Genomic DNA, 54,892 nt, shown 5'->3' with positions numbered 1-54,892 from the left:
TTTTACTGGGTGAAGTGCGTGGGGAAGGCCCCCTCCTCACCCGGCGCTGCGCGCCGACCTCTCCCCCAAAGAGAGAGGTGAAGGGTCAATCGCGCTACTCGTGAACCTCAGTGCCCTTCAAAAGCGATCAGCGAGTGGATCGCGACGTTTTCGGCCCGCAGCTTGGCGGCGCCGCCGAGATCGGGCAGGTCGATGACGAAGGCGGCGTGATTAACCGAAGCGCCGGTGCGCCGCAACAGCCCCACTGCCGCAATAGCGGTGCCGCCGGTGGCAATCAAGTCGTCGACCAGCAGCACGACATCGCCCTTGTCGAGCACGTCGGCATGGATCTCGATAGTGTCGACGCCATATTCCAGCGCGTAGTTCTGCCCGATGGTCTCGCCGGGCAGCTTGCCCTTCTTGCGGATCGGCACAAAGCCAACGCCGAGCGCGATCGCCACGCCCGCGCCAAAGATGAAGCCGCGCGCCTCGATGCCGGCGACATGGGTCACGCCCAGCCCGCGATGGGCGGCGGCGATGCGCTCGATGCTTTCCTTGAACCCCTGCGGATGCTCGATCAGCGTGGTGATATCGCGGAACAATATCCCCTTCTTGGGATAGTCCGGTATCGTGCGCACAAGCGATTTCAGGTCGAGCTTGGAAGGGTCGAGCGACATGGCATGCCTGTGGTGAGAGAAATTAACGGGTGCGGCGGCCGATGAGGTGGCGGGCGATGACGCCGGCACCATAGGCCGCGTTACGGGTAGCGGTTATGGCCGTCTCGCGCGCCTGCGGATTGTTGACCACGGCATTCACCCCGGCCCGAACCACGGGGTGGCGGCTGGCGGTGATCGCGGCGCTGACGACGGTAACGGCGATGCGAATGGCGGACATGGCGGCTCCCCTCGACGCGCGGTGATTTGCTCAAGCAACATATTGCGGTCTTGGGCCACGATGGCAAGAGGGCAAAACCGCGTGATCGCACGGCGCAAGACAAAGGGCCCGCCAGGGGCCCTTTGAAATTCTTGGCAATGGAGCGGGCAATTGCGCCCTTAGTGCTCGATACCCTGCCAGATCTTGCGCTTGGTGGCGTACATCAGGCCGGCGAACAGCACGAGGAACAGCAGCACTTTGAAACCGGTTTCCTTGCGCGATACCAGACCCGGCTCGGCCATCCACATCATGAATGCGGACACGTCCTCGGAATACTGGTTCGTCGTCTCGGGAACCGTGACGCCGTCTTCGCCGGGCACATAGGTGACCTGACCGTCCGAAAGCGGCGGCGGCATGCTGATGGCGTGGCCGGGGAAGTAGTCGTTGTAATACTTGCCTTCCGGCAATGCGAACGGCGTGCCGTCGGCATTGTGCGGTGCGTTTTCCGGAACTTCCTCGTGATAGCCGTTCATCAGGGCGTGGATATAATCCGGGCCGCCTTCGGAATAGCCGGTGAAGTAGTTGGTGATCCACCAGGGGAAAGCGTCGGTGACGCCACGGGCCTTGGCCAGCACCGAGAAGTCCGGCGGCAGCGCGCCGCCATTGGCATCGCGGGCATCCTGGTCGGTGGCGAATGGCGACGGCCAACGGTCGGCCGCGACGCCCTTGCGAGTGCCGCCTTCGGCGGTCGCATCGGCGACATTGTACTCTGCCGCCAGCGCCTTGACCTGGCCTTCGGAGAAGTGGGGACCACCCTCCTCGGCCAGGGTGCGGAAGGCGATCAAACGTGCGCCATGGCAGTTGGAACAGACTTCGCGGAACACCTGGAAGCCGCGCTGCAGCTGGTTCTGGTCATAGGTTCCGAACAGGCCGCCGAAGCTCCAGCTCTGCTTTTCGATCTGGGGCCCGCCATGCTCCTGCGCAAAGGCGGGAGTGGCGAAGGCGGCGACAAGCGCGACGGCAGCGAGGATAGTCTTGGTCTTGAACATCGATACGATCCCGCCCATCACGCGTGTGCCTTTCCGAGCACGCTCTCCGAAATGCTGGCCGGCAGCGGCCGGGGCTTTTCGATGCGCGAGAGAACGGGCAGGACGATGATGAAGTGCGCGAAGTAGTAGGCCGTGCAGATCTTGGCCAGGATGACGTAAACGCCTTCCGCGGGTGCCGCGCCCAGATAGGCCAGCGCCAGGAAGTTGATCACGAACAGCCAATAGAACCACTTGAACATCGGCCGGAACGTGCCCGAACGAACCTTGGAGGTATCGAGCCAGGGCAGGAAGAACAGGATGACGATCGATCCGCCGAAGAAGATCACGCCGCCGAGCTGCGAGTTGATGAACAGGATGTTGAAGTCGATGGCGCGCAGGATCGCGTAGAACGGCAGGAAGTACCATTCGGGCACGATATGGGCGGGCGTCACCTGGCTATTGGCCATGACGTAGTTATCGGGATGGCCCAGGATATCGGGCGCGAAGAACACGAACCAGGCAAACGGGATCGCGAACAGTACCACGCCGTAGAGATCCTTCATCGTGTAATACGGATGGAAGGGCACGGTATCGCGGCTCGACTTCACGTCGACGCCGATCGGATTGTTGTTGCCGGGCACATGCAGCGCCCAAATGTGCAGCACGACGACCGCGGCGATCACGAACGGCAGCAGGTAATGCAGCGAGAAGAAGCGGTTGAGCGTCGGATTGCCCACCGAAAAACCGCCGCGCAGCAGTTCCAGGATCGGATTGCCCAGCACCGGGATGGCGCCGAAGATGTTGGTGATCACGGTGGCGGCCCAGAAGCTCATCTGGCCCCATGGCAGCACGTAACCCATGAAGGCGGTTGCCATCATCAGCACGAAGATCAGCACGCCCAGGATCCACAGGATTTCGCGGGGCGCCTTGTAGGAGCCGAAATACATGCCGCGGAAAATGTGGACATAGACGGCGGCGAAGAACATCGAGGCGCCAACCGAGTGGACGGCCTGGATGATGCGGCCGCCATTGACGTCGCGCTTGATGTGCTCGACCGAGTCGAACGCCATGGCGACATTAGGGGTGTAGTGCATGGCGAGGATGACGCCGGTAACGATCTGCACCACCAGCATGATCGCCAGGATCGCGCCGAAGGTCCACCAGTAGTTGAGGTTCTTGGGCGTCGGGAAGTCCATCAGGTGCTCTTTGGAGAACCTGATGATCGGCAGACGTTCATCGAGCCATTTCTCGATGCCGGTCCCGGGCGTGTACGTCGAATGTTCTGACATCGGAGCCCCCATTAACCGATCTGGACCAGCGTATCGCTGATGAAGTCATAAGGCGGCAGCACCAGATTCTTGGGCGCCGGCCCTTTGCGGATACGGCCCGCAGTATCGTAGACCGAGCCGTGGCACGGGCAGAACCAGCCGTCATATTCACCCGACTCGCCCACCGGCACGCAGCCAAGGTGAGTACAGTTGGCGATCATGATCAGCCACTGTTCGTGGCCGGGCTTGGTGCGCTCTTCGTCCGTGGCAGGGTCCTTAAGGTCGCTCATCGGAACGGCCTTGGCCTCGTCGATTTCCTTCTGCGTGCGATGCCGCACGAAGACGGGAAGCCCGCGCCACAGGATGGTAACCGACTGACCCTCCTCAATCGCGGACAGATCAAATTCGATGCTGGCCAGCGCCAGCGTCGAAGCATCCGGATTCATTTGGTTGATCAATGGCCAGACCGTGGCAACGACGCCAACGCCCCCAACCGCGGCGGTAGCAACGAGGAGAAAGTCTCGCCGTGTCCCGTGATGTTCTGCTTGCGTAGCCAAGGTTACGATCCCCGTCCGATACACCTAAGACGCGCCGGCAGTCGGCAGGCCCACACGCGCATACGCGGAATCGGTCGCCATCCGCCCTCAAGCGGCCACGTCAGTTGCGGTTCTTTTTGCACTGTCACAAGCACTTGTCCAGAGCGCCGGGCAGTGACATGAGACAACTGCGACACTATACCCAATTTCCCTAGCGGCAAGCGCCTCAACGCCCTTCCCCGCACCAGCAGGAAGGCACGCCGATGCCGGTCGATCTGGCCCTCTATCAACCCGATATCGCTCAAAATACCGGCACGCTGATCCGGCTCGGCGCCTGCATCGGCGTGAGCGTGCATGTCATTCATCCCACCGGGTTTATTTTTTCCGCCAAGACACTGCGTCGCGCTGGCCTCGATTATCTCGACCAGGCCGTGGTGGTGGAACATACCGGCTTTGCCGCGTTCGACGAGTGGCGCCGCGCTGCAGGCCGCCGCCTGGTGCTGCTGACCACCAAGGCCAGCCAGTCCGCCTATGCGGCCGATTATCGCGGGGATGACATCATCATGGTGGGCCGCGAAAGCGCCGGTGTGCCTGACGCCGTGGCCGAAATCTGCGACCTTCGCGTGCGTATTCCGATGCGCGAAAACTTGCGCTCGATCAATGTGGCGCTTGCGGCAACCCTTATTGTGGGCGAAGCCAAGCGCCAGACGGATGGATTTGCAGACCTCAAATGACCACACCAGACCAAGACATGGACACCAAGAAGCTCACCGCGCAGGCCTGGTTCCGCGCCCTGCGCGACCGCATCTGCGCCAGCTTTGAGGCCATCGAGGCCGATGTGCAGGGCCCGAACGCCGATCGCGCACCGGGCACGTTCGAGCGGACTCCTTGGGACCGCGCGGCGGGCGGCGGCGGCGAAATGAGTATGCTGCATGGCCGCGTCTTCGAGAAAGCGGGCGTCCATATTTCTACCGTGCACGGCGAATTCTCGGCCGATTTCGCCAAGCAGATGCCGGGCACCGAGGAAGGCGCCCAGTTTTGGAGCTCGGGCATTTCGCTGATCGTGCACCCCTGGAACCCGCATGTACCGGCGGTTCATATGAACACGCGCATGATCGTTACCGGCAAGCAGTGGTTCGGCGGCGGCGCCGACCTGACGCCGGTGCTCGACCGGCGCCGGAGCCAGGACGATCCTGATACGGCCGACTTCCATGCCGCAATGCGCGCAGCCTGCGAGAACCGCCCGGGCGTCGACTACCAGCGCTACAAAGAGTGGTGCGATGAATATTTCTTCCTGCCCCACCGCAACGAGCATCGCGGCACTGGAGGCATCTTCTACGACCACCACAATTCTGGCGACTGGAACGCCGATTTCGACTTCACCAAGGCGGTGGGGGAGGCCTTTTTGGGCATTTACCCCGAACTGGTCCGCCGCAATTTCGAAACCCCGTGGACCGAAGCCGACCGCCACGAGCAATTGGTGCGCCGGGGACGTTACGTCGAGTTCAACCTGCTCTATGATCGCGGCACCATGTTTGGGCTCAAGACCGGGGGCAATGTGAACTCGATCCTCTCCTCCATGCCGCCGGAAGTCCGTTGGCCGTGACATGACCCTCTCCGCCGTCGACATCATCGGCTATCGCTCGATCCGCAAGATCCGGTTCCCGGTGCGGCAGCTGACCGTACTCGTCGGCGGCAATGGCGTCGGCAAGACCAACCTCTACCGCTCACTGGAACTGCTGCAGGCGGCGGCGCGTGGCACGCTGGCCGGTGAGATTGCCCGCGAGGGTGGGCTGGCTTCTATCTTCTGGGCCGGCGGCAAGAATCTGAGCGCCGACGGCGAGTTCGATCCAATGTATCGCACCGACGGCTATCGCAAAGGCGAGGGCAACAGCCTACGGCTGTCCGCGAGCTTCGCCGACCTGGGAGACGGCGGGTTCGATCCGACCTACCAGCTTGAAGTCGCCTTCGCGCCCAAGGCAGGCGTCGCCGCCTTTCCGAATGAGGCGCAGATCAAGGCTGAAAGCCTCGACTGGCAACAGCGCGGCAAGGCCGTCAACCTGATGGAGCGCAAGGGCGGCGTGGCTTGGGCGCGCGATGCCGCCGGGCGCCGAGAACTGGCCAATGACGACATGCTGGCCAGCGAGACGGCACTGGCCGCGCTTTCGGGGCGGTCCGAAATTGCCCTGGTGCGGGACTCGCTCATTGCCTGGCGGTTCTTCCACGGCTTCCGCACCGACGCGGAGTCGGCCTTGCGCCGCCCGTCGCGCGCCGTCACCGCGCCATCGCTGGCCTCCGATGGCAGCAATCTGGGCGCCGTCTTCGCGACGCTGCAGTATATTCGCGGTGACCGCATCGACTTGGACCGGGCGATCGAGGACGCGTTTCCGGGCGCCGAGCTGGTCATCCCGCCGGTTGGCGAATTCGCTAGCTTCGGCATGCGTTATGCCGAAATGCCCAAGCGGGTGTTTGAGCCGCACGAACTTTCTGATGGAACACTGCAGTTTCTCGCTTTGGCAGGGGCGTTGCTCTCCTATCGGCTGCCGCCCTTCATCGCCCTGAACGAGCCCGAGAACAGCCTGCACCCCAATCTGCTGCCGATGCTGGCGCGGCTCATCGTCAAGGCGGCGGAGCGCAGCCAGATTTGGGTGGTGACGCATGCTCGCGATCTTGCCGACGCTATCGCCGCCGAAAGCGGCGTCATCGCACGCGAAGTGGTGCGCGACGATGGTGGCACCTGGCTGGAAGGCCTGAGCCAGATCGGCCAGTTTACCGACGAATAGGGGAACCCTCCCGGTCACGAGACGTTTTGGTTCGCAGTCCAAATCTAGGAGGATGCAATGAAGCGTTTTGATTCAGGCACTCTGATCCCAGGCTCGACCTGGCACACCGAAGCGGACAACGAAGCCGAAGTCGTGCGGCGCGCGGTGGAAAACCTGCGCAACCTGCATGGCGAAACCGAAATCCGTCCAGACATGGTCGAGCGGATCAAGGAACGTATCGTCGATACCGACAAGCCAGCTAAGCACTGATCAGGCTTTAGCCAGTTCCAGCAAAGCAGGACGGTCGAGGGTGAAGCCACTCTCGACCCATTGGCGTTCTAGCCGGTCGAGGACATTGCCTAGGTCGGGACCGGGCCGCATGCCCAAGGCGAGCAGATCCCGGCCGCCCACGGGGAATTTCGGGGGATCGATGGCGTCGACCTGCTCCGTGATCGCCACCTTGCCGGCCTCGCCCCAGCCTGCGAGAACTGCGGCAACATCTATCGCTCTGCCCAAATAGTCGGCGTAGCGATAAACGGCCTCATTGACCTTGAAGGCGCGCAGCAATGCGCTGGTAGCCTTGATGGCCAGCGCCGCGTCGATATCGGCATTGGACAGGCGCCAGCGCTGCTGTAGCGCGTCGGCCGGCTGATGCTCCAGGATCAGCGCCAGCCTGGCGTGAAATTGCGGCCTACCGGCCTGGCGCTCATAGGTCTTGAGCAGTGCCAGAGTGTCCTCATTGATGGGCTCCAGCCCGATGCGGGTCATGGCGCGCAGGGTGGCGGCGATCTGCGGCAGGGACAGCATGCGCGTCATCTCGGCGCCGACGCGCTCGGCCGAAAGATGGCCGAGATGCCCCGCCGCAGCGGCGCAAGCAGCTAGCCCGGCTGGATCATAGGTCTCGCCACCATGACTGGCAGAAAAGCGGAAGAACCGGAACACCCGCAACCCGTCCTCAGCAATACGCTGGGCGGCTTCACCAATGAACCGCACGCGGCCAGAGAGGCAATCGTCCAGCCCGTCCAGCGGATCGAACAGGGCGCCCGAGGGCTCGGCATAGAGCGCATTGAGAGTGAAATCGCGGCGCTGGGCGTCCTCGGTCCAGTCGGTGCCGAACGCGACCTGGGCGTGCCGGCCGTCGGTTTCGACATCGCGCCGCAATGTCGTCACCTCGGCCACGACATCGCCCAGCCGCAGCGTGATCGTGCCGTGGTCAATGCCGGTGGGATAAGAGGCAATGCCGGCGGCGGCGGCGCGGTCGATCACCTCGGTGGGCAGCAGTTCGGTGGCGAAATCGATGTCCGGGTTGTCACGGTGGCGGTCCAGCAGCGTATCGCGGACCACGCCGCCGACGACGCGGGTGCGCCCGATCGCGCCATCGAGGACTGCGAAGATGGTCTGCGTCTCGGCGCGCTTGAGCCAGGCCGCCTCGCGTAGCCGCGCCTCGGCGGTGGCCAGCGCGCTCATGCCGCCGCCTCGTCATAAGCCAAGTCGCGGAACAGGCGCGTCAGGTTGGCGGTGATGCCCCAGATGCGATGGCCATCGTGGTCGATCTGCCAGGTTTGGCCGCTCCGGCCACCACGTTCAAAGCGGAATTGGGCATAACTTGCAGCATTCAGAATGCGCGCCAGCGGCACTTCGAACACCGAATGCACTTCGCCCGGATTGGGTACGAAGGGTCGGCTTGGGATCACTGTCGCCACCACGGGCGTGATCAGGTAATTGGTGCCGGTGAAATAGGTCGGCATAAAGCCCAGCACCGTCGCATCGGCCCGCTCCATGCCCACTTCCTCATGGGCTTCGCGCAAGGCGGCATCGGCGGCATCGAGATCGTCGGGATCGATCTTGCCGCCGGGAAACGCCACCTGCCCCGAATGCGAACGCAGGTCTGGCGAACGCTCTGTGTACAGCACCGTATGGCCTTCGGGCCGCGCCACGATGGCGATCAATACCGCGGCTGCTACCGGGGGCCGGTCGAACGGCTGCGGCGGTGTCCAGTCGGGCACCAGATTGCGCGCCTCCGCCAAGGCTGGCGGCGCGGAGAGGAGACGCGCGGCAATGCGATCGATAATAGCGTCGTCAGCAGACACGGCGCACCCAACTGGATTCTTCGAGACGACTTTAGGCGACAAATATGAACCCTGCATCCTCTGGAGAGAATGCAGGGTTGTCAAACCTCAAAAATCTAATCTCAAGCGGGCTTGAACGCCGCGATCGAGCCGCTGAGCGAGGTGGCGAGGCTCTTGTCCTCGGCGAGCAGCAGCACCCGGGTGACGTCGACCGGGCCGGGGAACTGGATGGCTCCGGGCGTGGTGATTTCCCAGCCCAGCGGGCAATAATAGTCCTGATCGCCCACCAGCAGCACGAACGAACCCTCGCCGCGCGCCAGTGCCCGCTTGCTGACTTCGAGCGCCAACAGCTTGCCAGCGCCGCGTTTGCGGAAATTAGGATGGGTCGCCAGCGGGCCGAGCAGATAGCCATTGAGACCGCCGACGCTGATCGGGGTCATCCAGACCGAACCGCAGGCGATGCCATCGACTTCGGCGACCAGTGACAGGCTGGTATCGATCGGAAACCGCTCGCGCACCCGGAAGGCCGTGCGGGCAAAACGGCCGGGACCGAAGGCAATCGCCTGCAAATCGTCGATGAACGCGTCATCGGCAGGCGTTGCGGGGCGAACGGTCAGGACACCAGGGAAAGACGTAGCAGCGGCCACAGCCGAAGGCAGGGGAAGAACGGTCATGAGACTGATCCAGAAATGGAATGCAAAGGACAATTCGGCAGCTCCAAAAGAGCGCCGTTCAAGGACCCATCAGGGTCGTCGTGTCACCAGCAAAACCTTTACCATCCTGGGCGCCTCCACGCCTGATTTCCGAATTAGCACCATGATGACCCCACGTAAACAAAAACGTCCGCATCGCTAAAAGTTTTTCCGCCGTCGTCGCCGCTGGGTCGCAAACTGACAACAATGCGTTGCTGCCGCATGACATTATCGGCGCGCCGCCAATGCACTATCTGTGACACAAGTGAGCCAACCCATCCGTGCCAGCAGACGCTGCAATTCGGACGATAAGACGACGAAAGGTGCCCGATCATGGGACAATTGATTGACGGAAACTGGTCGACAGAGTGGTACGACACCAAAAAGACCGGCGGAAAATTCGTGCGCGGCCAATCCGGCTACCGCAACTGGATCACGGCCGACGGCAGTGCCGGCCCATCGGGCGAAGGCGGTTTCCCCGCGGAAGCCGGGCGATACCATCTCTATGTGTCGCTGGCCTGCCCGTGGGCGCATCGCACGCTGATCTTCCGCAAGCTCAAGAATCTCGAAAGCCTGATCTCGGTTTCGGTGGTCTCCCCCAAGATGCCGGACGAAACCGGCTGGAGTTTCGATACCGCCGAAGGCTCGACCGGCGACGCGCTGTTCGGCAAGGACACGCTGTGGCAGGTCTACACCCAGGCTGACCCGCACTATACCGGCCGCGTCACCGTGCCGGTGCTGTGGGACAAGCAGCGCGGCACGATCGTGTCCAACGAGAGCTCCGAAATCATCCGCATGTTCAATTCGGCCTTCAACGAATTGACCGGCAATACCGACGATTTCTACCCCGAAGAGCTACGCGGCAAGATCGATCCGATCAATGCCCGCATCTATGACGACATCAACAATGGCGTCTACAAAGCCGGTTTCGCCACGAGCCAAGCCGCCTATGACGAAGCCGTCGCCAAGGTGTTCGATGCACTCGACTGGGTCGAAGGCCTGCTCGGGGAGACTGCCTATCTCACCGGCGACACCATTACCGAGGCCGATTGGCGCCTGTTCACCACGCTGGTGCGGTTCGACGCGGTCTATGTCGGCCACTTCAAGTGCAATCGCCAGCGCATCGCCGATTACAAGAACATCTCGCACTACCTCAAGGCGCTCTACGAGGTGCCCGGCGTCAAGGAAACGGTCGATCTCGACCATATCCGCACGCACTATTACTGGAGCCACACCGGCATCAATCCAACCCGCATCATTCCGATCGGACCGGAACTGCCGTTCCTCTCGTAAGTTACCCTAGTAGCCCCACACATCCCGGCGCGGCGCCTTGTCAAAGACCTCGTCGATGCGCTGGGAGGTGGCGGGGGTAATTTTTTCAGGAAGCGCGGCCTTGTCGAACCAGGCCGCCTCCGCGATTTCACGATTGGGCCGGAACTCGAATTGTTGCTCGAATTGACGCCCGACATAGAGAGCCACGTGATCGCGATTGGTCGCGATTTTGTTGTGATAGATGCCGAACAGCTCGAGCGAGCCCGTGGCCTTGTAGCCGGTTTCTTCGAGCAATTCGCGCCGCGCCGCCGACTCGATGGTCTCGCCGGGATCGACGCCACCACCGGGAAACTGCCAGCCGGGAACATAGGTGTGACGGATCAACAAGACTTTATCGCCGTCGATCAGCATGACGCGGGACCCCAGCGTCAAGCGGTGAACTGCGCCCTTGAGGTTCAGGAACAGCGCGGCCCGCATGGTCTGCCAGCGATTCATCTGCATGGTCTGCTCCCAAGTTCATCCATGACTAGCAGAGGATTGGCTTCCACAAAATTGACGCTCGCGCGAAATGACCATTTTCTTGGCGCCAGCCTTCTGGCATTACGCCCGCAATGATTACTCTCGCCCATATTTCAGACATCCATTTGTCGCCCATGCCCGAAGTTGGCTTTCGCGACCTGCTGGGAAAGCGGCTGACCGGTTACCTCAACTGGAAAATGCGTCGCAATGAAGAGCTGAACAGCGAGACGCTGGCGAGCCTTGTTACTCACATGCAGGCGCAGAGTGTCGATTTCACTGCCGTGACCGGCGATCTGGTCAATCTGGCGCTGAAGTTCGAAATCGAACGCGCCGGCCGCTGGCTCGATGCGCTGGGTCCCAGCGACAAGGTCGCGGTCTGCCCCGGCAATCACGACGCCTATGTGCCCGGCGCGCTGGAGTCGGCCCAGGAAATCTGGGGCGACTACATGAGGGGCGAAACGCTGGACGCTTCGGCGTTTCCGTTCGTGCGCCGGATTGGCGACATGGCGATCGTCTCCTGCTCCAGCGCGGTGCCGACGCGGCCATTTCTTGCCATCGGACGGTTTGACGAGAAGCAGGCCGAGCGATTGGCGCGTATCCTGACGGAGCTGGGTGAGGCCGGCAGGTTCCGCGTCGTCATGATCCACCATCCGCCCAATGCGGAACTGCAGCACCCCTCTTTCGGGCTCAAGGGCCACAAGCTGTTCCGCAAGGTCATCGCCGAGCACGGCGCCGAGCTGATCCTGCACGGCCATACCCACCGCTCGTCTATCCACTCCATTGCCGGCACGGGCCATGAAGTGCCGGTGGTCGGCGTCGCGGCTGCCAGTGCCGCCCAGGGCGGCACACTGGACGATCCCGCCCGCTACAATCTGTTCCGCATCGAAAAAGCCGGCAATGCCTGGACCTGCACCATGCGCGAATTCGGCTTCCAGCGGCTGGGCCACGATATCGTCATGCGCATGCAGATGCGGATTTCTTGAGCCGCGTCGCACTCCCGCTGCGTTTGCAATTCCTATATAGAGGATGACACCGTGGTTTCACGGCCCTCCATTCAAGGCAGTATCCCGGCTTGAACGCACAATTCCTCATCGAGAGCCCGCAATTCGACCCCGCCACCGGGATTGCCCAGTTCAACTATGGCCTGCACGACAAGCGTTTCGTCGAGGTGCTTGAGCTGCCGCACGGCGCTGACGCAACTGCGGCCGAAAGCCCCGCCTTCCGCAAATTGCTCGACCTGACCGCGATCGTGCTCGGCGTCAGCTATTTCAAGCTGACGGCGCCGCTGGAAATCTGCGCCCCCAATATCCCGCTGACCGAGGCCGAGCGTGCTTTCGTCATCGATGTCTACGAAAATGGCCTGGGCGAATTCTACGCGCGCAACAACCTGATGCGCTTCGGTCGCCTGAGCGTTTCGGCGCCGAACGATACCGAAATGCTGCCGGCGTTTCCCCTGCCCGATCGCGCCTTGTTGCCCATTGGCGGCGGCAAGGACTCGCTCGTCAGCGTTGACCTGCTGAGCCATGTCGGCGCCGACTTCACGCCCTTCGCCGTCAATCCCAAGGGTCCGATCCTGACCTCGGTCGACAAAATCGGCAAGCCGCCGATCTATGTGACCCGTACGCTCGACAAGGAAATGATCCGTCTCGGCAAGGAGCCCGGCTATTACAACGGCCACGTGCCCTCGACGGCGATCAACTCGATGATCGGCGCGCTCTGCGCCGTGCTGTTCGGCTATAACCGCATCGTGCTGTCCAATGAGCGCTCGGCCAGCGAAGGCAATGTGGTGTTCGATGGGCGGGAAACCAATCACCAGTATTCCAAATCGCTCAGCTTCGAGCGGTTGATCGCCGACGTGCTGGCCAATGCCACCGGCGGAACGTTGCAGTATTTTTCCTTGCTGCGGCCCTATTCGGAAGCGCGCATCGCCTCATTCTTCACGCGCGAAACCAAGTTCGATCACGTGTTTTCGAGCTGCAACCGCAATTTCCGGCTGGCTGGGCATGATGGCCCGCTGTGGTGTGGCGAATGCCCGAAATGCCATTTCGTGTTCCTGATCTTCGCGCCCTTCATGGCAAAGAACCGGCTGCTGGCGATCTTCGGGCAGAACCTGCTGGAAAACCTCGCCAACGAAGCCTCGTTCCGCGAGCTTTCGGGCCTGGCGGGGCAAAAGCCCTGGGAATGCGTCGGGGAGATCCTCGAAGCTGCGGCGTGCTTTTATTCGCTGACGCGCCACGCCGATTGGCACCAGGACGCCGTGGTCAAGGCGATCAAGGCCGATCTGTTTGCCCAATATGGCGAACCGGCGCTGCAGGCCGCGCTGGCCGATTGCCTGATCGACAGCCACAACCACCACATTCCGCCCGATCTGGCCGCCAAGGTTGCCGCCTATGCGGTTTGAAGAGCCCATCCTGCTCTACGGCGCCGGCCGCGAGGCCAGATCGACCCGCGCGTTCCTGAAGGCCCGTCAGCCCGATCTTAAGGTGTTCGTGACCGTCGATAGCGGCGAAGCGGACATCGAGGACGCCGAAGTCATTGCGCCCGAGGACCTGAAAGCAGCTCTCGTAGCGCACCGCTTTGGCCTGATCGTCAAAAGCCCGGGCGTATCGCGGTACAAGCCGATCTTCGCACTGGCGCAGGATGCCGGCATTCCGGTGACCTCGAACCTCAATCTCTGGGGCGGAGCCTATCGGGACGGGCGCACCGTCATCGCCGTCACCGGCACCAAGGGCAAATCGACCACCGCAACCTTGGTGCACCTGATGCTGACCCGCTCGCATATCGATGCAGGTCTCGCCGGCAATGTCGGTCTCGCGCCGCTCGAAATCGCCGATCGCCATCCGGTCGTGATCTTCGAGCTGTCGAGCTACCAGACCGCCGACATGAACTTTTTGCCCGACATCGCGGCACTGACCAATCTCTATCCCGAACATGTCGACTGGCATGGCTCGGTCGAGCGCTATTTCCACGACAAGCTGCATCTGATCGACCGGGATGGGAGCTTCGCGGTCGCCTTGGGCGCGGGCGCCAAGGGCAATGCCGTGGTCGCCCAGGCAGTGCGCGATCATCGGCGCCTGCTGCGCGAGTTGACGCGCGAGGAGTTAACCGCCATCGACAAGGCCGCCGTCGGCTCGCGCCTCAAGGGCAGCCACAACCTCGACAATGCCCACCTCGCCGCCCAGATCGCTTTGGCGGCCGGCGCGACATTACAGGGCGTCGTCGCCGGCATAATGGCCTTCAAACCCCTGCCCCATCGGCTTGAAGAGCACCGCTTTGGCGGCGTGACTTTCGTCAACGACTCGATCTCGACCACGCCCGAGGCCACCAAAGCCGCCCTCGCCGCCTATAAGGGCCAGCGCCTGGCTCTGATCGCCGGCGGCCACGAGCGGCAGCAGGACTATACCGAACTGGCGACGTTGCTGACCGGTTATGGCGTCACGCTGGTGACGTGTCTGCCGGTTACGGGTGAGCGGCTGGCGCAAGCCACGCGCATAGCGGCGCCGCAGATCGTGGTGCTGGAACAGCCCGACCTCGAGACCGCCATGCACAGCCTCTATCAACACCGCGCCCAGTTCGACGCGGTCATCCTGTCGCCGGGCGCGCCGTCCTATAACCAGTTCAAGAATTTCGAGGAACGCGGCAAGATGTTCGTGGCCCTGGCGGCAAGCATTTTCGCCCCAGGCCCGCTCTGATGGGCGTTGCATTCCTCGTTATCGCCATCATCGGCGAGGTGATCGCCACCTCGTTCCTGCGGGCGTCGCAGGGTTTTACCCAACTCGTCCCCACGCTTGTGGTCGTCGTCGGCTACGGGTTCACCTTCTATTTCTTTTCGCTCGCGCTGCAGACCATTCCGGTGGGCATCGCCTATGCGATCTGGTCTGGCGTTGGCATCGTACTGATCTCGATCATCGCCTTCGTCGTCTACAAGCAGGTGCTCGACCTCCCCGCCCTAATCGGCATGGGACTGATTCTGGCCGGTGTGCTGGTGATCAACCTGTTCTCGCATTCGGCCATGCACTAAAACGGCGCGGTGAGCGCCCGTTGCGGCACGCCAGCCGTGGCCAGGCCATTGCCGATCTCTTCCAGCAAGGCGACATCGCCGATCCGTTCGCGCAGGCGCGGCAGGATGCCGGCGGCCCGAAACGCCGCGACTTCCAGCACTTGTGGCAAGTAGCGGTTGACCACCCCCGCATTGCCGCCCGCCGATGCAGCCACCACTGCCAGCACAGAGCCCAGTTCAGGATCGGCGATGGCGTAGGTCTGGGCATTGGAAATCGCCATCGGGAAATGCTGATCGCGCAACGCCAGCAATGTGGGCACCGCGAAATACCACGGCGGTGGCACTGGCGTCCCCGACACGGCCTTGGTGGCCAGCAGCCCGGCCTCTGCCAAATTGCCCTGCAATGCCATCAGCCGGGCTGCCGCAGCCAGGGCATCGGCATTGGCGGGATTAAGCTGGATCGAGGACGCATAGGCGGCGCCGGCGGCCTTGAACTGGCCCTGCAGTTCGAACCAGCGCGCCTGCTGCTCCCAGACAAAGGCGCTCAGCGGCGCCAATGCCGTCGCCCGTTCCAGGCTCGCCTGGGCGATACGCATGCGATCGGCGGCATCGAGCCCCGACGCACCGGCAGCCACCATGCCTTCCCCGGTCAGGCTGGCTTGCGCGGCGAGTGCCGAAGGCTCCTGCCGATCGGTCTCGGGCAGGCCCTCATAACAGCTTGCAGCGCTGGTACCGCTGGTTGCGGTCCCGGCCTCGCGGTAGAGGTCGAACAGCACGTGGCACAAATAGAGCGTTGGCACGGCGCCCGCCGGCAGTCCCCCACTGAGCGCCTTGCGCGCCGGCAGATGCAGCGGACCGCGTGGACTGCCCAGCACCATACTCAGCGCCTGCGATATCTCGTCCAGCGCTTCCGGCTGCATCGACCGCTGCTCGCTGACCGGGATCGTGCGGCTCCACACCACCGCGCCCGACGCCGTTTCCGTCAGAATGGCGCTGTACTGCACTGCCTGGTCCGCCCGCCGGACAATACCAGTCAGCATGAAATCACTGGGCGCGGCCAACACTGGCGCCGCCACGGCTTCGCCGCCGCCGTAACGCGCATCGATGTCTTCGAAGGCATTGAGGTCGGTCACCAGTTCCAGCGCCAGTCCGGCGACGACCGGCCGGCTGCGACTGCCGGACAAGTCCTGGAACTCCATGATGGTTATGCTTGGCCCGCGTAGCGCGACCACATTCGAACGCCCCTGCCGGGGCTCCCAGCTGGATAGCGCATAGGCCAGCGCCGCAATGCCCAGCGTAACGATCAGCAGGGTGAACCAGGATAGCGTGATGTGGCCGCGTTGGCGGACAACCGGGGCTACGGCTTCAGGGGGCCCAATCTCCACAGGCTCGTCAGCCCCAATAGACTCGAACATCGGCACATATCGCCCCACCGGCAGGGTGATCCGTACCGGATCGGCGATGCCCGCAGAAGCGTAATATTGCTCCAGCAGGCTGCGCAACCGCCGGGCCTGGACGCGGACGATGGGGTCAACCTGCGGATCGAAATCGGCGCCACGGCCGAACACGTCCACCGCGATGGAATAGGCCTTGATGGCCTGCTCGTCGCCATCCAGCGTCTGCCGCACGATATAGTCGAGAAACCGGCCAAGCTGCGGTGAACGCGCAATCTCGGGCCAGCCGAGGACACGGTCCAGGGCGGCAAGCACGGTCTGACGATCTGGGGTGACGGCAGGCACAGCGGACCTCCTAATCCATTACTGCCGCTTTACATGTAAAACGCAAGTCGAGTTACCTGCGCGTAACCTTACTTTCCCTAGCCACAACGATCGATGCGGATCATAGGCCGGGTGTCGCTGCACTTGATGCGACATAGAATTTCTGCGGCTAGGCCCCGCCGAAATCCCGTTTAGACCCAATCCGGCCAGCACTCACCGCATGAACGGGGGGTGATTTTGCCTTTGTCATGCCAACCTCGCCAGATGCGGCGGCACGAGGATTTGAATGAACACGGTTGTGGATAACACGCCCTATTTTGCGCTCGTCGATGACGATGCGCACTCGGCGCATCTACTGACCCGGATGCTGCTGGCTCACGGCGCGCCGAGAATCGAGATTTTCAGTAGTGCTGCCGACGCCGTTGCGCGGCTGATGCCGTCGCTGGCCACCACTGCCGCCTGGCCGACCATGGTGATCGTGGACCTCAAGGCCCACAGCGCCGCCAATCTGGAATTCGTTACCCTGCTCGCCCCCGTCATCCGCAACGACATTCCCGTTGTCGTCATGGCGCAACGGCCGGACCGGCGGCACACCGCCGACCTGCACGATGCCGGCGCTGATGCAGTTTTCACCCGTCACGCCGAGCGCGACGCCTATCGGCGCGAAGCGGCCAATATCGTCAGTTTCTGGGCGCGCAGTCAGCGCCTAGATGCGGTTGGCATGTAGTCCCTGCGTCCACAGGTTACATGCCTCGGTGGAGAGCGATGCTGCAAGACCGGGTTTCGGCCCGGGCGTGCATTCCCAAGTATCCTCTCCGCCACTCCTTCCTCGCTGATCCGCCCACCGGATCGCGAGCTGTAGCGGCCTCCCAAGGGGCCGCTCACGGGAGCGCGGCGCGACTCCTCCCGGTCGCGTCCGCACGAGGGGAGAGGTGAAATCGGCAGCGCGCTAGCCCTCAGCGCCGATGCCGGGAATTTTCACTTCTCCCCGTGACCCTTCAGGGTCTATTTTTTTGGCTTGTCCTGTTCGCCCGAGATAACGCCATGTGCCAGGACGCGCAGCGTCGCCAGCACCAATACTGCAAACAGCGCCACTCCGAACGCCACGACGTAATAGCCGAGCGCAGTGGCAATCCCGACCGCACCGGCCAGCCACATGCCCGCTCCCGTGGTCAGGCCCTGCACGCTGCCGCCACTGCGGAAGATGGCGCCCGCCCCGAGAAACGCGATACCGGCGGTCACCGCCTCGACCGCACGGATCGGATCGGCCGGCGTTTCGCTACCTTCCAAGGTATGAAAAATCTCGAACGCCAGGATGGTGAACAGCGCGCCTGCCACCGAGATCAGGATGTGCGTCCGCAGGCCGGCCCCGCCGGTATTGAGCTCGCGTTCGAAGCCGATCATGGCGCCAAAAATGGCCGCCATGAACAGCCTTATGGCGATGATATGCTGGGGTAGATACGTCTCGACCAAACCGAATTCATTGCCGACATCCATTACCACTGTCCTCGTGCTGACGCTCGGAGCGTCAACACGATTTGCTTGGCAAGGTTCCGGCTAGACCGTCTTGAGCCAGCCGCCGTCGACGAAATAGGTGCTGCCGGTCGAGTAGCTGGCCTTGTCGGAGCAGAGGAACACGAAGAAATTCGCCAGTTCCTCCGGCGATCCAAACCGCTTCATGCCGCCGGCCTCGTCGGCCACGCCCTGCAGATGAGCCTCAAAGCCATCCTCGCCGGCGATCTGCTTGGCGGTCTTGACCCAGTCGGGCGTCCGGATCAGGCCCGGATTGATGGTGTTGACGCGGATGTTGTCGCCGACCACCTCATTGGCCAGGTTTTTGGAAAACATCATCAAGGCGGCCTTGGTGGTGTTGTAGATCGGCTCGTACCACAGCGGCTGCACCGCGCAGATCGAGGCATTGTGGATTACCGAACCGCCGCCGCGCTGTTTCATCATCGGCACTACGCCCCGCGCCAGCCGCACCGCGGCCATGACATGCAGGTCCCAATAATATTGCCACTTGGCGTCGTCGGCGTCCTGGATTGTCTCGTTGGAGCCGGTGCCGGCATTGTTGATCAGGATATCAGCACCGCCGAATGCCTTCTTGGTGCCGGCGATCACGGCCTCGCAGCCTTCGGCCGTTGCCACATCGGCACCAATCGCCGTGGCGATAATGCCGTAGGCGCTGGCCACCCGCGCCGCTTCGTCATCGGCCCGTGTCTTGTCGCGGCCGACCAGCACGAGGTTGACGCCCTCGGCGGCCAGTCCCTCGGCAACCGCCAGCCCGATTCCCACCGTGCCGCCAGTGATGATTGCGACCTTGTCGCGCAAACCCAGATCCATTTACTTCGCTACCTTGATTTGCAGTTTCACGTCGGTTGGCCGCGCTTCCACGGCCCTGTCGAAGGCGGCAACCGAATCCTCGAAATCGAAGGTTGCCGAAATCAGGGGTTTCAAGTCAACGCGACCTGAAGCGAATAGCGCAATCGCGCGGTCATATTGATGGGCGTAGCGGAAGACGTTCTCGATCCGCAGTTCCTTGGTGGACGCAGCCGCGATATCGACAGCCACCGGATCTACCGGCAGGCCGACCACCACGATGGTGCCGCCCGGTCGCGGCAGGTCCATGATGGTCTTCCACGCATGGGGCGAGCCCGAGCATTCGAACACCACATCGGCGCCCCAGCCCTCGGTCAGCCGACGGACTTCCTCGACGATGTTTTTGTCGCGGATATTGACCGGAATGACGCCCTGATATTTAGCCGCGATATCAAGCTTTGGCTGCGCCAGATCGGCGACGATCACCCGCGCACAGCCGCCAGCCAGCGCCGCAATCGCCACCATGGTGCCGATCGGCCCGGCGCCAAGCACCACGGCGGTATCGCCGGGGGTAATCCTGGCCTTGGTGGCCGCCTGCATGCCCACGGCGAAGGGCTCAACCATCGCGCCTTCGGCGAAGCTCACATTGTCGGGCAACCTGAAGGTATAATTGGCCGGATGCACTACTTCTGGCGTCAGCACGCCATGGATTGGCGGCGTCGCCCAGAAGCTGACGGCCGGATCGATATTGTACATGCCGAGCCGGCTGGCGCGCGAATTCGAATCGGGAATACCCGGTTCCATGCAGACGCGATCACCGACTTTGAGATGGGTCACGCCGGCGCCGACCTCGATGATGGTCCCCGCGGCCTCATGGCCCAGCACCATCGGCGCATTGACGACGAACGGCCCGATCTTGCCGTGGGTATAGTAATGCACATCCGAACCGCAGACGCCGACTGTGTGGATGGCGATCTTGACCATGCCCGGCCCGACCTCCATCGGCAGCTCGATATCGCGCATGGCCAGCTCGTGCTGGCGTTCAAGAACAAGGGCGCGCACTTTAGTCATGGGGATCATCCGTAAATTCTGGCAGGGTTGGCATCGTGATAGGATCTTGTATCCCACCCCACCATTGCCGCGAAGCCGGGAATCTCGGTTCTGGTACGCACTCTTCCGACGATCGAGGTTCGCCAAATCCCCCGCGCCGTGGGCGGGGCCGCTATCGCGCCGCTGGCTCATTCACCAAGGACGTGAAGCGCTGTTCAAGGAAAATGCCTGACGACAGCGCTTTAACGCCGAAATCGCGGGCTTGGTAACCAGTCTGCAAGTGTGCCGGAGTTAGGGATTGTGCTTAAGGGCTCACACTGGCTGCTTGATGTTCTCCCAACCGACGACGGCGCATCGCTGGCAGTTCTCCACAAGCGTGCTGTTGCCCGTCATCTTGACGATGGTGGTGACGGCCGCGGCGGTGCTGGGATTCACTCTGTGGTCGACCGCCAATATCGATGAGCGCGCCCTGGAGCGGCAAACCAGGATGGTGGCGCATGTGCTGTCGGCGCAACGCGATCAGGTCAGCCACGACCAGGAAAGCGTTGCCCTCTGGGACGATGCCCTGTTTGCCACCAAGCTGGCGCCAGATCTGGACTGGGTCGATACTAATCTTGGCATCTGGATGCATGATTTCTTCGGTCACAGCCGCTCGATCGTGCTCGATGGCGACAATCAGCCCATCTATGTAATGGAAAACGGCGCCGCCGCGCCGGTCGACCATTATGGTCAGGTCGCCGCCGCCGTCGGTCCGCTCGTCATGCGTATCCGGCAATTGATCGCGGCGGGCGGCATGACCCAGTATAATCTGGGCCGGGACACCGTTCCGCCCGCGGTCGCCGAATTCGCCGTCGTCGACAACATGCCGGCCATCGTCAGTGTCATGCCGATCGTTTCCGACACACGGGATCTGGTGCAGAAGCCAGGCAGCGAACCCTTGCTGGCCGATATCCTGTTTCTCGACGGCGCCTTTGCCGAGCGCCTGACTGACCAATATCTGTTTGAAAATGCCCGCTTTTCGCTGACCGATAGCGGCGATCCGGGCAAGGCCGTCTACCCTTTGCTCAACAGCGCGGGACGGTTCATCGCCTTTTTCGAGTGGACGCGAGACCGGCCGGGCCAGACCTTGCTGCGTCACACCGCGCCGGCCTTCGCTCTAGCCTTTCTCATCGCCGTCATCGTGGTGTTCCTGCTGCTGCGCCAGTTGCGACGCTCATCCTCTGCACTTGAGGCGGGCCGCATCCACGCCGAGTATCAGGCGGCGCATGACCGGCTGACTGGCCTGCCCAACCGCAGCAGTTTCGACGTTCGGCTGGCACAGACAATGACGGAACGGCAGACCGCTGGAGCGCATTTGAGCCTGCTGATGCTCGACCTCGACCGTTTCAAGCAGATCAACGACACGTTGGGGCATCAAGCCGGTGACGAGCTGATCCGATCGGTCGGCCAGCGTCTGCGCACCACTGTCGGCGACGATATGCTGATCGCCCGGCTTGGCGGCGACGAATTCAGCATTCTGGCGATATCGCGCGAGCGGCAGATCGATGCCATCGCGCTCTCCAACCGCATTATCGACGCTATCGGCCAGGCCTTCGAGCTCAATCATTTCAAGGCTTTCGTCGGCGTCAGCATCGGAATCGTGCACGCGACCGGTGGCAGCGCAGAACCGCACGAGCTGATCCGCAAGGCCGATATCGCGCTCTATGAGGCCAAGTCGGCCGGCCGCAACCGCGCCGTCGTCTACCAGGAGCACATGAACGAGCTGCTGCAATTGCAGCATACCATCGAGGCCGAGCTGCGCGACGCGCTGAAGCAGACCGACCAGCTTTCAGTGGTGTTCCAGCCCTTGGTCGACCAGCAAAGCCGCAAGGTCACGGGCGCCGAAGCCCTGGCCCGCTGGCATCACCCCAAATTTGGCCAGATCTCGCCGGCCCGCTTCATTCCCGTGGCCGAAAATACCGGCCTGATCGAGGCGCTGGGCGAATTCGTGCTGCGCCGCGCCTGCGAGCTGGGCGCCAAGGCACCAGGGCGCGACATCGCCGTCAACATCTCGCCGACCCAGTTGCGCAATCCCAAATTCGCCATGCTGGTCTTCGATATCCTGCGCCAGACGGGCATGCGACCGACTGACCTGGAACTGGAAATCACCGAGAGCATCCTGCTCGACGACGAACATATCTCCGCCCAGAATTTGCAGACGCTGCGCGCTTCGGGCATCCACATCGCGCTCGACGATTTTGGCACCGGCTATTCGTCGCTGAGCTATCTTAAGCGTTATCCTGTGGATCGCATCAAGATCGATCGATCCTTCGTCAATCAATTGGCGCCCGGCCACGTCTCGGTGGCGATTGCCCAGGCCATCGTCACCCTGGCCCATGCCATGGACATCAGCGTCACGGCGGAGGGCGTGGAAACCGCCGAGCAGGCCGATATGCTGGGCATAATGGGCTGCAACACACTGCAGGGTTTTCTGTTCTCGGCGGCGGTACTGCCGACAAAGATCGAAGAAATCTTCGCCGACCCCGCCAATGCGCTCGACCGCAAGGGCCGCACCAAAGCTGCCTAGGCCATCGCCGCCAGCACGCCCTGCAGCCGCTGCTCGCGCTGCCGCAGGCCGGTCTTGCCCCGCCCGGCAGCCTGCCAGAGAGATTGCAGCTTGCCCTCGTCGAAGAGCTTGAACAGGCAGGGTGCGATATAGGATTTTCGGCAGATCGTTGGTGTGTTGCGCAGTACATCCGCGATCTCGCGCGTCACCTGCGCCATTTGCCGGCGGCGGGCCGACATCGAGGTTCCAGTTTCCAATCGGGCCAGGGCCTCACCCGCCATGGCACTAGCATGCAGGGTGCGAAAATCCTTGGCGGAGATTTCGACGCCCGCCAAGTCGCGCAGATAGGCGTTGATGGCGCTGGTCATGATCGGCCGGATTTTACCCTCCGCATTGCGATAGACCAGCAACCGCTTGCCGCTCAATGTCTTGATGCGAGAGACGGCATCGGCCAGCACCGCATCGGTGACGCAATAGTCGGCGCGCTTGCCGCCCTTGGCGTCAAAGGCCATGCAGACCTCATCGCCATTGACGCGGATATCGCGGGCGAACAGCGTGCCCGCGCCGCGCGTGCCACTGGTTGCTAGATATTTCTCGCGCCCGACCCGCATCGCCGTGCGGTCAATCAGGTCGACAGCAATGGCCAACGCGAGCGCTTTGGAGCCGGTTTCCGCGCCGAGGTCGGCCTGCACCTTGCGCCGCAGCCGCGGCAATGCCGAAGTCAGCAAGCCGAGCCGCGCCTGCTTCTTGCCGGTGCGCTTGGCCTCCCAATCGGGATGATAGATATATTGCACCCTGCCGGCCTCGTCAGTGCCGAGCGCCTGGATATGCCCGCGCGGATGCATCGCGATGTGGACCTCGTTCCAGGCCGGCGGAATTCCCAGCGCCCGAATACGGGCTTTGACGGCCGAATCGGCGACAACACCGTCCGCGCCAATATAGGAAAACCCCCTGCCCTTGCGCCGCCGCGAGATCGTCAGATCGTCGCGGCCCACTTTGATCAACCGGGCCATGGCGGCTTAAGTCGGGTTCGGCTGGGTGCCGGTGTAGATGGCATACACAATGCCAAGCAGCACGACGGCCCCGACCAGCGAGAATACCAGCACCCGCAAATTCATCTTGCGCGGGCTGGCCTGACGCACGTCTGTCGTATTCTTGTGCGGATCGTAGGTTTCCATGCCTGGCTCCCGTATTGAACTTGCGTCCTCAACGTGCGCCAGGCCGTCGCGGTTCCAGCTAAGGGCTTGACGGCAAAGGTGGGCGGGACGACGGTCAAGCACGCAACACGAAAGCCATCCATGACCACTTCCGCCGCTCTCACTCGCATGATCATGGCCGGCCAGGGCAAGGCCGAGGCGGACCTGGTGATCAAGAACGTCCGCCTGCTGGATGTGATCACCGGCACAGTGACCACCACCGACATCGCTATTGTCGATGACCGCATCGTCGGAACGCACGCCGAATACCATGGCAAGGTCACCATCGACGGCGCCGGCCGCTTCGCCGTGCCGGGCTTTATCGACACGCATTTGCATATCGAATCGTCCTTGGTCACCCCCTACGAGTTCGATCGCTGCGTGCTGCCGCACGGCGTCACCACCGCGATCTGCGATCCACACGAAATTGCCAATGTGCTTGGCGCCGAGGGCATACGCTATTTCCTCGATTGCGCCGAGCAGACGGTGATGGACGTGCGGGTGAACCTGTCATCCTGCGTTCCGGCCACCGCCTTCGAGACCTCCGGCGCGGTGCTGGAAATCGCCGATCTGGAGCCGTTCCGCGCGCATCCCAAGGTCATCGGGCTGGCGGAGATGATGAACTTCCCCGGCGTGCTGAATGCCGATCCGGGCATCATCGCCAAGCTGGTGGCGTTTCAGGACGGCCATATCGATGGCCATGCGCCGCTGCTGCTGGGCCAGGCGCTGAACGGTTATCTCGCGGCCGCAATCCGCACCGATCACGAGGCGACCACCGCCGCCGAAGCGCGCGAAAAGCTCGCCAAGGGCATGGCCATCCTGATCCGCGAGGGCTCGGTTTCCAAGGACCTGACCGCGCTGGCTGAAATCCTCGACGAAAATACCTCAAGCTTCGTTGCCCTCTGCACCGACGACCGCAATCCGCTCGATATTGCCGAGGAAGGCCATCTCGATAGCTCGATCCGCCGCTTGATCGCCATGGGACGGCCGCTGCACCACGTCTACCGTGCCGCCTCCCACTCGGCTGCTCGCATTTTTGGCCTGCGCGATCGCGGGCTCGTTGCGCCCGGCTGGCGCCCCGATATCGCGCTGCTCGACAGCCTTGAGGATTGCCGCGTTTCCGATGTGATCGCTGCTGGGCGGCTGGTTCGTCCCGAGCTATTTGCGGCCCGCCGGCCCGTCGCGCCGGTCGGCTTGTCGTCGATGAAGGCAACGCCGGTCACGCCCGAGACCTTTGTCACGCCGGCAAAGCCCGGCCAGAACCGCACTACGGTGATCGGGGTCAAGCCCGGCCTGATCCTGACGTTCCGCGAAAGCGCGACCCTCGCCGTCACCGAACACGGGCTGCAACCGGACCTCGCTGCCGATGTCATCAAGGTGGCAGTGATCGAGCGGCATGGCCGCAACGGCAATATCGGGCGCGGTTTCGTCACCGGCTTCGCCCTCAAGCGCGGCGCGATTGCCTCCAGCGTCGGCCATGACAGCCACAACATTACCGTCGTGGGCGCCAGTGACGACGACATGGCGCTGGCGGTAAACCGGCTAATCGAATTGGGTGGCGGTTTCGTGGTCGCCGAGGATGGCAAGATCACCGCCGAACTCGCTCTGCCGCTGGCGGGGCTGATGAGTCTGGAGCCGTTCGAGACCGTCTCGCACGCGCTGCATCTCCTGCGCGACGCGGCCAAATCGCTGGGCTGCGTGCTGCCCGAACCTTTCTTGCAGGTGGCGTTCCTCGCCCTCCCGGTCATTCCGCATCTGAAGATGACCGATCGCGGGCTGTTCGATGTCGACAAGTTCGACTTCGTGGACTGATCCATGAGCCTGCAAAGCCTCTATCTGGCCTATATCGACAACCTGCCGCCGCGCCTCAACGGGGTGAAGAAGAACCGCAATATCGCGTTGACCATGGACGACGGCATCATCCTGATGACCGATCATTTCGCCCCGCGCACCAAGGAGAAGCATCCGACAATCCTGATGCGCCTGCCTTATGGGCGAAGGGGTTTTGGCGGCATTGCAGAGGCCTATGCAGAGCGCGGCTTCAACGTGGTGCTGCAAGCCTGCCGGGGCACCGAAAAGTCTGGCGGCGAGTTCGATCCGCTGGTCAATGAGCGCGCCGACGGACTGACGACGCTGGCCTGGATCAAGGAACAGCCCTGGTATGATGGCCGCCTCGGCCTGTCCGGCCCCAGCTATCTGGGCTATGCGCAGTGGGCCATTTGCGACGCCCTGCCCCCGATTGCGGCTATGGCCACCAAGGTCACCAGCGCCGATTTTCGCTCAGTGGTGTTCCCGTCGGGCGCCTTCCATCTCGGGCTCTGGCTCTCCTGGCTGCAGGTGATCGACGGGTTGCGCGAGCGACCGCTGAAAATGGCCGCCACCATGTTTTCCGGCGGCGTCGAGCGCACAACCGCCAAAGCATCCATGGTGCTGCCGCTGGTCGAGGCCGATATCGCGGCGGTCGGCAAGGTGGTGCCATTCTGGCGGCGCTGGTTCAAGGAATCCATCGGCAATGATGTGTTCTGGGAGGCGATCGACCATCGCCACCGCCTGACCGCCGCCACGCCGCCGGTGCATTTCATGTCCGGCTGGTATGATTTCATGGTCGACCAATTGCTGTCCGACTATCAGCGACTGGTCGATGTGGGCCACCAGCCGTACCTTACTGTAGGCACGTGGACCCATATCTCGGACGAATTGCAGCGCGACAACCTGCGCGAAACCCTGCTGTGGATGCGCGCCAAACTGCTCGGCGACAGCGCCGACCTGCGCGAAAAGCCGGTGCGCATCCACATTTCTGGCGTCGACGAATGGCGCGACTACGATGCCTTTCCGCCCGGCCCTGCGACGCCGCAAACCTGGCATCTGCACTCCGCCGGTCTGCTTGCGCCCTCGCCTCCTTCGCCGGGCGAGCCTGACCGCTATGTCTATGATCCGGCCGATCCGACGCCGAATATCGGCGGCGCCATGTTCGCCTTTACCGGGGCCGGCCCGGTCGACAATGCCAGCCGCGAAAGCCGCGCCGATGTGCTCAGTTACACGTCCGGCCCGCTTGGCGCGCCGCTGACGATCATCGGCCAGACCAGCGTCACGCTCCACGCGCGCGCCAGCCTGCCCAATGCGGACTTTTTCCTCCGGCTCTGCGACGTTGCGCCGAACGGAGTTTCGACCAATATCTGCGACGGACTGATCCGCGTGACCCAGACAACGCCCGTCGAGGCCGATGGCACGTGGCGGCTGGCCTTTACGCTGCACGCCACCGCTCATGCCTTCCTCGTGGGCCATCGCCTGCGTTTGCAGGTCTCCTCGGGCGCTCATCCGCGCTATGCCCGCAATCTTGGGACCGATGAGCCGATCGGCACGGCGACAACTCTGGTGGCCAATGAGATCCAGATTTTTCACGATCCGAAACACCCAACGGCGATCGTGCTACCGGACTACCGCCTCCAAGCAGCGTTGTTCAGTCCATATCTTGATCGTCGGCTGTCAAATCATGGCTTTCCCATTGGTCTTTGGGAATTGGCTCGCCAATGACAAACGAGAAGTCGGTGACCGATTTCAGATCAGCGGAAACGTCACAACGGAACTTGAAACCATACCATTGGCGCCTGCTGCGAAACGCCCCGCCATCGGCGACGACGCCAGTAGCGCTGACATCCATATCTGCCATCGCATAGGCGACGAGGATATCGGGGTCCAGCTTGGCGTCAGCGGCATGGATTTGCGCCAGCGCCTCGATATTGCAGAGCTGGACTTTTCGTTCATCCCCGCCCAGCAGCGGCAGCGTCTCACGGACTTCCTTGCTCGCCGGCTCCGCCAAAACGCTCGCCCCGAGCAAATGGGTCGGATGCACCATGCCTGACGGCAGCACGCTGGTGGGCGGCACTGGCGATGGGGGCGTGACCTGCAGTGCCTTGGGCGGCGATTGCGCCAAGCTTGCCCTGCTGGTGGGCGCGGTCACGATTGCGGGTATTGCGGTGGCTGCCGCATATTGCGCCGCCGTGACGAGATCGATCGCGATGCTGTGCTCGGGCGGAGCCTCGGGCAGCGTCTTGGCCTGATGCAACAGCAAGGCCAGCAACGCGGCATGCAGCAATGCCGAGGCGACCAGCTCCGTCCCGGCGGGCAGGCGCCCGTCGAAGCTGGGGAACATTAATCTCATCTCGGCAATGCGCGAAGCCATGCCGCATCGATAGTCCCGGTTGCAGCGCTTTTAAGGCAGCTCAGGCGCGCGCCGCCTCACGGGCTTTCACCATGCGGCGGCGCTCATGCAGGATCGGCTCGGTATAGCCGGCCGGCTGGTCGGCCCCGCGCAGCGCAAGATCAAGCGCCGCGTTGAAGGCCACCGACTGGAAATTCTCCGCCATCGAGCGATAGAGCGGATCGCCGGCGTTCTGCTCGTCGACCACCGAGGCCATCCGCTCGAAGGTGGCGATCACCTCGTCCTTGCTGACTAGCCCGTGACGCAGCCAATTGGCGACCGCCTGCGAGGAAATGCGGCAGGTGGCGCGATCTTCCATCAGCCCGACATTATGGATGTCCGGCACCTTGGAGCAGCCGATGCCCTGCTGCACCCAGCGGACGACATAGCCCAGAATGCCTTGCGCATTGTTTTCCAGCTCGCGGGTGATTTCATCGCGGCTGAGCGAGAACGGCACCTGGATCGGCATCGAGAACAGTTCGGTCAGGCTCGGGGTCGCCTCGTTATGGCGGCGCTGCTGCGCCTGGAACACATCGACCTGATGATAGTGAAGCGCATGGAGCGTGGCTGCGGTCGGGGACGGCACCCAGGCGGTATTGGCGCCGGCATTGGGATGACCAATCTTGGCGTCCATCATCGCCGCCATATCGTCCGGCCGCGCCCACATGCCCTTGCCGATTTGCGCCCGGCCACTGAGGCCACAGGCCAGTCCGATCAGGACGTTGCGGTCTTCGTAGGCGGCGATCCAGCGCTCGGACTTGATCTCGTCCTTGCGCAGCACCGGACCGGCTTCCATCGAGGTGTGGATTTCGTCGCCGGTGCGGTCCAAAAAGCCGGTATTGATGAAAAACACCCGCTCGCGGGCGGCGTGGATGGCAGCCTTGAGATTGGCGGAGGTGCGGCGTTCCTCGTCCATAATGCCGATCTTGACCGTCAGAGGCTTGAGCCCCAGCATCTTTTCGACCGAGGCGAAAATCGCGCAGGCGAAGGCGACTTCCTCGGGGCCATGCATCTTTGGCTTGACGATATAGACAGCGCCGGTGCGGCTGTTGAGCTTGTCGTGCGTGGCGCAGAGCACCGTGACGGCGGCATCCATCAGGCCTTCGCCGATGGGCTTGCCGACTGCGTCGCGCACCGCGTCAGTGGTCATTAAATGCCCGACATTGCGCACCAGCAGCAGCGAGCGACCCTTGAGCACCAGCGGCTTGCCGTTGACGTCCGTATAGGTCCGGTCGGCCTTGAGCGTGCGGGTAACCTGGCGACCCCCCTTTTCGAAGGTTTCCGCAAGCGTGCCGTTCATCAGGCCCAGCCAGTTGCGGTAGACACCAACCTTGTCCTCGGCATCGACGGCGGCGACGGAGTCTTCGCAATCCTGGATCGTGGTCAACGCGGCTTCGACGATGACATCGCTGAGGCCTGCCTTGTGCGTCGCGCCGATGGCGCTGGAAGGATCGATCACGAGGACGACATGCAAGCCATGGTGGCACAGCACGAGTTCGCCCTTATCCTGGGTGCCGCCATAGCCGACGAAGGCGTCGGGGTCCTTAAGCTCGGTGCGGCCGGCGCTGGTGTCGACCACGAAGTGGCGCCGCTCGCCGTCTTTCTCGACGTGATAGCCGGTGACATCGCGATGGCTACCAGTTTCCAGCGGAAACGCTGTATCGAGGAATTCCGCCGCCTTGGCGACGACCGCCTGCCCGCGCGCAGCATTAAAGCCCGCGCCGGGTGCCAGATCGCCGTCGCGGCTGATCACATCGGTGCCGTAGAGGGCATCGTAGAGGCTGCCCCAGCGAGCATTGGCGGCGTTGAGCGCGTAGCGGGCATTGTTGACCGGGACTACCAGTTGCGGGCCGCACAGGGCGGTGATTTCCGCATCCAGCCCGGTGGTTTCGATGGTAAAATCTGCAGGTTCGGCAACCAGATAGCCGATATCGCGCAGGAAGAATTCGTAGCCCTGCGGGTTGTTGACGACAGGGCCATAGCGACGATGCCAGTCATCGATCTTGCCCTGCAAATCGTCACGTTTGGCGAGCAAGGCCGCATTGGTGGGGCCGTGCTGGGCCACCAAGGCCGCAAAGCCGGTCCAGAACTGTTTCGCCGTCACCGGCAAACCGGGGAGCGCTTCCTTTTCGACGAAATCGACCAATAGCGGGTGAACCGAAAGGCCGGCTTTCATCAGGTAATCGCTCATTTCTGCTTCCTTTTTGTGCGGACTGAGGAGACTTAAGTCATGCGCGGAAGTGTCACAACCCGCCTAAAGTAGACTTCGCCCTTGCACCAGCCACATAGACCTCGGCGATTGATCGGTCATCCCCGAGCGTCTGCAGCAGGAACAGTTCTTCGTAGAGCTCGGTCACGGTTGCCATCCGCAGCGCCATGGCGGGCGTCGCGCTGGCGTTGAGCACCACCAGATCGGCCGCACAGCCGGGCGCGATGGTGCCGATCGTGCCCTCGAGCGAAAGGGCCCGGGCATTGCCCAGCGTCATCATGTAGAACGAATTGAAGGGCGTCAGCCGTTGGCCGCGCAATTGCGAAATCTTGTAGCCCTCGTCCAGCGTACGCAACATCGAATAGCTGGTGCCGCCGCCGATATCGGTGGCGATGCCGATCCGCACGCCGGCCATTGCCAGCCGCTCGCGATCGAACAGGCCGCTGCCCAGGAACAGGTTCGAGGTCGGGCAGAACACCGCGACCGATTTGGTCTCGGCCAGCACACGTGTCTCGCGATGGTTGAGGTGAATGCAGTGACCGATCAGGGTCTTGGGACCCAGGATGCCAAAATCCTCGTAGATGCCGGTATAGTCCGCGGCATCCGGATAAAGCTCCATCGAGAATTTGATCTCGGCGTCGTTCTCGCTGAGATGGGTCTGCACGTAGCATTCGGGATGCTCGGCCACGAGGGCGCGGGCCATTTCCATCTGCTCGGGCGTCGAAGTGATGGCGAAGCGCGGCGAGATGGCGTAGAGCCCGCGGGCTCGGCCATGCCAATGCGCGATCAGCGCCTTGGTGTCATCATAGCTCGATTGGGCCGTGTCGCAGAGCGCTTCGGGCGCATTGCGGTCCATCATCACCTTGCCGCCGACCATCAGCATGTTGCGCTTTTCGGCCTCGGTGAAATAGGCGTCGACACTGCGCGGATGGCTGGAGCAATAGGCGACTGCCGTGGTGGTGCCGTTGCGGATCAGCTCGTCGTAAAATGCTGAAGCGACCGAGCCGGCGTGGCCCTGCTGGCTGAATTTTTGTTCCTCTACAAAGGTGTAGTCATTGAGCCATTCCAACAGCGAGCCGGCATAGGAGGCAATCATCTGGCTCTGCACGTAGTGCAGATGGGTATCGATGAAGCCGGGCAGGATGAGGTGGGGACGATGGTCGACGACTTCGGCATCGCCGACGTCGATGGCAGAAAAGTCCTCTAGCGCGACGATCTTGCCGTCGGCAATGACCACGGCGCCGTCTTCGAGATAGTGATAGCTCGCCGCGTCATCGAGGCCCTGCGGCTCCGACACGAAGGTCAGCACCCGCCCGCGCAGGATCTTGCGCGTCATAGGGCCGAGCCCTCGCGATACCATCGCACCAGCAGCGCCCGTTCTTCGGGCGTGATCTCGCTGACATTGCCCGGCGGCATGGCATGGGCATAACCGGCCTGGATGACGATCTGCTCGGCGTGGTTGGCGATGGCAATGTCATTGTCGAGGATGACGTTTTTCGGCGCCTCGTAAATGCCGTCCCAGGCCGGCTCTGCCGTGTGGCACATGGCGCAGCGGGTCTGCACCGTCAGGCTGGCTTCCTTGAAATGGGCGGCCGCCATGAACGGCTCGGCCGCTCGCGACGCGACCAGGTCACCCGCCGAGCCCGGCAATTTCGGTCCGCTCGATAGCCAAGCGATCAGGATGAACAACACAACGGCCACCAGCCACGTCCAGTGCGGATTGCCCTTGCGAGCGTGGCGGGTGTTGAAATAGTGCCGGATCACCACGCCGACGAGGAAGATCAGGCTGGCGATGATCCAGTTCCACTGCGTGGCGAACGCCAGCGGATAGTGGCTCGACAACATGAAGAAGATCACCGGCAGCGTCAGGTAATTATTGTGCAGGCTACGCTGCTTGGCGATCTTGCCATATTTGGCATCGGGTACGCGCCCGGCCTTCAAATCCGCCACCACGATGGTCTGGTTGGGGATGATGATCATGGCCACGTTGGCCGCCATGATGGTGGCGGTGAACACGCCCATATGCAGCATGGCCGCGCGGCCGGTGAACAGTTGGGTATAGCCCCAGGCCATTGCCGTCAGGATGGCGAACAGCACCAGCATCAGCCCGTTCTGGCTCTGCCCGATCGGCGATTTGCACAGCCGGTTATAGACGATCCAGCCCAGCAGGATCGAGGCCAGCGAAATCAGGATGCCCGCCCATTGCGGCACGTCCAGCACGTTGCGATCGATCAGGTAGATATCCGCGCCGACATAATAGATCAGCGCCAACAGGCAAAAGCCGGACAGCCAGGTCGCGTAGCTTTCCCATTTGAACCAGGTCAGGTGCTCGGGCAAAAAGTCCGGCGCTACCAGATATTTCTGGATGTGGTAGAAGCCGCCGCCATGCACCTGCCACTCCTCGCCATGCGCCAAAGGCGGCAGGCTCGGCGTCTTGCGCAGCCCCAGGTCGAGCGCGATGAAATAGAACGACGAACCGATCCAGGCGATGGCGGTGATGACATGGGTCCACCGCACCGCAAAGTTCAGCCACTCATAGAAAATGACGAAATCGCCCATCGTCCGCCCGCCCGCCTAGTTACATATCGAGGGTAAGCGACAAACGCCGCTCGTGAAAAGAGGCGGGACAAGCCCGCCCCTCTCCAATTTACATAGCCAAGGATCAGACCGGCTGTCCGACGCCTTCGACGTACCAGTCCATGCTGAGCAGTTCGGCATCGGTCATGGCGACGCCAGCGGCGACGCGTTCGGCGCCGGTATTGTCCTTGATCGGGCCGGTGAAGATCTTGAACGAGCCGTCGATCTGGCCGGTGCGGATCTTTTCGGCATCGGCAACGACGTCGGCCGGGATCTTCTTGTTGTAGGCGCCCATCTGGACGACTTCTTCCTTGAGGCCTTCCCATGTGTCGCCTGCCGTCCAGGTACCGGCAATAACGGCCTTGGCGGAATTGACGTAATGCGGACCCCAATGGTCGATTATCGCGGTCAACTGGGCTTCAGGAGCGAAGGCGCTCATATCGGCACCCTGACCGAAGCCGCCGACGATGCCGCGTTCCTGCGCAACCTGCAGGGCGGCTGGGCCGTCGGTGTGCTGGGCGATGATATCGACGCCCTGATCGATCAGCGCACGAGCAGCGTCGCCTTCCTTGGCGGGGTCATTCCAGGTCGAGATATAGACCGGCTTGACGGTGAAGGCGGGATTGATGCGACGGCCCGACAGCGCCAGCGCGTTGATGCCCATGACGACTTCGGGGATTGGGAAGGAGCCGATATAGGCGGCCTTGCCAGTCTTGGAAAGGTGGCCCGCAATGGTGCCGCAGACGGCGCGGCCTTCATAGAAGCGCGCATTGTAGAGGCCGACATTGTCAGCCTTCATATAACCGGTAGCGTGCTCGAACTTTACGTCCGGGAATTCGGCAGCAACCTTGATCACCGCGTCGCCGAAGCCGAAGCTGGTGGCGAAAATCAGCTTGTTGCCCTGCTGGGCCAGTTCGCGCAGCACACGCTCGCAATCTGGGCCTTCAGGCACGTTTTCCACATAGGTGGTTTCGACGGCATCGCCGAGCGCATCCTGCAGGAAGATGCGGCCCTGGTTGTGGCCATAGTTATAGCCATTGTCGTTGATCGTGCCGACATAGATGAAGCCGACCTTGAGCTTCTCCTGGGCAAAGGCGGTGCCCCCGAGCAATGGCAGTGCGGCGGCGGCGCCACCAATCTTGAGAATGTCGCGGCGGGATAGGGTCATGTGTCTCTCCTGAATGACTTTTCTTGGTTGATCGAGGAGCATTGAGGCCCCTCAATTGGCAGGCATGAACGGCTTGCCGAGGCAGGCCGGAGCATTGGTGGAGGCGTCGCGCCGGAGCGAAATCAGCACCAGAACGGCGATGGTGGCGAGGTAGGGCAGCGCGGCCCACAGCTCGGACGGGATGATCGCCAGGACACCGCCGCCAGCCTTGGCATAAAGCTCCATGGTCATGACGAGTCCGAAGAGATACGCGCCGGCGAGGAGGCGGAGCGGCCGCCAGGAGGCGAACACCACCAGCGCCACGGCAATCCAGCCGCGGCCGGCAGTCATGCTTTCAGCCCATTGCGGGGTGAGCAGCAGCGGGAAACAGGCCCCCGCAATGCCCGCCATGGCGCCGCCGAAAACCACAGCGGCGTAGCGCACACCGACGACAGAATAGCCGATGGAATGGGCCGAGTGATCGTTCTCGCCGACCGCGCGCAGGATCAGCCCGGTCCTTGTGCGTTTGAGGAACCACCAGATGGCGGCCACCATGAAGAAGGAAAAATAGACGGGGAATGAATAGCCGAACAGCACCCGCCAGAACGGATCGCGGGCAAGCATGTCGGGAAACAGTGGCGCCATCAGTGCGATGGGTTTGGCCGAATATGGCGCGCCGGCGAGAGCCGACAGGCCGGTGCCGAAAATCGTCAGCGCCAGGCCGGTTGCGGTCTGATTGGCGGAGAGGCTGAGCGTGAGGAAGGCAAAGATCAGCGACACCGCCGCGCCAGCGAACGCGCCACACAACAAAGCCAGATAGGGATTGCCGGTATAGAATTGCGCGACAAAGCCGGCGATGGCGCCGACCAGCATCATGCCTTCGACGCCCAGGTTGAGCACGCCGCTTTTCTCGGCGACCAGTTCACCCAGCGCCGCGATCAGGATCGGCGTGGCCGCACCGACTAGGGTGACGATGATGGGGATGAGCATCTCCATCATGCAGCTCCCGCAGGCGTGGTGACAACGCGGCGGATGCGATAGCGCACCAGGATGTCCCCGGCGAGCAGGAAGAACAGCACCATGGCCTGGAAAATGCCGGTGGCGGCATCGGGCAGCTTGATGGTGGTCTGCGCCACTTCGCCGCCTACGAAGGTGATGGCGAGGACAATGCCGGCAAAGATCACCCCGAGTGGGTTGAGCCGTCCGAGGAAGGCCACGATGATGGCGGTGAAGCCATAGCCGGTGGCAAAGCCGGGGACCATGCGCTGGAACGGCCCGGCCACTTCGAGCACACCTGCCAGACCGGCAAGACCGCCACTGACCAGCATAGCCAACCAGATAGTTTTGTTTTCACTGAACCCGCCGTACCGCGCGGCATGGGGCGCGGCGCCGACGACGCGCATGCGATAGCCGAACACAGAGCGCGACATGATGAACCACGCGACCAAGGCCACGACGATGGCGATCGGCACGCCCAGGTGCACGATGGTGTGCGGGATGACTGTTGGCAATTGGGCCGATGCCGCAAACCGGCGCGTCTGCGGAAAGCCGATGCCCATCGGGTCCTTCCACACGGTGCGGATCAGGTAATAGATCAGTTGGATCGATGCATAGGTCAGCATCAGGCTGGTCAGGATTTCATTGACGTTGAGCCGGGTCTTGAGCAGCGCCGGTATAGCGGCATAGAGCGCGCCACCGACCACGCCGGCCAGGATCATGAGCGGCAGGATCCAGGGGCCGCTCATGGTGTAGGTGGCCAGCGCCACCCAGGTGCCGGCCAGCGCACCGACCACGAACTGCCCTTCGGCGCCGATATTCCATACATTGGCGCGATAGGCGATGGACAGGCCCGTGCCGATGATGATCAACGGCGCGGCCTTGATGCCGAGATCCTGCCATTTATAGGCATTGGTCAGCGGGGTGAGGAACACTTCGCGCACCGCGCCGATGCCGTCATAGCCGATCAGCGAGAAAATGATGGCGCCCACGATCATGGTGAGGATCACCGCGCCGACCGGGGTGGCGTAGAGCATGAAGCGGCTGGGTTCGGCGCGTTTTTCAAGCCGGAATTGCATCACGCGCCTCGCTCGTTCCGTGCACGCCACCCATCAAGAGGCCAATCTCTTCCACCGATACTTCACCGACCTTTTGCGCCTCGGACAATTGCCCCGCATTGATCACCGCCAGCGTGTCGCACAGCGCTAGCAGCTCATCGAGATCCTGGCTGATGACGACGATGGCCGAGCCTTCCGCCGCCAGATCGACCAGCGCCTGGTGGATGGCGGCAGCGGCACCGGCATCGACACCCCAAGTGGGCTGGCTGACCACCAGCACGGTCGGGCGCTGCAGGATTTCGCGGCCCATGATGAATTTCTGCAGATTGCCGCCCGAGAGCGAGCCAGCGGTGGAGCCCGGCCCCAGCGCCTTGACGGCAAAATCGGCGATCACCTTACCCGTATAGGTCTTGGCTGCGCCTGAATTGATCAGCCCCAGCATGACCATGTGGAGCCGATTGCGGGCCGTCAGGATGGAATTGTCTGAAAGACTGAAATCGCCCACCGCGGCGTGGCCGTTGCGCTCCTCGGGCACGGCACAGAGGCCGTGCTTGCGGCGGCCGGTGGTATCGAGCAGGCCGAGCGGATAGCCATCGATAGTGATGGCGTCCTTGTCCTCGCCGAGGATTTCGCCGGAGAGGGCGTCGAGCAGCGCGTTCTGGCCATTGCCGGCGACCCCGGCAATGCCGAAGATTTCGCCGGCCTTGACGGTGAAGCTGACGCCATCGACCGGGACGTCGAAATGACCGGATTTTTTGGTCGACAGCCGTGAGACGACGAGCTTGGGCGCTCCCATGGTCCGCCCTGGCGCGCGCACGATATCCTTGAGGCCCGCGCCGATCATCTTCTCGGCCATGGAGCGCGAAGTTTCGGCTTTTGGATCACAGGTATCGACTAGCTTGCCACCGCGCAGGATCGTCGCGGTATCGCACAGAGCTTTGATTTCGTGCAGCTTGTGGGAAATGTAGAGGATCGAACAGCCGCCGGCCGCCAGCTTGCGCAGCACTTCGAACAATTGCTCGACCTCCTGCGGCGTCAGCACCGAAGTGGGCTCATCCATGATCAGCAATTTCGGATCGAGCAGCAGCGCGCGCACGATTTCGATGCGTTGGCGTTCGCCCACCGACAGGGTGGCGACGGTACGATGCGGATCGAGCAGCAGGCCATATTGGGTCATCACCGCGCGAATACGCGCTTCCAACTCGCGGGCGGGGATTTTGGCGTCCATGCCGAGCGCGATGTTTTCGAGCACGGTCAGGGCTTCAAACAGCGAGAAGTGCTGGAAGACCATGCCGATGCCGAGCGCCCGCGCCGCCTTGGGATTGGCGATGACGGTGCGCTGCCCGTCCCAGACGATCTCGCCGGCATCTGGCTGCATGATGCCGTAGATCATTTTGACGAGGGTGGACTTGCCTGCGCCATTTTCGCCCAGCAGGGCGTGGATTTCGCCGGGTTTTACCGAAAAGCTGACATTGTCGTTGGCGAGGACGCCGGGGAACCGCTTGGTGATGCCGATGAGTTCAAGCCGATGCGGCATACTAGCGTCCATGTATGGCCCCCAGTTTCCTGGTGCCTTGCGCCTGCACAGATCGAGCTTCCCTGCGACCAATGTGGACCATAATTTCTGCCGCCGCCAGTGCCGCAATCACCTCTGGCCGTTTATCCCCAAGCCCATGGTTACCGATGGGCAGGACCAACCGCTCCAGCGCTGCCTCATCGCCGCCCTCGGCGCGATACCAAGAGGCAAACCGTGCCCGCTTGGTGCGCGAACCGACCATGCCCACGTAGGGACTATCGAGCCGTTTGAGAGCCTCAAAGGCAATCATGAAATCCAAGGCGTGGTCATGGGTGAGGATGACATAGGCGCTGCCTTGCGGGGCGTTACGAACCACTGCTTCCGGCATCGGCACGGCGCGGGCATCGACATTGGCCGGCAGGCCGATGAGTTCGTCGGTGCGGGTATCGATGACGTGGGCGTGGACGGGGAGCAGCGCCAACATGCGCGCCAAGGCACCACCGACATTGCCGGCACCAAAGATGTAAACGTGGGTCTGGGCGGCGTCTTCGGCGGCGATGCGCGCGGCAAGCTCATCGCGTAGAGCGGCATCGGCATAGCGCAGGCTGACGCCGACGCGGCCGCCGCAGCACTGGCCGATTTCGGGGCCGAGGGGAACGTCCATCGCCGCGGTCGCCTGGCCGTTGGCGATCAGGCGGCGGGCGTGGTCGATGACCATGTATTCAAGCGCGCCGCCGCCGATGGTGCCGAAAATGGTGGAGGGACCCACCAGCATGAACGTGCCTTGTTCGCGCGGACTGGAGCCGCGCACGGAGGTAAGTTCGGCCGCGATGGCGTCGGGGTTTTGGGCGAGGAAGGTGGTGAGGGCTGGGGTGCGGAGGGTCATGGGGAACCATCCTGCCAAACAACCACCCCTCCCCCATCAAGGGGGAGGTGAAGGTCGGTGGATTGGGCTGGATTGTGCAAAGCGAGTGGCGCGGCACCTCCCCCTTGATGGGGGAGGCTGGGAGGGGGTGAAGCCACGCACACCATCCTCACCCGCGCATCTCCTTTTTCAATCTCTCGCAGCCCATCAACACCCGCTCCGGCGTGACCGGCATATCGAGCTGAGGCGCGATCTTGTAATCGGCGACGCTGGCCACGGCCATGGAGAGCGCCTCGACCACTGAATAGGCGAGCACCAGTGGCGGCTCGCCAACCGCTTTGGAGCGGCCGATCGCCGGCTTCTTGTTGACGCTCCACTCGGCCAGCCGGACGTTGAAAATCGGCGGCACGTCGGAGGCTAGGGGAATTTTGTAGGTCGAGGGGGCGTGCGTCCGCAATTGGCCCTTGCCGTCCCACACCAGCTCTTCGGTGGTCAGCCAGCCCATGCCCTGAATGAACCCGCCCTCGACCTGGCCGATATCGATAGCCGGATTGAGCGAGCGGCCTACATCCTCGAGCACATCGCAGCGATCGACCAGATATTCTCCGGTCAAGGTATCGATGGTGACTTCGGAAACGGCGGCGCCATAGGCAAAATAATAGAACGGATGGCCACGGCCGGTGGCCCGGTCCCAGTGGATTTCCGGAGTTTTGTAAAAGCCCGCCGCACTGAGCTGCACGCGGTTCATCCAGCATGAGGTCGCCAGTTCGGCGAACGGCACGAATTGCTTGCCGGCGCGGACACCGCCGATCTCCCAATGCACCTCCTCGGGGGTCACCTCGTAGATGACGGCCGCATGTGCCGACATCCGCGCCTTGATCTGGTTGGCGCCATCCAGCGCCGCCATGCCGTTGAGATCGGTGCCGGACGACGCGGCGGTCGCCGAGGTATTGGGCACCTTGCCGGTATTGGTCGCCATGATTTGCACATGCTCGACCGGAACGCCGAATGCATCCGCCACCACTTGGGCGATCTTGATGTGCAGCCCCTGCCCCATTTCGGTGCCGCCATGGCTGAGATGGATTGAGCCGTCACGATAGACATGCACCAGGGCACCGGCCTGATTGTGCCAGGTGGCCGTGAAGGAGATGCCGAACTTCACCGGCACCATGGCAATGCCCTTTTTAAGCACGGTGCTGGTACGGTTGAACTCAAGGATGGCCGCACGCCGCTTTTGATAGTCCGAGCTTTCCTCCAGCTCGGCGATCACCCGATGGATGACATTGTCTTCCACCACCTGGTGATAGGGCGTGACGTTATCAGTATCGATCCCGTAAAAGTTGATCTTGCGAATCTCGAGCGGGTCCTTGCCGAGCGCATAGGCAATGTCCTCGATCCAGCGTTCCGCCCCGATGATCCCCTGCGGGCCACCAAAGCCGCGGAAGGCCGTGTTCGACACGGTGTTGGTCATCAGGGGCAGCGAGTTCACCCGGACTGCGGGATACCAATAGGCATTGTCGGCGTGAAACAGTGCGCGGTCGGTCACCGGGCCGCTGAGGTCGGCGCTATAGCCGGAGCGCGCGGCATATGTCGCCGTAACAGCCTGGATTTTGCCGTCGTCATTGAAGCCGACATCATAGTCGACGACGAAATCGTGGCGCTTGCCAGTGATCTGGAAATCGTCGTCGCGGTCGGGCCGGATCTTGACGGCGCAGTTGAGCTTCTTGGCTGCGATGGCGGCGACCGCCGCGAACAGGTTGCCCTGGGTCTCCTTGCCGCCGAAACCGCCACCCATGCGGCGCATGTTCACCGTGACGGCGGCATGGTGGATACCCAGCACCTGCGCCACCATCACCTGGATTTCGGTCGGATGCTGGGTGGAGCAATGGATGGTGACTTCGTCGTCTTCGCCGGGAATGGCCAGGGCCGCCTGGCTCTCGAGGTAGAAATGCTCCTGGCCCCCGATCCGGACCCGACCCTTTACCCGCCGCTGCGACGTGGCAAATCCGGCAACGACATCGCCGCGCTCCAGTGTGAGCGGCTCAGTCACGAGCTTCCCGCCGGCCGCGATGGCGGCGTCGACATCGGTGAAGAAAGGCAGTTCGGCGTATTCGATTTTGATCAGCTTGGCCGCTCGCCGTGCTTCCTCGCGCGTGCGCCCGATAACGGCGAACAGCGGCTGGCCCCAGGTGACGACGCGATCGGTGACGAAGACCGGCTCATCGTGCTTGTGCACGGAGCTGATGTCGTTTTCGGCGGGCACGTCCGCCGCAGTCAACACCGCCACCACGCCCGGCGCGCGGCGCACGGCATCGAGGTCCATCGACACGATATCGGCATGCGGCTTGGTCGACAGCCCCAGATAGGCGTGCAAGGTGCCCTCGGGCTCGACCAGGTCGTCGATATAGTCGGCACGCCCCGCGACTTGCTTGGCGGCGGAGTCATGCTTTATCGAGGTATGCAGCGGTGAGGTCAGGATGGGAGCCTGCTTGTTCATACGGCCTCCCGCATCAGTCGTTGGCCCTGGCCTGTGGTCTCAAGGAAAAACCGGCGCAACAGGTTTTGCGCGGCCAGCAGGCGATACTCGGCGCTGGCGCGCATATCGCTGAGCGGCTGATAATCCTGCGCAAACGCGGGGATTGCCGCATCGATCGTATCAAGCGTCCACGGCTTGCCGACAAGCGCGGCCTCGACGGCTTTAGCGCGCTTGGGCGTCGCCGCCATGCCGCCGAAAGCGATGCGGATCATTCCGACGATGCCGGCATCGTTGACGAAGACGCGGAAGGCGCCGCACAGCGCGGAGATATCCTCCTCGCGGCGCTTGGAAATCTTGTAGGTGGCGAATTTTTCGCCGGCCGGCAGATGCGGAATGGTGACGCTTTCGACGAACTCACCGGGGTGGCGGTCTTGTTTGCCATAGGCCAGGAAGTAGTCTTCCAGCTTGATTTCGCGGCGATGCTCGCCGCGCCGCAAATGTAGCTTGGCGCCCAGCGCGATCAAGGGCGGCGGGGTGTCGCCGATGGGTGAACCGTTGGCGATATTGCCGCCGATGGTGCCCATATTGCGGATTTGCTCGCCCGCAATGCGGTCCCACAACTCGGCGAGTTGTGGGAACCAGGTGGTCAGTGTCGGCAGCGCCTCGGAATAGGAAACGCCAGCGTAAAAGCGCAGTTCGCTATCGTTTTCGGCAATGCGCTTAAGCTCTTGCAGATGGCCGATGAAGATCACCGGGCTGATATCGCGCATGAATTTGGTGACCCACAGGCCCACATCGGTCGCGCCGGCGACGATGGTGGCCTTGGGATTGGCTTCGTAGAGCGTGGCGAAGTCATCCAGGCTCGCGGGTATGATGACGCTGTCACCGATTTCGACGCGCGAGCCATCGTTCAGCGCCATGATGCGGGCCCTGAGCGCGATGCGTTCAGCGCGCAGCGGATCGGCCTCGGGCGCGCCATAGGACGAGATCGCCTTGGCGGCGCGAATGATCGGGGAGTAACCTGTACAGCGGCAGAGATTGCCTTGCAGGGCCTTTTCGATGGCTGGCTGGCTCGGGTTGGGATCGCGCATCCACAGGCCATAGAGCGACATGACGATGCCGGGCGTGCAGAAGCCGCACTGGCTGCCGTGGTGATCAACCATGGCCTGCTGCACCGGATGCAGCGTGCCGTCCTTGGCGGCGAGGTGTTCAACGGTGACCACATGGGTGCCGTGCAGGCTGCCGACGAAGCGAATGCAGGCGGTGACCGAATCGTAGATGATTTCGTCGCCCAAAAGGCGCCCAACCAGCACGGTACAGGCGCCGCAATCCCCCTCGGCGCAGCCTTCCTTGGAGCCGCGAAGGCGTTTGGTCAGGCGCAGATAATCGAGCAGCGTCGCGTCGGCGGCCACGTCGGTGAGCGCGATTTCCTCGTCATTGAGGATGAAGCGGACGGCGTGGCTGATCGCGACCATCTAGCTCCCCCGATACGTCGAATAAGCGAAGGGGCTGACCAGCAGCGGCACGTGATAGTGGCTGTCGGCGCTGATTTCGAAGCGGACCGGGACAACGTCGAGAAACGGATTGTCCAGCTCGACGCCCAGCCGCTCGAAGTATTGCCCGACATGAAAATGGATTTCGTAGATGCCGTGCTGAAACTGGTCCGCATCCAGCAAAGGCTGGTCCACGCGCCCATCGGCATTGGTATAGCCTTCGCTGATGTGATGGGTGTGATCCCCATGCACGAACAGCAGATCCAGCCGCATGCCGCGGGCCGGCTTGCCGTGCATGGTATCGAGTACGTGTGTCGTCAGGCGTCCTGAACCCGCCATTGCTGCTTTCCGTCTGTGGTCCCCACCGTCAGACTATCGCAATTGGCGGACACGCCAAGAGGGATTGCGCCTAATTTTTACCAGATGGTCCATTTTTGTGCATCTTGCCCTCCCGGCCTCAAGGCGTAGACTTCGGATCGAACACTTCAGCGAGAATCTCAATGCGTTATCCCCGTGACATGGTCGGCTATGGCCCCAATCCTCCGCATGCCAACTGGCCCGGCGGTGCGCATGTCGCGGTGCAATTCGTGCTGAATTACGAAGAGGGCGGGGAAAACAACATCCTGCATGGCGATTCGGGCTCGGAGGCCTTCCTGGCCGACGTGGTGGGGGCGGCGCCCTGGCCGGGGCTGCGGCACTGGAACATCGAATCGATGTACGAATACGGCGCCCGCGCCGGGTTTTGGCGGCTGCACCGGCTGTTCACCGAGCGGAACCTGCCGCTGACCATTTATGGCGTCGCCACGGCGCTGATGCGCGCCCCAAACCAATTGGCAGCCATGCAGGAGGCGGGCTGGGAAATCGCCAGCCACGGCTATAAATGGGTCGAGCACAAGGACATGCCGCCCGAAGTCGAGCGCGAGCAGATCGCCGAGGCGGTCCGGCTGCACACCATCGCCACGGGGTCGCGCCCCACCGGCTGGTATACGGGTCGCTGTTCGCTCAACACCGTCGACCTGGTGTCCGAGGAAGGTGGGTTCGAATATGTGTCGGACACCTATGACGACGACCTGCCCTATTGGCGCGTGCATCAGGGCCGCCCGCAACTGATCATTCCCTATACGCTCAGCGCCAATGATATGCGCTTCGTCACCGCGTCGGGCTTCGACAATGGCGAGGAGTACTTTCAGTTCCTCAAGGACAGCTTTGATTGTCTCTATGCCGAGGGCAAGGCGGGCAGTCCCAAGATGATGTCGATCGGGTTGCATTGCCGCCTGATCGGCCAGCCGGGCCGCGTCATGGGACTGCAGAAATTTCTCGACTACATTGCCGGGCACGACAAAGTGTGGGTGCCCACCCGCATCGATATCGCGCGCCATTGGGCCAGGGAGCATCCGTATCAGGCGCCGGCGCTGATCCCATCACAGCTCGAAAAAGCCGAATTCGTGGAGCGGTTCGGCTCGATCTTCGAGCATTCGCACTGGATCGCCGAGCGCGCATGGAACGGTGAACTGGGGCCATCCAACGACACCGCCATCGGCCTGCATTTCGCGCTGCGCACGCAATTCCGTCTGGCCAACATCGAGGAACGCTTCGCCGTGCTGCGCGCCCATCCGGACCTTGGCGGCAAGCTGGCCGCCGCCAAGAGGCTGACCGAGGCCTCAGCCGCCGAGCAGGCTTCGGCGGGGCTCGACGCGCTAACCGATGGCGAGCGTGAACAATTCACCCGGCTCAACACCGCCTATGTGGAGAAATTCGGTTTCCCGTTCATCATCGCGGTCAAGGACAACACCAAGGCCTCGATCCTGGCGGCATTCGAGACGCGGCTGGGCAATGACGCGGAACAGGAATTCGCCACGGCTTGCGCGCAGGTTGAGCGGATCGCGTTGCTGCGAGTAGAGGGCTTGTTGGGATAGTCTCCCCACGCGTACTCACTCCAGCGCAAGCCGGGGTGACAGCCGAGGCCTGTGCGGCCTCAGCCGAAAAACGAGTCGCTGTCCTTGGCTTCGCCATCGTCGCCGTCCTCGATCAGGCCGAAGACGAAGGCGAAGATGGCAAGCCAAGGCAGGTTGTGTTTCACCCAGCCGTGCGGCGCGAATTCATGATGGGTCTGGTACTCGTACATGCGTCTATCATGCCAGCCAAATCTTACGGATTCGGTAACGCTAACGGACACTTAATCGCCGTCGCCGTCCGGCTCACCAAGCATCGGGCCGGCGCACCATGTGCACGATGCCAGCCGGATTGAAGAACCATCCGCCCGCAAAACCCTCCGGCAGTTGTTCGATAGCGTCGTCACGAACCATGCCGGCTGTCGAGAGATGCCGCGCCGTGGCATCGAAATCGGGTGTGAACAGCTCCAGCCAGACTTCGGCTTGAGAATAGCCCGCGGCCTTGTCGATCCAGAGCCGGTTGGAGCCATAGACAAAGCCCATTTCCTCGGGCCGCTCGGTGACCCGGTTGAGCTTGAGCACATCACGATAGAAGGCCACCGTAGCTTCGTATTGATGAGCCGGCACCTTCATCGCGATATTGATGCCGCCGCTGATTTCCGTATCCATCGGCTTTCTCCCGAACCTATTTGTAAAATCCATCACGCATATTGATGCCATGCTCGATGTAGATTTTGAGGGCGCAGAGCATGCCGGTCCAGCCTTCGCAATTGCCGAAGGAGGCTTTGAGCGAGGCGGCGTTTTCATGCCAGCCGGCTTCGGAGATGCGCACCAACGTCCGCCCGTCATCCAGCGCCTCGAAACTCATGGTGGTGGTGGTCTGGTAGGTTGGTCCGCCATCCGACGCTGCGTCCCAATGCAGCACGATTTCCTTATCCTTGACCACGCGCTCGACCCTCACCGGAAAGGCACCGGGGAAATCGGCGAAGTCCCAAGTGACAATGGCACCGCTCTCCAACCGCCCCACCGCGCCGCCGGTGGTGAAATAACCGGACAATTGCTTGGGATCGGCCACCGCCTCGAACACCTCGGCAACCGGCTTGGCGATGCGGCCGCTTACGCTGAATTCATAGGCCATTGTCATCTCCTCTTGCTTGACTGCCATCAGCATATGTTATAGATTTATAACATGTCAACCGAAGACGAAAATGATGCAATTTTCAAGGCGCTGAGCCACCGCTCGCGCCGCCATGTGCTGGACCTGCTCAAGAGCGAGCCGCGCACGACCGGCATGCTGTGCGAACTGCTGCCGGAGCTGGATCGCTGCACGGTGATGCAGCATCTCAACGTGCTGGAGGCGGCCGGGCTGATCGTAGTGGAACGCCGAGGCCGCGAGCGCTGGAACCACCTCGATGCGCTGCCGATCCACGCCATTCACGAGCGCTGGATCGGTCCTTACGCTGCCTATGCGAGCAGCATGCTGAGCAAGCTCAAGCGCCTAGTTGAAACGCCGGCGGACTAGTTCAGGTTTGGCCTTGGCCTCAAGCCATTGAAGGCTCTAGTGTTGGGGAAAGATTCCCGGACCCGAAGAGCAATGGCCAATCCCTTCTACGCAACCCCCAGCGCCGGCCTGCCGCCGCAGACTTCCCTGCATGCCGGGCGCGCCGTGTTCACCGAGGCCTATGCGGTTATCCCGCATGGCGTCATGCGCGACATCGTCACCAGTTATCTGCCCCATTGGACGCAGACGCGGGCATGGGTCATCGCACGGCCGCTATCGGGGTTTTCCGAGACGTTTTCGCAATACATCATGGAAGTATCGCCCGGTGGCGGCAGCGCGCAGCCGGAGCCGGACCAGAGTGCTGAAGGCGTGCTGTTCGTGGTCGATGGGCAGGCCAACCTGACCGTGGACGGCGTAGCGCACCTGCTCAAGCCCGGTGGCTATGCTTTCCTGCCGCCCGGATGCGCCTGGACGCTATTCAACAAGGGCACCGAGCCGGTGAAATTTCACTGGGTGCGCAAGCGCTATGAGGCGGTCGAGGGCATCGAGACGCCACCCGCCTTCGTGACCAATGAGCAGGATCAGCCGATCCGCTGGATGCCAGGCACCGACGATCGCTGGGGCACCACCCGCTTTGTCGATCCGCAGGACCTGCGCCACGACATGCACGTCAATATCGTCACCCTTGAGCCCGGCGCCTCGATCCCGTTCGAGGAAACTCACGTCATGGAGCATGGGCTCTATGTGCTGGAAGGCAAGGCGGTCTATCGGCTCAATCGCGACTGGGTCGAGGTCGAGGCCGGCGATTTCATGTGGCTGCGCGCCTTCTGCCCGCAGGCCTGCTACGCGGGCGGCCCGGGCCGGTTCCGCTACCTGCTCTACAAGGACGTCAACCGCCACATGAAGCTGGGCGGCGTTCTCAAGTGAGTACCATTCTGATCGAACCGCTGACCGCCGAGGCCTTTGCCCCATTCGGGCAGGTCATCGAACTGGCGGGCGCCAACCACTATCCGATCAATGGCGGCATGACAGAGCGCTATCACGATCTCGCCCGGGTCGAGCTTGGCGGCGTGCATGCGCGGCCGCTGATCTCGATCTTTCGCGGCCAGCCTTATGAATTGCCGCTGACCCTTAAACTGGTCGAGCGGCATCCCCTCGGTAGTCAGGCATTCTATCCGCTGTCGGATCGCCCATTCCTCGTGGTCGTGGCGGAGGATGTGTCGGGTGTGCCCGCTAAGCCACGGGCGTTTCTCACCGGGCCGGGGCAAGGCGTCAACATTGCGATGAACACTTGGCACGGCGTTCTGACGGCGCTGGAAGCGGCTTCAGATTTCCTGGTTGTGGACCGTGGCGGAGATGGCAATAACCTCGAAGAATACAATTTTTCGACGCCCTACCTGGTCCGGCACGCTTGAGCGCCTTTACCTTTCGCGGTGAATATTCGGTCGCGTCTCTCGAAAACATGGGCACTTTGCTCTAGTTTGGGCGTTCTCTGACGACGGACGGCGGCAGGAGTGAGCCATGTTTTCGCGTAAACTCTGGGCGGTTGGCGCGGTGCTACTCGCCGCCGTCGTATCGCTGGAGCCGGCCCTGGCCGTCGACCAGATCACCTTTACGGGCGAAGTCACCTATCGCGAGCGCATCGCCCTGCCCCCCGACGCCGACCTGACCGTGACCCTGGTTACGCTCGATGCCAAGGGCGTGCCCCATGCCATCGGCGCCACGGCGCCCATCGACGCAGAAGGCCAGGTGCCGCTGCAATTCGTGCTCGACGTGCGCAGCGACGCCATCGCCGACGACCTGAGCTACGGATTGATCGCCGAAATTCGCTCGGGCGGTGTGCCCCTGTTCCGCAACCGCACGCCCGTGCCGGTCGATCCGGGACTGCCGCTACCGGCCATGATCATCGTCAATCTTGACCCTCCGCCGCCATCTCCCGAGACCGAGCCAGTGCCCGTCGATGGTGAACTCGAAGTGACCGCCGACCTTTTCGACACCATTTGGCAGGTCCGCAATCTCAATGGCCGCGCCGTGTTCGACGCGACCGAGGTTTCACTCTCGATCGCACCCGATCGCCGTGCAGGCGGCAATGGTGGCTGTAACAGCTATTTCACCGAGGCCATGTTCGATGGCCCTGCCCTGCAGTTCGGACCGGTCGCCGGCACGCGGATGGCTTGCGACACCCCAGTGATGCAGCAGGAGGCGGAATACTTCGCCGCGCTGCAGGCCACTGCTGGATACGAGCTGGCCGGCGAAGCGCTGTATCTCCTCGACGCCGAGGGTAACCCACTGGTGCGGCTGGTTCGGCAATAGGCAAATCGATGCGACCGCGCTAGCCTCATCGCAGCACAGGGGTTTGCATGGACACCGCATCACTGATTTCGCGCCTGCTCGACGTCATCGAAGCCGATATCGCGCCGGTAACCCGCAAGGGCGTGGCGCGCGGCAACAAACTGTTCGGGGCGGCGATCCTGCGCAAGTCCGATCTATCGGTGGTGGTGGCAGAAACCAATAACGAAATCGAAAACCCCCTCTGGCATGGCGAAATGCATGCCATTAAGCGCTTCTTTGAGCTGCCGGGGGATAAGCGGCCCGACGTTAAGGACTGCCTGTTCCTCGCCACGCACGAGCCCTGCTCGCTGTGCCTATCGGGGATCACCTGGTCGGGGTTCGACAATTTCTACTATCTGTTCAGCCACGAGGACAGCCGCGACAGCTTTGCGATCCCCTATGACATCCAGATCCTGAAGGCGGTTTATGCCGTTCCGGAGCCGGAGACTGGGACGGTTTCGCCGGATCGCCCGCTCTACAACCGCGCCAATCAATATTGGACCAGCCACAATATCGTGCAGATGATTGCCGGGCTCGACCGCAGCCACAAGGAGGAGCTGGTGGCGCGGGTGGACGATCTCAATGCGCTTTATGCCGATCTGTCTGCTGCCTATCAGCAGGACAAGGGAAGCAAAGGCATTCCCCTCGCTTAAAAACTTATTCGTGCAGCGTGATCGGCGCAGTTATGGCGCTGCCCGGGCCTTCGGCCAGCGAGGCGGCGAAGGTCAGCATGCTCATGGCCATAACGAACAGCACGGTGAGAAAAACTTGCGTCATTTGGAAATCCCCCAGTTTAGCGATTAGCGACATCGATGCTGATGGCGGCCTTCAGCTTGAAGGCGCCAGCCTGGTGCTGCTGCGGCAGGACGCCGGAGAAGAACAGGTTGAAAACGAGCCCGATCAGGGCGGTGAACAGCATCGGTGGCATTTGATTTCGGTCTCGAATTGCGGTGTTGACGCCGTGATAGCGCCGGCCATTTGAATGGCCCGCCAATGCCGCATTTAGCTTTCGTTCATCTGTCCCGCCTGGCGCATGGCTGCCATGGCCGAACCATTGTCCTGCTCGGACGTTGAGCGTGCAGAGTTCGGCTAACCAAAGGCCCAATCCATGTCCGACATCGATCATGCTGCCGCGGCCCACGTCGCGGCGACGCGCTTGGCAATCTTCACCGACTTCGACGGCACGCTGGTGGAAATCGCCGATACGCCTGACGACATCGATGTTCCCGATTCCCTGCCTCGAGCACTCGAACGCGCGGCGCGGGAACTCGACAGCGCCTTTGCGGTGCTGACCGGGCGCGAAATCGAGGACATCGACCGCTACCTGTCGCCGCTGATTTTGCCGGTGGCGGGAGCGCACGGTACTCAACGCCGTCGCGCCGACGGCACGGTCGAGCGACCCGATACCGCGTCTACCATCGGTGCCGAGGAAATTGCCCATGCGGTCGAGCCGCTGGTCATGGCCCATTCGGGCCTCCTGATGGAAGCCAAGGATGGCGCGGTGGCCCTGCATTTCCGCCAGGCGCCGGAGCTTGAGGCCATCTGCCGGCAGGCCATGGAAGAGGCCATCGGGGGCGTTCCGGACTTTGCCCTCGTGCCCGGCAAGATGGTATTCGAGGCCCGCCCCCGCGGCGTGACCAAAGGCTCGGCGCTGCGCGCCTTCATGACCGAGGAGCCGTTTATTGGCCGCACGCCGATTTTCATCGGCGATGACACCACCGACGAGGATGGCTTCATCGCCGCCCAGGAACTGGGTGGCATCGGCATCAAGCTGGGCGACGGCCAGACTGCCGCACGGATGCGCATCGCCAATGTTGCATCGGTCCACGCTCTGCTGCGCGGGCTTGGCGATATTGCAGCGCGCGACCGGCTCGCCGAAGAACAGACGCATTAAGACCGCTTGGGGGCAAGCATGAATAGGCTGATTATCGTTTCGAACCGCACGCCGGGGCGCGGCCCGGCGGCGGGCGGCTTGGCCGTCGCCCTGCGCAAGACCCTGGCCGAACGCGAAGGCTTCTGGTTCGGCTGGTCGGGCAAGCTGACGGAAAAACCGTCGGCCGATGCCGTGTTCGAGGACATTGACGGGCTGAGCGTCGGCAAGGTCGACCTGACCCGCGAAGACCATCACGCTTATTATGCGGGATTTTCCAACTCGATCCTGTGGCCGAGCTTTCACCTGCGGCTCGACCTCGCCACTATCGAGGCGCCCTGGTACGAAGCCTATCGGCGGGTGAACACCCAGTTCGCCAAGGCGCTGTTGCCGCATTTGCAGCCTGACGACGTGATCTGGGTGCATGATTATCACCTGATCCCACTGGCGACTGAATTGCGCCATTTGGGGGCGCGCAATCGGATCGGCTTTTATCTCCACATCCCCTTCCCCACGACCGACGCGCTCTATGCCATTCCGCACCACAATGAGCTGATGCGCGACCTGTCGCGCTACAATCTGGTGGGTCTGCAGGCACAGCGCGATGTGGCGGCGTTCAACGATTTCGCCGATCACCAATCGCCGTCCTCGCTCTCGGATGGTCCGCTTGAGGCGGTGGACTTTTCGCAGACCGAGATCGCGGTGTTCCCGATCGGCTCGGACCCCGATGCCTTTGCCAAGCTGTCCACCAGCCCGGCGGCGAACAAGATGGTCAAGCGCATGCAGCGCGCCATGGACGATCAGCGGCTGATCCTGGGGGTCGACCGGCTCGACTATTCCAAGGGCTTGCCGCAGCGGGTCGAGGCCTATGAGAAATTGCTGGCCAACAATCCGCAATTCCGCCGCCTGGTGCATTTGCTGCAGGTGGCGCCGCCGTCGCGCGACAGCATCAAGGAATACCAGGAGACCAGCGATACGCTGGACGCCATGTGTGGCCATGTCATGGGGCGCTTCGCCGAACCGGACTGGGCGCCGCTCACCTATGTGAAGCGTGCCTATGGCCAGCCGAGCCTGGCCGGGCTGTATCGGCTGGCCCGGGTGGGGCTGGTGACGCCATTGCGCGACGGGATGAATCTGGTGGCGCACGAATATGTCGCCTCGCAGAACCCGGTCGATCCGGGTGTTCTGGTGCTGTCGCGTTTTGCCGGAGCGGCGGAGATTTTTCCCGAGGCCCTGCTGGTCAATCCCTTCGATACCGATGAAACGGCCGAAGCCCTGCGGCTGGCGCTGGATATGGGGCTCGATGAACGCCAGGAGCGCTGGCATGCACTGATGGACGCGGCGCGGCTTTATAGCGTCGACAATTGGGCGTCGAGCTATCTGGCGCGGCTGAGTCCGGATGCACAGCAGGGCTCGGGACCGTTGCGGGATGTCTTGTATCTCGCGTCGGTCGGCTAACGCGTCACCCAGGGACTGCCCGACGCACCGAGCAGCGTCACCAAAAGGGCGTTCATCGGCGTCGGAATGCCGTGCCGCTTGCCCAGCCGGACGATGACGCCGTTGCGGGCATCTATCTCCATCTGATGCCCCGCGAGGCGATCGGCATGGATTGAGCCAGCGGACGAGCCTTCAGGCGCATTGCGGAAACGCTGGATGGCGTCCTCGATAACGCTGGCGGGGATTTGGGCGCCCTCGGCGCGGCCGACCGCAGCGCATTCTTCGAGCAGACCCCGCATGATCGCTTCCAGCTCGTCGCTCCAGACCGGGCCAGTAGCCCGCAGCGTCAGGGCGGGAACGATGGTCCCGCAATTGCCGGTTAGCTTGATCCAGATTTGCGAGACGAAGTCGGCGTCGGCCGTTGCGGCAACTTTCGTATTGGCGAACAGGGCGACGAAATCCTCGCCATTGCGGCCTGCCGGCACGGACATGAAGCCGTCGCGATGTTGCACGATGCGGCCCGGCGCACTGCGCGCGGCCGGCAGGTTAATCATCACCGGCACGATGCGTTCGGGGGGCACGAGATGGGCGAACGGCTTGACGTGCTCGACGCCATTCTGGACCACGGCGACGAGGGTCTGAGGGGCAACCAGCCGGTCCAGCCAGACCTTGGTGGCCTCGACGTCATAGGTCTTGGTGCAGACGAGCACCCAATCCACGGCCACGGCATCAGCCGGGTCAGTCAGCACCAGCGGCGATGCGGTGAGCGTGCCGTCGGGGGTCTCCACATGCAGACCGGAAAACGGCGTGCGGGCGCAGAGCGTGATGCTGAGCGCAGGGTCCTGGGCCAACCATGCGGCGAGCGTGCCGCCGATAGCACCGGGTCCGATTATCGCAACGCTGGTCATGCTGGCTCCGAAAACAGAAAGGGCGGCAATTATGCCGCCCTTCTTAGTCGATGAGGATAATTTAGGCTACGCGACCGCGCTGGCGATCGGCATTGGAGCGGCCATTATCGCGGGCCGCATCCTTCTGGGTCTTGCCCCAGCGCTGCTTTGGCTTAGCGGCCGGCTTGGCGCCAATCGGCTTGCCGGTTTCCAAATCGCGCCGAACGCGATTGACCTGGGAATCAGGCAGCGGAGCGCGCGGCGCTTCGGCGGCAGGACGGGTGCGGGCGGGCTTCGGCGGCGCTTCCTTGCCGAATTCGGCGAAGGGACGACGCTCGGCAGGCGCGCGACGGTCGGCCGGCGGGGCAGCCTTGGGGTTACGCGAATTGCGCGGACCCGGACGGCCCGATGCGGGCTTGTAGGCCGAACGCGGCGCTTCGATCACGCCGGTGCTGTTGGCCAGGCTCAGATCACCCGTATAGGGCAAGGTGCGGCGGATCAGGCGTTCGACGTCGCGCAGCTTGCCGCGCTCGGTGCCGTCACAGAGCGTGATGGCAATGCCCGAAGCCCCGTTCCGGCCGGTGCGGCCGATGCGGTGGACATAGTTTTCCGGATCGTCGGGCAGCTCGTAGTTCACCACATGGGTGATGCCGGGGACGTCGATGCCGCGAGCGGCGATATCGGTGGCGACGAGGATGCGCACGTCACCCGAGGCAAAGCCCTTGAGGGCGCCCTGGCGGGCGTTCTGGGACTTGTTGCCATGGATGGCCGAGGCCTTGTGACCGTCGATTTCGAGGTTCTTGGCGACGCGATCGGCGCCATGCTTGGTGCGGGCGAAAATGATCACGCGCTCCATGCCTTCCTTTTCGTCGGCCAGCAGCTCGTTGAGCACGCCGCGCTTGGCCTTGGCACCGGAGAGGATCACGCGCTGGTCGATCTTGACCACTGTGGAACCAGCAACCTGGGCATCGACACGCACCGGATCGCTCAGGAGGGTCTTGGCGAGGTCGGCGACTTCAGGGGCCATGGTGGCCGAGAACAGCATGGTCTGGCGCTTCATGCCGATGGCCTTGACGATGTGGCGCACCGGGGCGATGAAGCCCATGTCGAGCATACGGTCGGCTTCGTCGAGAACGAGCCAGCGGGTTTCGCCGAGCTTGATCTTGCCGTCGTCCATCAAATCCTTGAGGCGGCCGGGGGTAGCGACGACGACGTCGACGCCCTTGGCAATGCGCTGCACCTGATGGTAACGCGACACGCCGCCGAGCACGAGCACGGTCGACAGGCCCATCTTGGAGCCGGCGAACTTGCGGATGGCTTCGTCGATCTGGACGGCCAGTTCGCGGGTCGGGGCGAGAATGAGGGCACGGGTGGTCATCGGTCGCGGACGGCCGGTGAGGGTCAGAAGGCCGGCCAGGATCGGCAGGCCGAAGGCTGCCGTCTTGCCGGAGCCGGTCTGGGCAATGCCCATGAGATCCTTGCCGGCCAGCAGATGCGGAATGGCCTGGGACTGGATCTTGGTGGGCTCGGTGAAGCCGTTTGCCGTGAGGCTATCGGTGAGCATTGACGGCAGGCCGAGGGAGATAAAATCGGACAAAATGTATTCTTTCGGTTCGTGCGTCACATGACGCGTGTCCTGCGCGCAGAACCAAAGCAGCGCACAGAACGCCAGCGGCTGAGCCGGTGGCGGTTACAACAGGGGCATCGGCGATAAAAACGGAGATATCGCGCGGGTGCTGGCTCAAGCCTGAAGCATGCTTCAGGTTGACTTCGCCGCTCACCGCTTAGGTCGATAAGAAGAGAAGTCCGTCACATCAGGCTGGCACCATCGGGACCCATTATGATCCCATGCGCCGGTGACGATGGCGCTGATATGGGGGAAGACGGTTGAAATAGCAAGTTTAATCGGGATCGGGCGGCGCATGGGAGGTGTGCGTGGAGATGGTTCGGGCAGGCTGAAACGCCGTGCGGCCCGAGCGGCTCACGGTTTTGCAAGGACTGCGGCATGCGGCGAGACGTGCCTCATGGTTTTTTAGATAAGCGAGACAGCGCCTCGCCGCATGCGATGGGGTTTCTGGCCGCCCGAACGTGGCCTCCCTTCATGTCTGGGATGACGAACGTCGCGCTGGCCCAGGGATCGCGCGACCGCATTCCCCTCCCACCAAACTCCCCACGGCCGTTCGTCGCGAACCCGCAGCCGATGTGGGGATATCGGGGGTGATTATGCGGGAGGATTTGGGGATGGGGAGTAGTTGGGTAAGTTGGATAGGTCGGGGCTAAACGGCACCCCCACCCAGCCTCCCCCTAATAGGGGGAGGAGATCGCTCCACTCTTGGAACTCGATCTAGTTCAACCCACCGGCAGACTCCTCCCCCTGGAGGGGGAGGTTGGGTGGGGGTGTGCGGTGCATGAGGCGGCCACCATATCTCGGGATAGGCCCCGGCCTTCGCCGGGGTGACACCGAGTGGGTGTAGGCTTTGCGGGAAGCAAAACACCCTCGGGGCGAGCCCGGGGGTGTTGAGTACGTTCAGGCTACGGCGTTGGCCAGCCCTACTTGCCGTCTTCCAGCCACTTCAGGTCTTCCGGCGTCAGCTTGATGTCAAACGCCTT

55 protein-coding genes are annotated in these 54,892 nt (G+C 62.8%); 22 read left to right on the top strand and 33 right to left on the bottom strand.

The features are described from left to right. Positions 1 to 107: 107 nt before the first annotated feature. From JWP26_RS21230 to petA, 5 genes are all read right to left on the bottom strand, one after another. A complete protein-coding gene (locus JWP26_RS21230) occupies positions 108 to 656 on the bottom strand; it encodes an adenine phosphoribosyltransferase (protein ID WP_299732697.1) in 549 nt (182 codons plus the stop codon). Between the two features lie 22 nt (positions 657 to 678). Further along, complete coding sequence (locus JWP26_RS21225; RefSeq protein ID WP_299732694.1) at positions 679 to 873, bottom strand: hypothetical protein; 195 nt, start codon at positions 871 to 873, stop codon at positions 679 to 681. Positions 874 to 1,031: 158 nt separating this feature from the next. Further along, positions 1,032 to 1,901: a cytochrome c1 gene (locus tag JWP26_RS21220; RefSeq protein ID WP_299732691.1), complete on the bottom strand. Its 870-nt coding sequence runs from the start codon at positions 1,899 to 1,901 to the stop codon at positions 1,032 to 1,034. A 17-nt stretch (positions 1,902 to 1,918) separates the two neighbouring features. Next, positions 1,919 to 3,169, bottom strand: coding sequence for a cytochrome b N-terminal domain-containing protein (locus JWP26_RS21215; RefSeq protein ID WP_299732688.1), 1,251 nt, complete (start codon positions 3,167 to 3,169; stop codon positions 1,919 to 1,921). An 11-nt stretch (positions 3,170 to 3,180) separates the two neighbouring features. Further along, positions 3,181 to 3,705: a ubiquinol-cytochrome c reductase iron-sulfur subunit gene (petA, locus tag JWP26_RS21210; protein ID WP_299732685.1), complete on the bottom strand. Its 525-nt coding sequence runs from the start codon at positions 3,703 to 3,705 to the stop codon at positions 3,181 to 3,183. 242 nt (positions 3,706 to 3,947) lie between these two features. On the opposite strand from petA, the gene JWP26_RS21205 reads away from it, so the two are divergent. The 4 genes from JWP26_RS21205 to JWP26_RS21190 are packed head-to-tail and all read left to right on the top strand — an operon-like array spanning position 3,948 to position 6,716. Beyond that, positions 3,948 to 4,418, top strand: a complete 471-nt coding sequence (locus JWP26_RS21205) for a tRNA (cytidine(34)-2'-O)-methyltransferase (protein WP_299732682.1) — start codon at positions 3,948 to 3,950, stop codon at positions 4,416 to 4,418. Then, positions 4,415 to 5,290, top strand: coding sequence for an oxygen-dependent coproporphyrinogen oxidase (gene hemF / locus JWP26_RS21200; protein WP_299732679.1), 876 nt, complete (start codon positions 4,415 to 4,417; stop codon positions 5,288 to 5,290). Before JWP26_RS21205 ends, hemF begins: the two co-directional genes overlap by 4 nt. A 1-nt stretch (position 5,291) precedes the next feature. Next, a complete protein-coding gene (locus JWP26_RS21195; RefSeq protein ID WP_299732676.1) occupies positions 5,292 to 6,467 on the top strand; it encodes an AAA family ATPase in 1,176 nt (391 codons plus the stop codon). A gap of 57 nt (positions 6,468 to 6,524) precedes the next feature. After that, the gene (locus tag JWP26_RS21190) at positions 6,525 to 6,716 is read left to right on the top strand and encodes a DUF1059 domain-containing protein (protein WP_299732674.1); all 192 of its coding nucleotides are present in this window, start codon (positions 6,525 to 6,527) and stop codon (positions 6,714 to 6,716) included. Here the strand turns inward: JWP26_RS21190 and JWP26_RS21185 are convergent, their stop codons facing one another. The 3 genes from JWP26_RS21185 to JWP26_RS21175 form a co-directional block, all read right to left on the bottom strand. Beyond that, on the bottom strand, positions 6,717 to 7,913 hold the full coding sequence (locus JWP26_RS21185; RefSeq protein ID WP_299732671.1) for a CCA tRNA nucleotidyltransferase: 1,197 nt from the start codon (positions 7,911 to 7,913) through the stop codon (positions 6,717 to 6,719). Continuing rightward, positions 7,910 to 8,536 carry a CoA pyrophosphatase gene (locus JWP26_RS21180; RefSeq protein WP_299732668.1) on the bottom strand — a complete coding sequence of 209 codons (627 nt, stop codon included), beginning with the start codon at positions 8,534 to 8,536 and terminating at the stop codon, positions 7,910 to 7,912. The genes JWP26_RS21185 and JWP26_RS21180 overlap by 4 nt, the downstream gene beginning before the upstream one ends. Positions 8,537 to 8,637: 101 nt before the next feature. Continuing rightward, positions 8,638 to 9,189: a GNAT family N-acetyltransferase gene (locus tag JWP26_RS21175; protein ID WP_299732665.1), complete on the bottom strand. Its 552-nt coding sequence runs from the start codon at positions 9,187 to 9,189 to the stop codon at positions 8,638 to 8,640. Between JWP26_RS21175 and JWP26_RS21170 the strand changes: the two genes are divergently transcribed. After that, positions 9,188 to 9,370, top strand: coding sequence for a hypothetical protein (locus JWP26_RS21170; protein WP_299732662.1), 183 nt, complete (start codon positions 9,188 to 9,190; stop codon positions 9,368 to 9,370). The genes JWP26_RS21175 and JWP26_RS21170 overlap by 2 nt on opposite strands. Positions 9,371 to 9,540: 170 nt before the next feature. Beyond that, positions 9,541 to 10,500: a glutathione S-transferase family protein gene (locus JWP26_RS21165; RefSeq protein WP_299732659.1), complete on the top strand. Its 960-nt coding sequence runs from the start codon at positions 9,541 to 9,543 to the stop codon at positions 10,498 to 10,500. A 6-nt stretch (positions 10,501 to 10,506) separates the two neighbouring features. Here the strand turns inward: JWP26_RS21165 and JWP26_RS21160 are convergent, their stop codons facing one another. After that, entirely contained in the window at positions 10,507 to 10,980 is a 474-nt protein-coding gene (locus JWP26_RS21160; protein WP_299732656.1) for an NUDIX domain-containing protein, read from the bottom strand. A 110-nt stretch (positions 10,981 to 11,090) separates the two neighbouring features. Between JWP26_RS21160 and JWP26_RS21155 the strand changes: the two genes are divergently transcribed. The 4 genes from JWP26_RS21155 (at position 11,091) to JWP26_RS21140 (ending at position 15,019) form a co-directional block, all read left to right on the top strand. Continuing rightward, a complete protein-coding gene (locus JWP26_RS21155) occupies positions 11,091 to 11,981 on the top strand; it encodes a metallophosphoesterase (RefSeq protein WP_299732653.1) in 891 nt (296 codons plus the stop codon). An 89-nt stretch (positions 11,982 to 12,070) separates the two neighbouring features. Next, positions 12,071 to 13,399, top strand: coding sequence for a hypothetical protein (locus JWP26_RS21150; RefSeq protein ID WP_299732650.1), 1,329 nt, complete (start codon positions 12,071 to 12,073; stop codon positions 13,397 to 13,399). After that, the gene (gene murD / locus JWP26_RS21145) at positions 13,389 to 14,690 is read left to right on the top strand and encodes a UDP-N-acetylmuramoyl-L-alanine--D-glutamate ligase (RefSeq protein ID WP_299732647.1); all 1,302 of its coding nucleotides are present in this window, start codon (positions 13,389 to 13,391) and stop codon (positions 14,688 to 14,690) included. The genes JWP26_RS21150 and murD overlap by 11 nt, the downstream gene beginning before the upstream one ends. Next, on the top strand, positions 14,690 to 15,019 hold the full coding sequence (locus tag JWP26_RS21140; RefSeq protein WP_299732644.1) for a multidrug efflux SMR transporter: 330 nt from the start codon (positions 14,690 to 14,692) through the stop codon (positions 15,017 to 15,019). Before murD ends, JWP26_RS21140 begins: the two co-directional genes overlap by 1 nt. Here JWP26_RS21140 and JWP26_RS21135 read toward each other — a convergent pair. Continuing rightward, complete coding sequence (locus JWP26_RS21135; RefSeq protein WP_299732641.1) at positions 15,016 to 16,737, bottom strand: hypothetical protein; 1,722 nt, start codon at positions 16,735 to 16,737, stop codon at positions 15,016 to 15,018. The two genes, JWP26_RS21140 and JWP26_RS21135, sit on opposite strands and share 4 nt — an antisense overlap. Positions 16,738 to 17,002: 265 nt before the next feature. On the opposite strand from JWP26_RS21135, the gene JWP26_RS21130 reads away from it, so the two are divergent. Then, on the top strand, positions 17,003 to 17,443 hold the full coding sequence (locus tag JWP26_RS21130; protein ID WP_299732638.1) for a hypothetical protein: 441 nt from the start codon (positions 17,003 to 17,005) through the stop codon (positions 17,441 to 17,443). A 278-nt stretch (positions 17,444 to 17,721) separates the two neighbouring features. On the opposite strand, the gene JWP26_RS21125 is transcribed toward JWP26_RS21130, so the two are convergent. From JWP26_RS21125 to JWP26_RS21115, 3 genes are read right to left on the bottom strand one after another with little or no spacing between them, the layout of a single operon-like run. Beyond that, positions 17,722 to 18,213 (bottom strand): MgtC/SapB family protein, encoded by a 492-nt coding sequence (locus JWP26_RS21125; RefSeq protein WP_299732635.1) that lies wholly within the window; start codon positions 18,211 to 18,213, stop codon positions 17,722 to 17,724. A 60-nt stretch (positions 18,214 to 18,273) separates the two neighbouring features. After that, complete coding sequence (locus JWP26_RS21120; RefSeq protein ID WP_299732632.1) at positions 18,274 to 19,059, bottom strand: SDR family NAD(P)-dependent oxidoreductase; 786 nt, start codon at positions 19,057 to 19,059, stop codon at positions 18,274 to 18,276. Beyond that, the gene (locus JWP26_RS21115; RefSeq protein ID WP_299732629.1) at positions 19,060 to 20,106 is read right to left on the bottom strand and encodes an NAD(P)-dependent alcohol dehydrogenase; all 1,047 of its coding nucleotides are present in this window, start codon (positions 20,104 to 20,106) and stop codon (positions 19,060 to 19,062) included. It abuts the gene before it with no gap. Between the two features lie 307 nt (positions 20,107 to 20,413). On the opposite strand from JWP26_RS21115, the gene JWP26_RS21110 reads away from it, so the two are divergent. After that, positions 20,414 to 22,651 carry an EAL domain-containing protein gene (locus tag JWP26_RS21110; RefSeq protein WP_299732626.1) on the top strand — a complete coding sequence of 746 codons (2,238 nt, stop codon included), beginning with the start codon at positions 20,414 to 20,416 and terminating at the stop codon, positions 22,649 to 22,651. Here JWP26_RS21110 and JWP26_RS21105 read toward each other — a convergent pair. Next, entirely contained in the window at positions 22,648 to 23,643 is a 996-nt protein-coding gene (locus JWP26_RS21105) for a DNA topoisomerase IB (protein WP_299732623.1), read from the bottom strand. The genes JWP26_RS21110 and JWP26_RS21105 overlap by 4 nt on opposite strands. 6 nt (positions 23,644 to 23,649) lie before the next feature. Further along, positions 23,650 to 23,808: a hypothetical protein gene (locus JWP26_RS21100; protein WP_299732620.1), complete on the bottom strand. Its 159-nt coding sequence runs from the start codon at positions 23,806 to 23,808 to the stop codon at positions 23,650 to 23,652. A 120-nt stretch (positions 23,809 to 23,928) separates the two neighbouring features. Here JWP26_RS21100 and ade point away from each other — a divergent pair, with 120 nt between their 5' ends. Then, positions 23,929 to 25,638, top strand: coding sequence for an adenine deaminase (ade, locus tag JWP26_RS21095; RefSeq protein WP_299732617.1), 1,710 nt, complete (start codon positions 23,929 to 23,931; stop codon positions 25,636 to 25,638). Positions 25,639 to 25,641: 3 nt separating this feature from the next. Further along, positions 25,642 to 27,360, top strand: a complete 1,719-nt coding sequence (locus tag JWP26_RS21090; protein WP_299732614.1) for a CocE/NonD family hydrolase — start codon at positions 25,642 to 25,644, stop codon at positions 27,358 to 27,360. Here JWP26_RS21090 and JWP26_RS21085 read toward each other — a convergent pair. From JWP26_RS21085 to uraH, 12 genes are all read right to left on the bottom strand, one after another. Further along, positions 27,287 to 28,009, bottom strand: coding sequence for a DUF930 domain-containing protein (locus JWP26_RS21085; RefSeq protein WP_299732611.1), 723 nt, complete (start codon positions 28,007 to 28,009; stop codon positions 27,287 to 27,289). The genes JWP26_RS21090 and JWP26_RS21085 overlap by 74 nt on opposite strands. 40 nt (positions 28,010 to 28,049) lie before the next feature. After that, positions 28,050 to 30,218: a malate synthase G gene (locus JWP26_RS21080; RefSeq protein WP_299732607.1), complete on the bottom strand. Its 2,169-nt coding sequence runs from the start codon at positions 30,216 to 30,218 to the stop codon at positions 28,050 to 28,052. Between the two features lie 52 nt (positions 30,219 to 30,270). Continuing rightward, on the bottom strand, positions 30,271 to 31,572 hold the full coding sequence (gene guaD / locus JWP26_RS21075; protein ID WP_299732604.1) for a guanine deaminase: 1,302 nt from the start codon (positions 31,570 to 31,572) through the stop codon (positions 30,271 to 30,273). Then, positions 31,569 to 32,795 carry a urate hydroxylase PuuD gene (locus JWP26_RS21070; RefSeq protein ID WP_299732601.1) on the bottom strand — a complete coding sequence of 409 codons (1,227 nt, stop codon included), beginning with the start codon at positions 32,793 to 32,795 and terminating at the stop codon, positions 31,569 to 31,571. The genes guaD and JWP26_RS21070 overlap by 4 nt, the downstream gene beginning before the upstream one ends. A gap of 103 nt (positions 32,796 to 32,898) precedes the next feature. Continuing rightward, on the bottom strand, positions 32,899 to 33,981 hold the full coding sequence (locus JWP26_RS21065) for a BMP family ABC transporter substrate-binding protein (RefSeq protein WP_299732598.1): 1,083 nt from the start codon (positions 33,979 to 33,981) through the stop codon (positions 32,899 to 32,901). A gap of 51 nt (positions 33,982 to 34,032) precedes the next feature. After that, positions 34,033 to 34,959 (bottom strand): ABC transporter permease, encoded by a 927-nt coding sequence (locus JWP26_RS21060; protein ID WP_299732595.1) that lies wholly within the window; start codon positions 34,957 to 34,959, stop codon positions 34,033 to 34,035. After that, the gene (locus JWP26_RS21055; RefSeq protein WP_299732592.1) at positions 34,956 to 36,035 is read right to left on the bottom strand and encodes an ABC transporter permease; all 1,080 of its coding nucleotides are present in this window, start codon (positions 36,033 to 36,035) and stop codon (positions 34,956 to 34,958) included. The genes JWP26_RS21060 and JWP26_RS21055 overlap by 4 nt, the downstream gene beginning before the upstream one ends. Beyond that, positions 36,019 to 37,551 carry an ABC transporter ATP-binding protein gene (locus JWP26_RS21050; RefSeq protein ID WP_299732589.1) on the bottom strand — a complete coding sequence of 511 codons (1,533 nt, stop codon included), beginning with the start codon at positions 37,549 to 37,551 and terminating at the stop codon, positions 36,019 to 36,021. Before JWP26_RS21050 ends, JWP26_RS21055 begins: the two co-directional genes overlap by 17 nt. Before the next feature lies 1 nt (position 37,552). Continuing rightward, complete coding sequence (xdhC, locus tag JWP26_RS21045) at positions 37,553 to 38,416, bottom strand: xanthine dehydrogenase accessory protein XdhC (protein WP_299732584.1); 864 nt, start codon at positions 38,414 to 38,416, stop codon at positions 37,553 to 37,555. Positions 38,417 to 38,564: 148 nt separating this feature from the next. Further along, positions 38,565 to 40,892, bottom strand: a complete 2,328-nt coding sequence (xdhB, locus tag JWP26_RS21040; RefSeq protein WP_299732582.1) for a xanthine dehydrogenase molybdopterin binding subunit — start codon at positions 40,890 to 40,892, stop codon at positions 38,565 to 38,567. Beyond that, entirely contained in the window at positions 40,889 to 42,346 is a 1,458-nt protein-coding gene (gene xdhA, locus JWP26_RS21035) for a xanthine dehydrogenase small subunit (protein ID WP_299732579.1), read from the bottom strand. The genes xdhB and xdhA overlap by 4 nt, the downstream gene beginning before the upstream one ends. After that, complete coding sequence (gene uraH / locus JWP26_RS21030; protein WP_299732576.1) at positions 42,347 to 42,703, bottom strand: hydroxyisourate hydrolase; 357 nt, start codon at positions 42,701 to 42,703, stop codon at positions 42,347 to 42,349. A 161-nt stretch (positions 42,704 to 42,864) separates the two neighbouring features. Here uraH and puuE point away from each other — a divergent pair, with 161 nt between their 5' ends. Continuing rightward, positions 42,865 to 44,280, top strand: a complete 1,416-nt coding sequence (gene puuE / locus JWP26_RS21025; protein ID WP_299732573.1) for an allantoinase PuuE — start codon at positions 42,865 to 42,867, stop codon at positions 44,278 to 44,280. 59 nt (positions 44,281 to 44,339) lie between these two features. Here the strand turns inward: puuE and JWP26_RS21020 are convergent, their stop codons facing one another. The 3 genes from JWP26_RS21020 to JWP26_RS21010 form a co-directional block, all read right to left on the bottom strand. Continuing rightward, complete coding sequence (locus tag JWP26_RS21020; RefSeq protein ID WP_299732570.1) at positions 44,340 to 44,489, bottom strand: hypothetical protein; 150 nt, start codon at positions 44,487 to 44,489, stop codon at positions 44,340 to 44,342. A gap of 73 nt (positions 44,490 to 44,562) precedes the next feature. Next, positions 44,563 to 44,925, bottom strand: a complete 363-nt coding sequence (locus tag JWP26_RS21015; protein WP_299732567.1) for a hypothetical protein — start codon at positions 44,923 to 44,925, stop codon at positions 44,563 to 44,565. Between the two features lie 16 nt (positions 44,926 to 44,941). Beyond that, complete coding sequence (locus JWP26_RS21010; protein WP_299732564.1) at positions 44,942 to 45,394, bottom strand: SRPBCC family protein; 453 nt, start codon at positions 45,392 to 45,394, stop codon at positions 44,942 to 44,944. 51 nt (positions 45,395 to 45,445) lie between these two features. Between JWP26_RS21010 and JWP26_RS21005 the strand changes: the two genes are divergently transcribed. The 5 genes from JWP26_RS21005 to JWP26_RS20985 all read left to right on the top strand — a co-directional run bounded on the left by JWP26_RS21005 (position 45,446) and on the right by JWP26_RS20985 (position 48,741). After that, positions 45,446 to 45,778, top strand: a complete 333-nt coding sequence (locus JWP26_RS21005; protein ID WP_299732561.1) for a helix-turn-helix domain-containing protein — start codon at positions 45,446 to 45,448, stop codon at positions 45,776 to 45,778. Positions 45,779 to 45,850: 72 nt separating this feature from the next. Beyond that, entirely contained in the window at positions 45,851 to 46,684 is an 834-nt protein-coding gene (locus tag JWP26_RS21000; protein WP_299732558.1) for a bifunctional allantoicase/(S)-ureidoglycine aminohydrolase, read from the top strand. After that, a complete protein-coding gene (locus tag JWP26_RS20995) occupies positions 46,681 to 47,172 on the top strand; it encodes an ureidoglycolate lyase (RefSeq protein WP_299732555.1) in 492 nt (163 codons plus the stop codon). Before JWP26_RS21000 ends, JWP26_RS20995 begins: the two co-directional genes overlap by 4 nt. A gap of 106 nt (positions 47,173 to 47,278) precedes the next feature. Further along, positions 47,279 to 48,070, top strand: a complete 792-nt coding sequence (locus tag JWP26_RS20990) for an META domain-containing protein (protein WP_299732552.1) — start codon at positions 47,279 to 47,281, stop codon at positions 48,068 to 48,070. A 47-nt stretch (positions 48,071 to 48,117) separates the two neighbouring features. After that, the gene (locus tag JWP26_RS20985; RefSeq protein WP_299732549.1) at positions 48,118 to 48,741 is read left to right on the top strand and encodes a nucleoside deaminase; all 624 of its coding nucleotides are present in this window, start codon (positions 48,118 to 48,120) and stop codon (positions 48,739 to 48,741) included. Between the two features lie 140 nt (positions 48,742 to 48,881). Here JWP26_RS20985 and JWP26_RS20980 read toward each other — a convergent pair whose 3' ends face one another. After that, positions 48,882 to 49,214: a hypothetical protein gene (locus JWP26_RS20980; protein WP_299732546.1), complete on the bottom strand. Its 333-nt coding sequence runs from the start codon at positions 49,212 to 49,214 to the stop codon at positions 48,882 to 48,884. On the opposite strand from JWP26_RS20980, the gene otsB reads away from it, so the two are divergent. Both otsB and JWP26_RS20970 read left to right on the top strand, forming a co-directional pair. Then, entirely contained in the window at positions 49,197 to 49,982 is a 786-nt protein-coding gene (gene otsB / locus JWP26_RS20975; RefSeq protein ID WP_299732543.1) for a trehalose-phosphatase, read from the top strand. The genes JWP26_RS20980 and otsB overlap by 18 nt on opposite strands. A gap of 18 nt (positions 49,983 to 50,000) precedes the next feature. After that, on the top strand, positions 50,001 to 51,416 hold the full coding sequence (locus JWP26_RS20970; protein WP_299732540.1) for a trehalose-6-phosphate synthase: 1,416 nt from the start codon (positions 50,001 to 50,003) through the stop codon (positions 51,414 to 51,416). Here the strand turns inward: JWP26_RS20970 and JWP26_RS20965 are convergent. Both JWP26_RS20965 and JWP26_RS20960 read right to left on the bottom strand, forming a co-directional pair. Further along, positions 51,413 to 52,303: a 2-dehydropantoate 2-reductase gene (locus JWP26_RS20965; protein WP_299732537.1), complete on the bottom strand. Its 891-nt coding sequence runs from the start codon at positions 52,301 to 52,303 to the stop codon at positions 51,413 to 51,415. The two genes, JWP26_RS20970 and JWP26_RS20965, sit on opposite strands and share 4 nt — an antisense overlap. A gap of 61 nt (positions 52,304 to 52,364) precedes the next feature. Further along, positions 52,365 to 53,846 carry a DEAD/DEAH box helicase gene (locus JWP26_RS20960; protein ID WP_299733020.1) on the bottom strand — a complete coding sequence of 494 codons (1,482 nt, stop codon included), beginning with the start codon at positions 53,844 to 53,846 and terminating at the stop codon, positions 52,365 to 52,367. Positions 53,847 to 54,892: the final 1,046 nt, after the last annotated feature.

It is taken from the genome of Devosia sp. (assembly GCF_028290435.1).
Lineage (GTDB): Bacteria > Pseudomonadota > Alphaproteobacteria > Rhizobiales > Devosiaceae > Devosia.
This window is presented reverse-complemented; position numbering and strand designations above follow the sequence as displayed.

What these genes read in the sequence shown, in the direction of transcription:
- JWP26_RS21225 (WP_299732694.1), bottom strand. Translation starts at nt 873, where the DNA reads ATGTCCGCCATTCGCATCGCCGTTACCGTCGTCAGCGCCGCGATCACC.
- JWP26_RS21140 (WP_299732644.1), top strand. Translation starts at nt 14,690, where the DNA reads ATGGGCGTTGCATTCCTCGTTATCGCCATCATCGGCGAGGTGATCGCC.
- JWP26_RS21195 (WP_299732676.1), top strand. Translation starts at nt 5,292, where the DNA reads ATGACCCTCTCCGCCGTCGACATCATCGGCTATCGCTCGATCCGCAAG.
- JWP26_RS21070 (WP_299732601.1), bottom strand. Translation starts at nt 32,795, where the DNA reads ATGGGCGATTTCGTCATTTTCTATGAGTGGCTGAACTTTGCGGTGCGG.
- JWP26_RS21055 (WP_299732592.1), bottom strand. Translation starts at nt 36,035, where the DNA reads ATGCAATTCCGGCTTGAAAAACGCGCCGAACCCAGCCGCTTCATGCTC.
- JWP26_RS21215 (WP_299732688.1), bottom strand. Translation starts at nt 3,169, where the DNA reads ATGTCAGAACATTCGACGTACACGCCCGGGACCGGCATCGAGAAATGG.
- JWP26_RS20990 (WP_299732552.1), top strand. Translation starts at nt 47,279, where the DNA reads ATGTTTTCGCGTAAACTCTGGGCGGTTGGCGCGGTGCTACTCGCCGCC.
- hemF (WP_299732679.1), top strand. Translation starts at nt 4,415, where the DNA reads ATGACCACACCAGACCAAGACATGGACACCAAGAAGCTCACCGCGCAG.
- ade (WP_299732617.1), top strand. Translation starts at nt 23,929, where the DNA reads ATGACCACTTCCGCCGCTCTCACTCGCATGATCATGGCCGGCCAGGGC.
- JWP26_RS21000 (WP_299732558.1), top strand. Translation starts at nt 45,851, where the DNA reads ATGGCCAATCCCTTCTACGCAACCCCCAGCGCCGGCCTGCCGCCGCAG.
- JWP26_RS21185 (WP_299732671.1), bottom strand. Translation starts at nt 7,913, where the DNA reads ATGAGCGCGCTGGCCACCGCCGAGGCGCGGCTACGCGAGGCGGCCTGG.
- JWP26_RS20970 (WP_299732540.1), top strand. Translation starts at nt 50,001, where the DNA reads ATGAATAGGCTGATTATCGTTTCGAACCGCACGCCGGGGCGCGGCCCG.
- JWP26_RS20985 (WP_299732549.1), top strand. Translation starts at nt 48,118, where the DNA reads ATGGACACCGCATCACTGATTTCGCGCCTGCTCGACGTCATCGAAGCC.
- xdhC (WP_299732584.1), bottom strand. Translation starts at nt 38,416, where the DNA reads ATGACCCTCCGCACCCCAGCCCTCACCACCTTCCTCGCCCAAAACCCC.
- xdhA (WP_299732579.1), bottom strand. Translation starts at nt 42,346, where the DNA reads ATGGTCGCGATCAGCCACGCCGTCCGCTTCATCCTCAATGACGAGGAA.
- JWP26_RS21090 (WP_299732614.1), top strand. Translation starts at nt 25,642, where the DNA reads ATGAGCCTGCAAAGCCTCTATCTGGCCTATATCGACAACCTGCCGCCG.
- JWP26_RS21115 (WP_299732629.1), bottom strand. Translation starts at nt 20,106, where the DNA reads ATGACTAAAGTGCGCGCCCTTGTTCTTGAACGCCAGCACGAGCTGGCC.
- JWP26_RS21130 (WP_299732638.1), top strand. Translation starts at nt 17,003, where the DNA reads ATGAACACGGTTGTGGATAACACGCCCTATTTTGCGCTCGTCGATGAC.
- JWP26_RS20980 (WP_299732546.1), bottom strand. Translation starts at nt 49,214, where the DNA reads ATGATCGATGTCGGACATGGATTGGGCCTTTGGTTAGCCGAACTCTGC.
- JWP26_RS21065 (WP_299732598.1), bottom strand. Translation starts at nt 33,981, where the DNA reads ATGACCCTATCCCGCCGCGACATTCTCAAGATTGGTGGCGCCGCCGCC.
- JWP26_RS21020 (WP_299732570.1), bottom strand. Translation starts at nt 44,489, where the DNA reads ATGTACGAGTACCAGACCCATCATGAATTCGCGCCGCACGGCTGGGTG.
- JWP26_RS21205 (WP_299732682.1), top strand. Translation starts at nt 3,948, where the DNA reads ATGCCGGTCGATCTGGCCCTCTATCAACCCGATATCGCTCAAAATACC.
- JWP26_RS21085 (WP_299732611.1), bottom strand. Translation starts at nt 28,009, where the DNA reads ATGGCTTCGCGCATTGCCGAGATGAGATTAATGTTCCCCAGCTTCGAC.
- JWP26_RS21005 (WP_299732561.1), top strand. Translation starts at nt 45,446, where the DNA reads ATGTCAACCGAAGACGAAAATGATGCAATTTTCAAGGCGCTGAGCCAC.
- JWP26_RS21220 (WP_299732691.1), bottom strand. Translation starts at nt 1,901, where the DNA reads ATGTTCAAGACCAAGACTATCCTCGCTGCCGTCGCGCTTGTCGCCGCC.
- murD (WP_299732647.1), top strand. Translation starts at nt 13,389, where the DNA reads ATGCGGTTTGAAGAGCCCATCCTGCTCTACGGCGCCGGCCGCGAGGCC.
- JWP26_RS20960 (WP_299733020.1), bottom strand. Translation starts at nt 53,846, where the DNA reads ATGCTCACCGATAGCCTCACGGCAAACGGCTTCACCGAGCCCACCAAG.
- JWP26_RS21170 (WP_299732662.1), top strand. Translation starts at nt 9,188, where the DNA reads ATGAGACTGATCCAGAAATGGAATGCAAAGGACAATTCGGCAGCTCCA.
- JWP26_RS21060 (WP_299732595.1), bottom strand. Translation starts at nt 34,959, where the DNA reads ATGATGGAGATGCTCATCCCCATCATCGTCACCCTAGTCGGTGCGGCC.
- JWP26_RS21010 (WP_299732564.1), bottom strand. Translation starts at nt 45,394, where the DNA reads ATGGCCTATGAATTCAGCGTAAGCGGCCGCATCGCCAAGCCGGTTGCC.
- JWP26_RS21165 (WP_299732659.1), top strand. Translation starts at nt 9,541, where the DNA reads ATGGGACAATTGATTGACGGAAACTGGTCGACAGAGTGGTACGACACC.
- JWP26_RS21105 (WP_299732623.1), bottom strand. Translation starts at nt 23,643, where the DNA reads ATGGCCCGGTTGATCAAAGTGGGCCGCGACGATCTGACGATCTCGCGG.
- JWP26_RS21050 (WP_299732589.1), bottom strand. Translation starts at nt 37,551, where the DNA reads ATGCCGCATCGGCTTGAACTCATCGGCATCACCAAGCGGTTCCCCGGC.
- JWP26_RS21160 (WP_299732656.1), bottom strand. Translation starts at nt 10,980, where the DNA reads ATGCAGATGAATCGCTGGCAGACCATGCGGGCCGCGCTGTTCCTGAAC.
- JWP26_RS21100 (WP_299732620.1), bottom strand. Translation starts at nt 23,808, where the DNA reads ATGGAAACCTACGATCCGCACAAGAATACGACAGACGTGCGTCAGGCC.
- JWP26_RS21230 (WP_299732697.1), bottom strand. Translation starts at nt 656, where the DNA reads ATGTCGCTCGACCCTTCCAAGCTCGACCTGAAATCGCTTGTGCGCACG.
- JWP26_RS21120 (WP_299732632.1), bottom strand. Translation starts at nt 19,059, where the DNA reads ATGGATCTGGGTTTGCGCGACAAGGTCGCAATCATCACTGGCGGCACG.
- JWP26_RS21110 (WP_299732626.1), top strand. Translation starts at nt 20,414, where the DNA reads ATGTTCTCCCAACCGACGACGGCGCATCGCTGGCAGTTCTCCACAAGC.
- JWP26_RS21190 (WP_299732674.1), top strand. Translation starts at nt 6,525, where the DNA reads ATGAAGCGTTTTGATTCAGGCACTCTGATCCCAGGCTCGACCTGGCAC.
- puuE (WP_299732573.1), top strand. Translation starts at nt 42,865, where the DNA reads ATGCGTTATCCCCGTGACATGGTCGGCTATGGCCCCAATCCTCCGCAT.
- JWP26_RS21015 (WP_299732567.1), bottom strand. Translation starts at nt 44,925, where the DNA reads ATGGATACGGAAATCAGCGGCGGCATCAATATCGCGATGAAGGTGCCG.
- xdhB (WP_299732582.1), bottom strand. Translation starts at nt 40,892, where the DNA reads ATGAACAAGCAGGCTCCCATCCTGACCTCACCGCTGCATACCTCGATA.
- uraH (WP_299732576.1), bottom strand. Translation starts at nt 42,703, where the DNA reads ATGGCGGGTTCAGGACGCCTGACGACACACGTACTCGATACCATGCAC.
- JWP26_RS21175 (WP_299732665.1), bottom strand. Translation starts at nt 9,189, where the DNA reads ATGACCGTTCTTCCCCTGCCTTCGGCTGTGGCCGCTGCTACGTCTTTC.
- otsB (WP_299732543.1), top strand. Translation starts at nt 49,197, where the DNA reads ATGTCCGACATCGATCATGCTGCCGCGGCCCACGTCGCGGCGACGCGC.
- JWP26_RS21125 (WP_299732635.1), bottom strand. Translation starts at nt 18,213, where the DNA reads ATGGATGTCGGCAATGAATTCGGTTTGGTCGAGACGTATCTACCCCAG.
- JWP26_RS21155 (WP_299732653.1), top strand. Translation starts at nt 11,091, where the DNA reads ATGATTACTCTCGCCCATATTTCAGACATCCATTTGTCGCCCATGCCC.
- JWP26_RS20965 (WP_299732537.1), bottom strand. Translation starts at nt 52,303, where the DNA reads ATGACCAGCGTTGCGATAATCGGACCCGGTGCTATCGGCGGCACGCTC.
- JWP26_RS21080 (WP_299732607.1), bottom strand. Translation starts at nt 30,218, where the DNA reads ATGAGCGATTACCTGATGAAAGCCGGCCTTTCGGTTCACCCGCTATTG.
- guaD (WP_299732604.1), bottom strand. Translation starts at nt 31,572, where the DNA reads ATGACGCGCAAGATCCTGCGCGGGCGGGTGCTGACCTTCGTGTCGGAG.